The 55,291-nt window shown below is 63.8% G+C and carries 52 protein-coding genes (1 of these 52 cut by a window edge); 28 read left to right on the top strand and 24 right to left on the bottom strand.

The features are described from left to right. From ACQKI2_RS16720 to ACQKI2_RS16695, 6 genes are all read right to left on the bottom strand, one after another. A protein-coding gene (locus ACQKI2_RS16720) for an S-(hydroxymethyl)glutathione dehydrogenase/class III alcohol dehydrogenase (RefSeq protein WP_427380762.1) crosses the window boundary here: on the bottom strand, window positions 1-289 show its 5' end (the start). It extends 818 nt beyond the left edge of the window; 289 of the gene's 1,107 nt are visible here — the first part of the coding sequence; its start codon is at window positions 287-289; the stop codon falls past the left edge of the window. Window positions 290-359: 70 nt separating this feature from the next. Further along, on the bottom strand, window positions 360-1,472 hold the full coding sequence (recF, locus tag ACQKI2_RS16715) for a DNA replication/repair protein RecF (RefSeq protein ID WP_427380761.1): 1,113 nt from the start codon (window positions 1,470-1,472) through the stop codon (window positions 360-362). 47 nt (window positions 1,473-1,519) lie between these two features. Then, a complete protein-coding gene (dnaN, locus tag ACQKI2_RS16710) occupies window positions 1,520-2,641 on the bottom strand; it encodes a DNA polymerase III subunit beta (protein ID WP_427380760.1) in 1,122 nt (373 codons plus the stop codon). Between the two features lie 186 nt (window positions 2,642-2,827). Beyond that, the gene (dnaA, locus tag ACQKI2_RS16705; protein ID WP_427380759.1) at window positions 2,828-4,267 is read right to left on the bottom strand and encodes a chromosomal replication initiator protein DnaA; all 1,440 of its coding nucleotides are present in this window, start codon (window positions 4,265-4,267) and stop codon (window positions 2,828-2,830) included. A 569-nt stretch (window positions 4,268-4,836) separates the two neighbouring features. Further along, on the bottom strand, window positions 4,837-5,100 hold the full coding sequence (gene rpsT, locus ACQKI2_RS16700; RefSeq protein WP_035594036.1) for a 30S ribosomal protein S20: 264 nt from the start codon (window positions 5,098-5,100) through the stop codon (window positions 4,837-4,839). A gap of 116 nt (window positions 5,101-5,216) precedes the next feature. Continuing rightward, window positions 5,217-5,999, bottom strand: a complete 783-nt coding sequence (locus tag ACQKI2_RS16695) for an enoyl-CoA hydratase-related protein (protein ID WP_035594038.1) — start codon at window positions 5,997-5,999, stop codon at window positions 5,217-5,219. Window positions 6,000-6,248: 249 nt separating this feature from the next. Between ACQKI2_RS16695 and ACQKI2_RS16690 the strand changes: the two genes are divergently transcribed. Together ACQKI2_RS16690 and ACQKI2_RS16685 are read left to right on the top strand one after the other, a co-directional pair. After that, window positions 6,249-7,613 (top strand): ABC1 kinase family protein, encoded by a 1,365-nt coding sequence (locus tag ACQKI2_RS16690; RefSeq protein ID WP_427380758.1) that lies wholly within the window; start codon window positions 6,249-6,251, stop codon window positions 7,611-7,613. Continuing rightward, window positions 7,610-8,257, top strand: a complete 648-nt coding sequence (locus tag ACQKI2_RS16685) for a phosphatase PAP2 family protein (RefSeq protein WP_427380757.1) — start codon at window positions 7,610-7,612, stop codon at window positions 8,255-8,257. The genes ACQKI2_RS16690 and ACQKI2_RS16685 overlap by 4 nt, the downstream gene beginning before the upstream one ends. Before the next feature lie 9 nt (window positions 8,258-8,266). Here ACQKI2_RS16685 and ACQKI2_RS16680 read toward each other — a convergent pair whose 3' ends face one another. Next, window positions 8,267-9,541, bottom strand: coding sequence for a cytochrome P450 (locus ACQKI2_RS16680; RefSeq protein WP_427380756.1), 1,275 nt, complete (start codon window positions 9,539-9,541; stop codon window positions 8,267-8,269). Between the two features lie 98 nt (window positions 9,542-9,639). Between ACQKI2_RS16680 and ACQKI2_RS16675 the strand changes: the two genes are divergently transcribed. Together ACQKI2_RS16675 and ACQKI2_RS16670 are read left to right on the top strand one after the other, a co-directional pair. Continuing rightward, window positions 9,640-10,293, top strand: a complete 654-nt coding sequence (locus ACQKI2_RS16675) for a TetR/AcrR family transcriptional regulator (RefSeq protein ID WP_427380755.1) — start codon at window positions 9,640-9,642, stop codon at window positions 10,291-10,293. Beyond that, complete coding sequence (locus ACQKI2_RS16670; protein WP_427380754.1) at window positions 10,290-10,466, top strand: rubredoxin; 177 nt, start codon at window positions 10,290-10,292, stop codon at window positions 10,464-10,466. The genes ACQKI2_RS16675 and ACQKI2_RS16670 overlap by 4 nt, the downstream gene beginning before the upstream one ends. Here the strand turns inward: ACQKI2_RS16670 and ACQKI2_RS16665 are convergent. Then, window positions 10,463-11,227, bottom strand: a complete 765-nt coding sequence (locus tag ACQKI2_RS16665) for a hypothetical protein (RefSeq protein WP_427380753.1) — start codon at window positions 11,225-11,227, stop codon at window positions 10,463-10,465. The genes ACQKI2_RS16670 and ACQKI2_RS16665 overlap by 4 nt on opposite strands. Before the next feature lie 94 nt (window positions 11,228-11,321). Between ACQKI2_RS16665 and ACQKI2_RS16660 the strand changes: the two genes are divergently transcribed. After that, window positions 11,322-11,792 (top strand): PaaI family thioesterase, encoded by a 471-nt coding sequence (locus tag ACQKI2_RS16660; RefSeq protein ID WP_427380752.1) that lies wholly within the window; start codon window positions 11,322-11,324, stop codon window positions 11,790-11,792. Between the two features lie 25 nt (window positions 11,793-11,817). Here the strand turns inward: ACQKI2_RS16660 and ACQKI2_RS16655 are convergent, their stop codons facing one another. Beyond that, on the bottom strand, window positions 11,818-12,870 hold the full coding sequence (locus tag ACQKI2_RS16655; protein WP_427380751.1) for a TerC family protein: 1,053 nt from the start codon (window positions 12,868-12,870) through the stop codon (window positions 11,818-11,820). 163 nt (window positions 12,871-13,033) lie between these two features. Beyond that, on the bottom strand, window positions 13,034-14,335 hold the full coding sequence (chrA, locus tag ACQKI2_RS16650; protein WP_427380750.1) for a chromate efflux transporter: 1,302 nt from the start codon (window positions 14,333-14,335) through the stop codon (window positions 13,034-13,036). A 313-nt stretch (window positions 14,336-14,648) separates the two neighbouring features. Between chrA and hisS the strand changes: the two genes are divergently transcribed. From hisS to ACQKI2_RS16615, 7 genes are all read left to right on the top strand, one after another. Beyond that, window positions 14,649-16,130, top strand: coding sequence for a histidine--tRNA ligase (hisS, locus tag ACQKI2_RS16645; protein ID WP_427380749.1), 1,482 nt, complete (start codon window positions 14,649-14,651; stop codon window positions 16,128-16,130). Further along, a complete protein-coding gene (locus tag ACQKI2_RS16640) occupies window positions 16,127-17,248 on the top strand; it encodes an ATP phosphoribosyltransferase regulatory subunit (protein ID WP_427380747.1) in 1,122 nt (373 codons plus the stop codon). The genes hisS and ACQKI2_RS16640 overlap by 4 nt, the downstream gene beginning before the upstream one ends. Then, window positions 17,245-17,955 (top strand): ATP phosphoribosyltransferase, encoded by a 711-nt coding sequence (gene hisG, locus ACQKI2_RS16635; RefSeq protein ID WP_427380746.1) that lies wholly within the window; start codon window positions 17,245-17,247, stop codon window positions 17,953-17,955. Before ACQKI2_RS16640 ends, hisG begins: the two co-directional genes overlap by 4 nt. Window positions 17,956-18,354: 399 nt before the next feature. Then, window positions 18,355-19,542, top strand: coding sequence for an aspartate aminotransferase family protein (locus ACQKI2_RS16630; RefSeq protein ID WP_427380745.1), 1,188 nt, complete (start codon window positions 18,355-18,357; stop codon window positions 19,540-19,542). Between the two features lie 126 nt (window positions 19,543-19,668). Beyond that, complete coding sequence (locus tag ACQKI2_RS16625; RefSeq protein ID WP_427380744.1) at window positions 19,669-20,508, top strand: thioesterase family protein; 840 nt, start codon at window positions 19,669-19,671, stop codon at window positions 20,506-20,508. A 44-nt stretch (window positions 20,509-20,552) separates the two neighbouring features. After that, window positions 20,553-21,101, top strand: coding sequence for an AAA family ATPase (locus tag ACQKI2_RS16620; RefSeq protein WP_427380743.1), 549 nt, complete (start codon window positions 20,553-20,555; stop codon window positions 21,099-21,101). A gap of 248 nt (window positions 21,102-21,349) precedes the next feature. Further along, window positions 21,350-23,980, top strand: a complete 2,631-nt coding sequence (locus ACQKI2_RS16615) for an ATP-binding protein (RefSeq protein ID WP_427380742.1) — start codon at window positions 21,350-21,352, stop codon at window positions 23,978-23,980. Here ACQKI2_RS16615 and ACQKI2_RS16610 read toward each other — a convergent pair whose 3' ends face one another. Next, complete coding sequence (locus ACQKI2_RS16610; RefSeq protein ID WP_427380741.1) at window positions 23,981-25,183, bottom strand: lipase family protein; 1,203 nt, start codon at window positions 25,181-25,183, stop codon at window positions 23,981-23,983. It lies immediately after the preceding gene. 130 nt (window positions 25,184-25,313) lie between these two features. Between ACQKI2_RS16610 and ACQKI2_RS16605 the strand changes: the two genes are divergently transcribed. Next, the gene (locus ACQKI2_RS16605; RefSeq protein WP_427380740.1) at window positions 25,314-26,156 is read left to right on the top strand and encodes a carbon-nitrogen hydrolase family protein; all 843 of its coding nucleotides are present in this window, start codon (window positions 25,314-25,316) and stop codon (window positions 26,154-26,156) included. Window positions 26,157-26,556: 400 nt separating this feature from the next. Here the strand turns inward: ACQKI2_RS16605 and nspC are convergent, their stop codons facing one another. Together nspC and ACQKI2_RS16595 are read right to left on the bottom strand one after the other, a co-directional pair. Next, window positions 26,557-27,684, bottom strand: coding sequence for a carboxynorspermidine decarboxylase (gene nspC / locus ACQKI2_RS16600; protein WP_427380739.1), 1,128 nt, complete (start codon window positions 27,682-27,684; stop codon window positions 26,557-26,559). A gap of 197 nt (window positions 27,685-27,881) precedes the next feature. Next, window positions 27,882-29,096 carry a saccharopine dehydrogenase family protein gene (locus ACQKI2_RS16595; RefSeq protein ID WP_427380738.1) on the bottom strand — a complete coding sequence of 405 codons (1,215 nt, stop codon included), beginning with the start codon at window positions 29,094-29,096 and terminating at the stop codon, window positions 27,882-27,884. A 163-nt stretch (window positions 29,097-29,259) separates the two neighbouring features. Between ACQKI2_RS16595 and ACQKI2_RS16590 the strand changes: the two genes are divergently transcribed. Continuing rightward, window positions 29,260-29,580: an antibiotic biosynthesis monooxygenase family protein gene (locus ACQKI2_RS16590; protein ID WP_427380737.1), complete on the top strand. Its 321-nt coding sequence runs from the start codon at window positions 29,260-29,262 to the stop codon at window positions 29,578-29,580. 27 nt (window positions 29,581-29,607) lie between these two features. Here ACQKI2_RS16590 and ACQKI2_RS16585 read toward each other — a convergent pair whose 3' ends face one another. Next, window positions 29,608-29,904 (bottom strand): hypothetical protein, encoded by a 297-nt coding sequence (locus tag ACQKI2_RS16585; RefSeq protein ID WP_427380736.1) that lies wholly within the window; start codon window positions 29,902-29,904, stop codon window positions 29,608-29,610. A gap of 426 nt (window positions 29,905-30,330) precedes the next feature. Here ACQKI2_RS16585 and ACQKI2_RS16580 point away from each other — a divergent pair, with 426 nt between their 5' ends. The 3 genes from ACQKI2_RS16580 to ACQKI2_RS16570 all read left to right on the top strand — a co-directional run bounded on the left by ACQKI2_RS16580 (window position 30,331) and on the right by ACQKI2_RS16570 (window position 32,657). Then, a complete protein-coding gene (locus ACQKI2_RS16580) occupies window positions 30,331-30,585 on the top strand; it encodes a GlsB/YeaQ/YmgE family stress response membrane protein (protein ID WP_035594066.1) in 255 nt (84 codons plus the stop codon). A gap of 134 nt (window positions 30,586-30,719) precedes the next feature. Beyond that, a complete protein-coding gene (argF, locus tag ACQKI2_RS16575) occupies window positions 30,720-31,646 on the top strand; it encodes an ornithine carbamoyltransferase (RefSeq protein WP_427380735.1) in 927 nt (308 codons plus the stop codon). A gap of 90 nt (window positions 31,647-31,736) precedes the next feature. Continuing rightward, window positions 31,737-32,657 (top strand): Hsp33 family molecular chaperone HslO, encoded by a 921-nt coding sequence (locus ACQKI2_RS16570; RefSeq protein ID WP_427380734.1) that lies wholly within the window; start codon window positions 31,737-31,739, stop codon window positions 32,655-32,657. Window positions 32,658-32,702: 45 nt separating this feature from the next. Here the strand turns inward: ACQKI2_RS16570 and dgcA are convergent, their stop codons facing one another. Then, window positions 32,703-33,686 carry an N-acetyl-D-Glu racemase DgcA gene (dgcA, locus tag ACQKI2_RS16565; protein ID WP_427380733.1) on the bottom strand — a complete coding sequence of 328 codons (984 nt, stop codon included), beginning with the start codon at window positions 33,684-33,686 and terminating at the stop codon, window positions 32,703-32,705. A gap of 88 nt (window positions 33,687-33,774) precedes the next feature. Here dgcA and ACQKI2_RS16560 point away from each other — a divergent pair, with 88 nt between their 5' ends. From ACQKI2_RS16560 to ACQKI2_RS16545, 4 genes are read left to right on the top strand one after another with little or no spacing between them, the layout of a single operon-like run. Further along, complete coding sequence (locus ACQKI2_RS16560) at window positions 33,775-34,902, top strand: ABC transporter permease (protein ID WP_427380732.1); 1,128 nt, start codon at window positions 33,775-33,777, stop codon at window positions 34,900-34,902. Next, window positions 34,899-35,666, top strand: coding sequence for an ABC transporter ATP-binding protein (locus ACQKI2_RS16555; protein ID WP_427380731.1), 768 nt, complete (start codon window positions 34,899-34,901; stop codon window positions 35,664-35,666). Before ACQKI2_RS16560 ends, ACQKI2_RS16555 begins: the two co-directional genes overlap by 4 nt. 14 nt (window positions 35,667-35,680) lie before the next feature. Beyond that, a complete protein-coding gene (locus ACQKI2_RS16550) occupies window positions 35,681-36,634 on the top strand; it encodes an MlaD family protein (RefSeq protein WP_427380730.1) in 954 nt (317 codons plus the stop codon). Beyond that, the gene (locus ACQKI2_RS16545; protein ID WP_427380729.1) at window positions 36,634-37,212 is read left to right on the top strand and encodes an ABC-type transport auxiliary lipoprotein family protein; all 579 of its coding nucleotides are present in this window, start codon (window positions 36,634-36,636) and stop codon (window positions 37,210-37,212) included. Before ACQKI2_RS16550 ends, ACQKI2_RS16545 begins: the two co-directional genes overlap by 1 nt. Window positions 37,213-37,288: 76 nt before the next feature. On the opposite strand, the gene ACQKI2_RS16540 is transcribed toward ACQKI2_RS16545, so the two are convergent. Further along, window positions 37,289-38,488 (bottom strand): acyl-CoA dehydrogenase family protein, encoded by a 1,200-nt coding sequence (locus ACQKI2_RS16540; protein ID WP_427380728.1) that lies wholly within the window; start codon window positions 38,486-38,488, stop codon window positions 37,289-37,291. A 205-nt stretch (window positions 38,489-38,693) separates the two neighbouring features. On the opposite strand from ACQKI2_RS16540, the gene ACQKI2_RS16535 reads away from it, so the two are divergent. Beyond that, window positions 38,694-39,236 carry a type VI secretion system tube protein Hcp gene (locus ACQKI2_RS16535; protein WP_427380727.1) on the top strand — a complete coding sequence of 181 codons (543 nt, stop codon included), beginning with the start codon at window positions 38,694-38,696 and terminating at the stop codon, window positions 39,234-39,236. 61 nt (window positions 39,237-39,297) lie between these two features. Here ACQKI2_RS16535 and ACQKI2_RS16530 read toward each other — a convergent pair whose 3' ends face one another. Next, window positions 39,298-40,413, bottom strand: a complete 1,116-nt coding sequence (locus ACQKI2_RS16530) for an acyl-CoA dehydrogenase family protein (protein ID WP_427380726.1) — start codon at window positions 40,411-40,413, stop codon at window positions 39,298-39,300. A 205-nt stretch (window positions 40,414-40,618) separates the two neighbouring features. Here ACQKI2_RS16530 and ACQKI2_RS16525 point away from each other — a divergent pair, with 205 nt between their 5' ends. Beyond that, the gene (locus ACQKI2_RS16525) at window positions 40,619-41,209 is read left to right on the top strand and encodes a hypothetical protein (protein WP_427380724.1); all 591 of its coding nucleotides are present in this window, start codon (window positions 40,619-40,621) and stop codon (window positions 41,207-41,209) included. Here the strand turns inward: ACQKI2_RS16525 and ACQKI2_RS16520 are convergent, their stop codons facing one another. Continuing rightward, complete coding sequence (locus ACQKI2_RS16520; RefSeq protein ID WP_427380722.1) at window positions 41,210-41,575, bottom strand: VanZ family protein; 366 nt, start codon at window positions 41,573-41,575, stop codon at window positions 41,210-41,212. 104 nt (window positions 41,576-41,679) lie between these two features. On the opposite strand from ACQKI2_RS16520, the gene pepN reads away from it, so the two are divergent. Together pepN and ACQKI2_RS16510 are read left to right on the top strand one after the other, a co-directional pair. Further along, the gene (pepN, locus tag ACQKI2_RS16515; RefSeq protein WP_427380721.1) at window positions 41,680-44,301 is read left to right on the top strand and encodes an aminopeptidase N; all 2,622 of its coding nucleotides are present in this window, start codon (window positions 41,680-41,682) and stop codon (window positions 44,299-44,301) included. A 93-nt stretch (window positions 44,302-44,394) separates the two neighbouring features. Then, on the top strand, window positions 44,395-46,794 hold the full coding sequence (locus ACQKI2_RS16510) for an ATP-binding protein (RefSeq protein ID WP_427380720.1): 2,400 nt from the start codon (window positions 44,395-44,397) through the stop codon (window positions 46,792-46,794). A gap of 3 nt (window positions 46,795-46,797) precedes the next feature. Here ACQKI2_RS16510 and ACQKI2_RS16505 read toward each other — a convergent pair whose 3' ends face one another. The 5 genes from ACQKI2_RS16505 to ACQKI2_RS16485 all read right to left on the bottom strand — a co-directional run bounded on the left by ACQKI2_RS16505 (window position 46,798) and on the right by ACQKI2_RS16485 (window position 51,257). Continuing rightward, window positions 46,798-47,397 carry a histidine phosphatase family protein gene (locus tag ACQKI2_RS16505; protein WP_427380719.1) on the bottom strand — a complete coding sequence of 200 codons (600 nt, stop codon included), beginning with the start codon at window positions 47,395-47,397 and terminating at the stop codon, window positions 46,798-46,800. Between the two features lie 3 nt (window positions 47,398-47,400). After that, complete coding sequence (locus ACQKI2_RS16500; protein WP_427380718.1) at window positions 47,401-48,213, bottom strand: 3-deoxy-manno-octulosonate cytidylyltransferase family protein; 813 nt, start codon at window positions 48,211-48,213, stop codon at window positions 47,401-47,403. A gap of 16 nt (window positions 48,214-48,229) precedes the next feature. Further along, window positions 48,230-48,676, bottom strand: a complete 447-nt coding sequence (locus ACQKI2_RS16495) for a hypothetical protein (protein WP_427380717.1) — start codon at window positions 48,674-48,676, stop codon at window positions 48,230-48,232. 71 nt (window positions 48,677-48,747) lie between these two features. Further along, the gene (locus ACQKI2_RS16490) at window positions 48,748-50,895 is read right to left on the bottom strand and encodes a M56 family metallopeptidase (RefSeq protein WP_427380716.1); all 2,148 of its coding nucleotides are present in this window, start codon (window positions 50,893-50,895) and stop codon (window positions 48,748-48,750) included. Continuing rightward, window positions 50,892-51,257, bottom strand: a complete 366-nt coding sequence (locus ACQKI2_RS16485; RefSeq protein ID WP_035594099.1) for a BlaI/MecI/CopY family transcriptional regulator — start codon at window positions 51,255-51,257, stop codon at window positions 50,892-50,894. The genes ACQKI2_RS16490 and ACQKI2_RS16485 overlap by 4 nt, the downstream gene beginning before the upstream one ends. A gap of 362 nt (window positions 51,258-51,619) precedes the next feature. On the opposite strand from ACQKI2_RS16485, the gene ACQKI2_RS16480 reads away from it, so the two are divergent. Beyond that, window positions 51,620-52,597: an alpha/beta fold hydrolase gene (locus ACQKI2_RS16480; protein ID WP_427380715.1), complete on the top strand. Its 978-nt coding sequence runs from the start codon at window positions 51,620-51,622 to the stop codon at window positions 52,595-52,597. Window positions 52,598-52,927: 330 nt separating this feature from the next. Here the strand turns inward: ACQKI2_RS16480 and ACQKI2_RS16475 are convergent, their stop codons facing one another. Then, window positions 52,928-53,386 (bottom strand): MarR family winged helix-turn-helix transcriptional regulator, encoded by a 459-nt coding sequence (locus tag ACQKI2_RS16475; protein WP_427380714.1) that lies wholly within the window; start codon window positions 53,384-53,386, stop codon window positions 52,928-52,930. A 95-nt stretch (window positions 53,387-53,481) separates the two neighbouring features. Here ACQKI2_RS16475 and hppD point away from each other — a divergent pair, with 95 nt between their 5' ends. Further along, window positions 53,482-54,582: a 4-hydroxyphenylpyruvate dioxygenase gene (hppD, locus tag ACQKI2_RS16470; RefSeq protein WP_427380713.1), complete on the top strand. Its 1,101-nt coding sequence runs from the start codon at window positions 53,482-53,484 to the stop codon at window positions 54,580-54,582. A gap of 119 nt (window positions 54,583-54,701) precedes the next feature. Next, window positions 54,702-55,250, top strand: coding sequence for a VOC family protein (locus tag ACQKI2_RS16465; protein WP_427380712.1), 549 nt, complete (start codon window positions 54,702-54,704; stop codon window positions 55,248-55,250). Window positions 55,251-55,291 lie beyond the last annotated feature (41 nt).

Below are 55,291 nucleotides of genomic sequence, written 5' to 3'. Positions count from 1 at the left end.
TTTTGCACTGGCGGCATTCGGGCGTGTAAAGCGGGATGACGTGATCGCCCTGCTTCACGCTGGTGACGCCCGCGCCCACCTCGCGCACGATGCCAGCCCCCTCATGGCCGAGGACGGACGGGAAGATGCCTTCACTGTCCAGCCCGTCGAGCGTGTAGGCGTCGGTGTGGCAGATGCCCGTGGCCATGATCTCGACCAGCACTTCACCGGCCTTGGGGCCTTCCAGATCAAGCTCGACAATCTCGAGCGGTTTCTTGGCTTCAAAGGCGACGGCGGCGCGGGTTTTCATGGGGCAGGCTCCTTATTTCGAACCCTTACCTAATCTGCTGCGGGGCCGGGGTCCACTGCCGGCTGGGGGTCTATTCGGAGAGGGCGGCTGTGCCTTCGTCCACGCGGATGCGCTGGGCGCGGTCGCCGAAGGCTTCGAAGAGGAAGGCTTCGGTGCCCGTCAGCCAGGCCTGGCCGCCGAGGGCGGAGAGCTCGTCGAAGAGGGCGGCGCGGCGGTCGGGATCAAGGTGGGCGGCGGCTTCATCGAGCAGCAAGAGGGGCGAGGGGCCCGAGCCGCCCGCAGACAGGGCGGTGGCGGAGGCGAGGATGAGCCCGATCAGCAGGGCTTTCTGCTGGCCGGTAGAGGCTTCCCCCGCAGGGGCGGCCGTGGGCCGGTGGATGACGGCGAGGTCTGTGCGGTGGGGGCCTGCGAGCGTGCGCCCGGCGGCGATGTCGCGGCGGCGGCCGTTCCGGTAGGCATCCACCAGCAGGTCGAAGATGGTGCGGAAGTCTTCGCCCCTCAGGGCGGCGGCTTCGGCCTCGCCTTCCAGGGTGAGGTCTGCCTTCGGGAAATGACCTTCGGGGCGCGCGTCGATGGCCAGTTGGAGGGCTTCGAGCACGATGGCGCGGTTGATGGCCATCTCGGTGCCCGCTTCGGCGAGGCGGGCCTCGATGGCGTCGGCCCAGGCGGGGTCGACATGGCCGCGCTCGATCAGGGCATTGCGTTCGGCCAGGGCTTTTTCATAGCGCGCGGAGGCTTTGCCATGGGCGGGCAGATGGGCGAGCACCAGCCGGTCGAAGAAGCGGCGGCGGTCGGACGCGCCGCCCCGGAATACGCCGTCCATCGCCGGGGTGAGCCAGACGATGCGGATACGCTCGGCGAGGTCGCCGGGGGAGGCGGGCGCGCCATCAATCCGTACATTGCGCTTGGCGGCGCCGGAGCCTTCCAGATGGATGGAGATTTTCTGCTCATCATCCAGCGTGGCGGCGAGCGCCCAGCCGCCGGGCGCGTCGCGGCGGGTCATCTCGGAAAGCTGGGCGCTGCGCAGGCCGCGGCCGGGGCCGAACTGGCTGACGGCTTCGAGAAGGTTCGTCTTGCCCGCGCCATTGGAGCCATAGAGGCAGACATGGCGCCCATCGAGGCGCAGCGTCAGGCCCGCATAGTTGCGGAAGTCTGTCAGGCTGAGACGGGTGAGGGCGGTCATGAAACTCTCCCGCCGCCACGCCGGGCAGGGTGTCTCCGCTGGCGCGGTTACACCCGCAGCGGCATCACCACATAGCGCGCAGATCCATCCGACGGATCGAGCACGAGCGCGGGTGAGGCCGGGTCGTTGAACATGAATTCGACATCGGGCGATTCAATCTGGCTGGCGATGTCGAGCAGGTATTTGGCGTTGAAGCCGATTTCCATCGGATCGGCTTCATACTCGGCTTCGATCTCTTCATTGCCCGCGCCGGTTTCGGCATGGTTGACGGCGAGCGTCAGGCGGCCATTGGCAACCGACAGCTTCACAGAGCGCGACCGCTCTGCCGAGACGGTGGAGACGCGGTCCACGGCGGCCTCGAAGGATTTGTTGTCGACGGTCATCTTCTTGTCGTTGCCCTTCGGGATGACGCGGGCGTAATCGGGGAAGGAGCCGTCGATCAGTTTCGACGTCAGCACGGCGCGGCCGGCGCGCAGGATGATCTTGGTGTCGGAGACTTCGATCTCGACATCCTCGTCCAGCCCATCGACCAGGCGGCGGGCTTCGCCGACCGTCTTGCGGGGCACGATCACGCCGGTGAGCTTCTCGGCGCCTTTGGGGGCTTTCAGCTCAGCCAGCGCCAGGCGGTGGCCGTCGGTGGCCACGGTGCGCAGCACGGCGCTGCCATCATCGGCCTTGGCGGCATGCAGATAGATGCCGTTGAGATAATAGCGCGTCTCCTCGGTGGAGATGGCGAAACGGGTCTTGTCGATCAGGCGCGCAAACTCCTTGGCCGGGAGCTTGAAGCTGACGGCGCCTTCATCCGGCGTCATCGTCTGGAAATCGGAGGCGGGCAGGGTGGGTAGCTCGAACCGCGAGCGGCCGGCGGCAATCGTCAGGCGCTGGGATTCCGGGTTGAGCTCCAGCTCCACCTCGGCGCCGGAGGGCAGCTTGCGGACAACATCGAACAGCGTACCGGCCGGGGCGGTGATGGCGCCGGGCTTGGAGACTTTCGCATCGGCAGAGTCGACCGCTTCGATGTCGAGGTCTGTTGCGGTGAGCTTCAGCGCGCCCTGGGAGGCTTCGAGCAGGACGTTGGAGAGGATCGGAATCGTCGTCCGGCGCTCGACAATGTTCTGGACATGGCTGAGGGCGTCCAGAAGGTCTCCGCGTTCGATCGTCAGTTTCATCGTGTCATCCGTCCATCAGGGAGCCGGCCAGGGCTCCGTTTCCTAGTCTTGCGCCGGGTTTTCATTAAGCTCTGTTCTGCCGGGGCCGGCAAGAATCAGCCCGCTCCGGGCAGGAGCGGGCTGCAGAGCCTTAACGAACTTCCGGAAAAAGCCAAGCGCTGGCGCTGAGCGGACCCGGAAAAGGGGTCAGTTTTGACCGCTTTCCATCAGCTCGTGGATCACCGCCTGTACCTTGGCGATATCGGAGGCAAGCTCCTGATCTTTTCCGAGATCCCCATCCATGCGCCGGAACGCATAGAGAACCGTTGTGTGGTCGCGTTTGCCGAAGGCGCGGCCGATCTGGGGGAAGGATTTCCGGGTCATGGTCCGGCAGAGATACATCGCGATCTGACGCGGATAGACGAAACCGCGCATCTTGCTGGGGCCTTCAAGGTCCGACTTCGCAATCGGGAAGACTTTCAGTGTCGCGCGCTTGATCACCTCGATCGAGGGCTCGCGCTGCTCGCCCGCATGACGGCGGATAATCTTCTCGAGCATCTCCATCGTCGGGGCGCGCTCGCCAAAGCCCGCCTCGGTGTAGAGACTCCACACGGCGCCGGTCAGCTCGCGGCCGGGGCCACGGATGCCGTTATTGAGGCGCTGCATCATCTCTTCGGTCAGCACGAAAGCCGGGTGGTTCTCGGCGATGTGACCGGCGAGGCGCACGAGGATTTCGCGGCGCATGTCCGCGTCGGGCAGGGCGACCTCAACGGCGGTGGCGCCCTTGATTTCGCTGCGCATCCGCTGGCCGAAGCCGTTGGCTTCACCCGGCGCGGAGTCGCCCACCAGAACGACCTGGCCGCCATTGGAGGTGACTTCGCGGATGTTCTGATAGAGTTCAGCCTCGGTGCCCGGCTTGCCGGCGATCCGGTGCAGGTCGTCGATCAGCAGGATCGAGGCGGCCCGCAGGCGCTTCTTCAGGTCGCTCGTGTCACGGGCTTTGACGCCGTCGAGATAGGCCGACATGAATTCCTCAGCTGTCAGATACACGATCCGGCGTCCGGCATCCCGGCGGGCCGTCTCCTGGCGGAGCGCCTGCATCAGGTGGGTCTTGCCGGTGCCCGGAGGGCCATAGATCAGCGTGGTGGCGGTGCCGGCCGGAAGGCCTGCCGCGATACGCTTTGCCAGCGTCACGGCGATCTCGTTCGACGGGCCGGTGACCAGTGTATCGAAGGTCATGGCTGGGCCAGCTCCAGACGAGGTGGCGGGCGCCTCAGGCTCAGCCGGCGCGGCCGGTGCCTCGATTGCCCACGGGTCATCGACCAGATCGCGCAGATCCGCCGGAGCATTCCGCCAACAGATCAATTTGAACGTGCGCTCTGCCGGGTCAGCGGCGGCCCACAGTTTCTCGATCAAGCGCAGATACTGGCTGGTTACCCGATCAAAGGCCAGCGGATCCCGCGCAGCCACGATCATTTCGCCTTCATGGTCTGCGACGAGGCGCAGATCTTCAATCCAGCGGTCAAATTCAGCTTCCGCGATCTTGTCCCGCAGGACATCGCGAACGCCATTCCAGATCCTTTGACCCGTCGCTTCAAAAGCATCGTTGTTATCGACCGCCTCTGATCCAAAAGGCGAGACAGTCATTCCGTTTCGGTCCATCACCGAGCCCCGTTTCTAATTATCTTCGCTCATCCCAGCGAGTACACGACACTACCCGGCAGGCCCCCGCCTGAAACACAAAAAACTCTGTACCGGGACTAAATTCGCTGGTATGGAGAAATTATTCCCGGGGGATTTTTCTGGCAAGTACTAACTTTTTTTGACAGCCGCATTTCGCGTGTTGACATTGCGGTCTCCGAAAAAAAATCAGCAGAGATTCATGCAACTGACGTCTCAAAAAAAGTTTGAAGTGATTGCCCGCTTACTTTTGTTCGCTTCTGTTCTGTCAATACGGAAAGCATTCTCAGGCCTGTGGAATACATTTTTTTTGACCTTGCTTTTGCTGGGCTGCAACATCGCCGCGCGGCAACCTTGATCCCATGGAAAAATTGCCCCCTGATCCATCAAGATGGAGGGGTTATGGCACTGCCGGAGACATTTCCCGCGCCTGCCATGGGGAGGGGGCAGAAAAGGAAAACCCGCCGGGCGCTTACCTGGCGGGCCATCTTTTCAGCTACCGCTTAAAAGGCTGGTAGCAAGCCTGCGCGCTGCCCTCAGGCCATTGCCTTGACGCGGGCCGAAAGGCGCGAAACCTTGCGGGAAGCCGTGTTCTTGTGGGTCACGCCTTTGGTCACGGAGCGCATGATTTCCGGCTGGGCAGCTTTCAGGGCTTCCTGAGCGGCCGACTTGTCGCCGGATGCGATCGCTTCTTCGACCTTGCGAACATAGGTGCGCACGCGAGAGCGGCGGGCTTTATTGACCTCGGTGCGCGCTTCGATCTTGCGCACCATTTTCTTGGCTGAGCGGGTATTCGCCATAACAAACTCCTGGCGCCCGGCGGGAACTCCCTCGGGCAGAAGGCGCGGAGATACATAAACGGCCCTGTGGCGTCAACCGCCATCATGACGGAAAAGCAGCCTTTTCGCCGCCGCCGTCAGCGATCCCGGAAATGCGCGGACCGCTTCTCCACATAGGCTTTCATGCCTTCTTTCTGGTCATCGGTGGCAAAAAGGGACTGGAACAGGCGGCGTTCGAACTGGATTCCCTGCGATAGCGGGGTTTCGAAGGCCGCATTGATGGCTTCCTTGGTCATCATGGCAGCAGCCCGGGGCATGGCGGCGATGGTGGTGGCCAGGGTCCGGGCTTCTTCCATCAGCTCATCGGCGGGCACGATCCGGGCGACAAGGCCGCAGCGTTCGGCTTCGTCGGCCTCCATCATCCGTCCGGTCAGGCAGAGTTCCATGGCTTTCGACTTGCCGATGGCGCGGGTAAGGCGCTGGGTGGCCCCGGCGCCGGGCATCACGCCGAGGCGGATTTCCGGCTGGCCGAAGCGGGCATTGTCGGCGGCCAGGATGATGTCGCACATCATGGCGAGTTCGCAGCCCCCGCCGATGGCATAGCCCCCGACCGCCGCGATGATCGGCTTGCGGGCCCGGGCGGCGCGTTCCCAGTTCCGGGTGATGAAATCCTCATAATAGGACTGGGGGAAGGTCTTGCCCTGGATTTCCTTGACATCTGCGCCGCCGGAGAAGGCCCGTTTGGAGCCCGTGAGGATCACGCAGAGGATGGTGTCGTCCGCCTCGAACCGGTCCAGCGCCTGGGTAAGTTCCGACATCATCTCCTCGCTGAGGGCGTTCAGGCTCTCGGCGCGGTTCATCTGGATGACGGCATATCCGTCTTCGGTGTTCACTTCGGTGATGAGGGTCTTGTAGGCCATGATGGGTCCTTGAGGGGAGGGCGGCGGCAGGGCTGCCGGTGTCTGTCTTTGGGATGCAGGCGCTGCTGGGTCGCGTCGTTCTGGTTTCAGGTCAGGAGGGCTGATCAGGAAAACGTGCGTGGATGGTGCAGGGCGGGGCCTCAGCAATTGTGGCGATCTGGAGGCGGCGTATACGCCTACATGAACAGTTTGTCACCCCGGTCACCTGCCGCCTGTCCATCCCGGGGCAGGGCTTCTATATCTTGGGGCATGAGCCCGCCCCCTTCCGACACGCCTGATCCTGAACGCAACCGCCTTTCCGGCCGCATTGCGCGCACGGCGAAGGTGGGCGCCAACCTTTCCGGCGCGGGGCTGACCTTTGCTGCCCAGTCGCTGTTTGGCGGGGACAAGGGGGATGAGCGGGTGGCCAGGGCGATGGCGGCGGCGCTGGGCAAGTCCAAGGGGCCGCTGATGAAGGTGGCGCAGATGGTGTCCACCGTGCCGGACCTTTTGCCGCCGGAATATGCCGCCGAGTTTGCCAAGCTGCAGGCTGCGGCCCCGGCCATGGGCTGGCCCTTCGTGAAGCGGCGGATGCGGGCCGAGCTGGGGGCGGACTGGGAGGGCAAGTTTGCGGCGTTTGGCAAGGAAGCGAGCCATGCCGCCTCGCTGGGGCAGGTGCATGAAGCCACCCTGCATGATGGCCGCAAGGCTGCCTGCAAGCTGCAATATCCGGACATGGCGAGCGCGGTGGAAGCCGATATCGGACAACTGCGGACACTTCTGGGCCTCTTCAAACGCATGGACGGCTCGATTGATGCCGACGAGATGGTTGAGGAGATCACCGACCGGCTGCGCGAGGAACTCGATTACGCCCGTGAGGCCAAGCATATGGCGCTCTACCGGGACATGCTGGCCGACAAGGCGTTCATCACCTGCCCGGAGCCGGTAACGGAGCTGTCGACGGCCCGGCTCATCACCATGACCTGGCTGGAGGGCGACCGGCTCGACGCATTTCAGACCGCGCCGCAGGAAGTGCGCAACCGGATCGCCGAGATGCTGTTCTGGACCTGGTGGGCGCCGATGAACTCCTACGCGGTGATCCATGGCGACCCGCATCTTGGCAATTATCAGGTGACCGGCGGCGGGGAGGGGATCAACCTTCTCGATTTTGGCTGCGTGCGCATCTTCCCGCCGGCTTTTGTGGCGGGCGTGGTCGATCTCTACCGGGCGATGCTGCACGATGATTTCGATGCCGCTTATGCTGCCTATGAGGCCTGGGGGTTCCAGAACCTGTCGCGGGAGCTGGTGGAGGTGCTGAACGTTTGGGCGCGCTTCATCTATGGGCCAATCATCGATGACCGGGTGCGCACGGTGGCCGACGGGGTTTCGGCGGGCGAGTATGGCCGCAAGGAAGCGTTCCGGGTGCGCCAGCTGCTGAAGGAGAAGGGACCGGTGAAGATCCCGCGCGAGTTCGTGTTCATGGACCGCGCCGCCATCGGCCTTGGCGCCGCCTATCTGCGGCTGGGGGCGGAGCTCAATTTTCACCAACTGTTTGAAGAGAGCCTTGAGGGCTTCTCGGTGGAGACGGTGGCGGCACGGCAGGCGGAGGCGCTCGGCCGGGCGGGGCTGGCATGACGCGCGCAGATCGGTGGCCCCTCGTGCTGATTGTTCTTGGTGTGCTGGGGTTTGCAGTTCTTGCCGGGCTGGTTTCTGCCGGCGCCGCGCATGGCTTCGATCATGGAGTGCTGCGCTGGTTCCGGGTGCCCGGGGACTTGTCGCAACCGGTTTTCAGCGCCTGGCTGACGCATCCGATGGCGGACATCACGGCACTTGGCGGATACACGGCCCTGACCCTGCTGACCCTCGGAGCGGCGCTCTATTATGCCTTGCTGAGAAACTACGTCACGGCGATCATTTTATCATTGGCCATCGGGTCGAGCGGCCTGCTGACCCACCTGCTGAAACAGGGGATCGACAGGCTGCGCCCCGACCTTGTGGATCATCTGACCCATACGGCGCATTCCAGTTTTCCCAGCGGCCACGCCCTGCAGGCAACCGCTGCCTTTCTGATCATCGGCGCATTGCTGGCCAGCGGGCAGCCGGCCCGGCCCATCAGGACACTGATCTATGCCGGCGCGATCCTGCTGACCTTTCTTGTCGGGATCAGCAGGATTTATCTTGGCGTTCACTGGCCGACCGATGTGCTGGCAGGCTGGTGCCTGGGCACCGCCTGGGCAGCCTTGTGGTGGCTGGTACTGCGCCGGGTGGCCGCGCGCTGACCCTGCCGCTCAGTTCATCTTGAAACGGATCGGCACGGTTTTCGGGCCGCTGACGAAGTTGGCCTGCGTGCGGGAGGGTTTTCCGGCGAGTTCGACGGAGTGGAGGCGGGGGAGGAGTTCTTCCCACAGGAGGCGCATTTCCATCCGGGCAAGATGCTGGCCCAGGCACACATGGGCGCCATAGCCGAAGGCGACATGCTTGTTGGGCGAGCGGTCGACCTTGAAGCTGTAGGGATCTTCGAACACGGTTTCGTCCCGGTTCCCGGAAGGATAGGCCAGAAACAGCCAGTCATTCCTGGCGATCTTCTGCCCGGCGATTTCCGTGTCGTCGGTAGCGGTGCGCATGAAGTGTTTCACCGGCGTTTCCCAGCGGATGGATTCCTCCACCATGGACGGGATCAGCGAGAGATCGTCTTTCACCTTCCGGAACTGGCCGGGGTTTTCGGCGAGCGCCCACATGGCCCCGGCGGTGGTGTTGGAGGTGGTGTCGTGGCCTGCGGTGGCGGCGATGATGTAATAGCTCATCGCTTCGAGATGGCCGAGCGGCTGGCCGTAGACGGCGCCATTGGCGATCACGCTGGCGAGATCCTCGCGCGGGTTCTGGCGGTGGTCTTCGGTCATGGCGTTGAAATAGGTCATGAAGTCGAAGATCGTTTCATTGATCATCTTCAGCGTGTCTTCGGTGTTGCCGACTTCCTTGCCGGCCCGGTTCACGTCCGGGTCCTGGGTGCCGAAGAGTTCCTGCGTCAGCTTCAGCATGCGCGGCTCGTCAATCGGCGGCACGCCCAGCACTTCCATGATGACATGCAGCGGATAGAGGAAGGCGACATCGCGGGCGAAATCGCATTCGGTGCCTTTTTCCGCCATCTGGTCGATGAAGCCGCGCGCAATCTCGCGCACCCGGTCTTCCAGCTTGCGCAGGTTCTGCGGCATGAACCAGGCCTGCGTCAGGCGGCGGTACTGCATGTGGTCCGGGTTATCCATCTGCACCAGCGAGCGCAGGATGTTCGGTTTGCCGCCCATCATCTCGCGCACCCGTTTGTCGCTTTCGATGGTGGTCAGCGTGGCCGAGCGGTCTTCATTGTGGAACAGATCGTTCTGTCTTTCGATGTTGAGAATGTCGGCATGACGGGTCACGACCCAGAAGGGGTCAAAGCCTTCCACCTCAGCCACATCCAGCGGCGCGTTGGCGCGCAGCCAGCGGAAGGCATCATCCACGCGCTTGCCATCGGCATAGGCTTTGGGGTCAACAACATCACGGGCAATGTGTTCAGGTATGGCCATGTTTCAATCCTCCCACTTCCGGGTTTTGCGATCTCCGGGGTGCGGACTGCTTTACATCAAACTTGCTATACAGCCAACAAATATGTTAGGGGGTGCGTATGTCTGACACAGGTACGAGATCATCTGCGGCGGCGGGCCGCCTGACTCAGGCTGAAAGGCGTGACCGGTCGGAGCGCGAGCTTCTCAGCGCGGCCATTCGGGTTGTGGGCGAGCAGGGCGTGTCTGCCGCGACCTTTGACGCGATCGGCAAGGAGGCGGGCTTCTCGCGCGGCCTGGTCACTCAGCGGTTCGGGTCCAAGGAAGGGCTGATCCGGGCTGTGATCGCCCGCCTGCATGAGGGGCAGGGCGAATACCTCGATGCGGCGAGGGTTTCGGATATGGACGGGCTGAGCGCGCTGTGCGCTTTCGTCGATCTCCATTGCCTGGCCATGCGGGAATCCGAAGAGGCCGACACCTATTTCATGCTGCTGGCCGCCGCTGTGGCTGACCGGCTGGAAACGCGCGAAGCGTTTCGCGACTCCCACGAGATCGAGCGCGCGCTGATCCGCGGCTTCATCGAGCGCGGCGTGGCCAATGGCCATATCCGCGCAGACATAGACGCAGATGCCGAAGCGCTGCTGGTGGGCTGCTCGCTTCTGGGAATGCGCATCCAGGCGCTGGTCGATCCCGCTTTCGACCCGGATCCGGTGCATGGCGCGCTGATTACATCGATCAAGGCCCGGCTACGCAGGCCGGACGGGGAGGACACATGAGCGACGGGTTCAAGACATGGCAATGCCGCACCTGCGGCTACATCTATGACGAGAAGGAGGGCGACCCGAATGAGGGCCTCGCCCCCGGAACGCGGTGGAGCGACATTCCGGATGACTGGATCTGCCCGCTCTGCGGCACGCCGAAGTCCGATTTCGACATGGCCGAGATCTAGGGCTCGACCCGGCGGCAGGCGCCGCTGGCCGTCTCGCAATCCATCCGGTCGAGGCTGACAAGATCGCCGAACGGGTTGATTGAGGCGGGATCATCTGCCTTCAGCGTCACGGCATAGGCCGGGCCGATATTCTGCGCGCTGCGGAAGAAGGAGAGCGCTGTGCCGGCGCAAAGCCGGCGCGTCTCGCCCGGCTGCAGGGCGGCTGATTTCAGCGCCGGGGCGGTGGCGATCCACTGGCCTTTGGCATCATGCAGCGTGAGATAATAGCGCAGCTTGCGGTTGGCAGTGTTGGTCACCTCGCTGCAGGCGTCCAGATGCGGCGTGCCGCCATTGGCGGTTACGCGCTGGGTGATCTTGCCGAGCTGTCCTTCGGTGCGGCCGCCCGGATAGAGCAGGGCGCCGAAGCGGGAATTGACCGCCTTGTAATAGGTGGCCGCTGCCACCCGGCAGGCGGCATTGCTCGCGCCTGCTTTGCTCAGAGGGTATTCTGCGTCGCAGGCGGTCTGCATGTCGGAGAGGAAATCGGCGTCGCAGCGGCCCTGATCCAGCGCGCCGGAGCGGTAGCAGGCATCATGAAACTTGCAGGCTTCCAGGAACGGGCCATCGGGCACGATCTTGTCCAGCAGCTTGCGCCCGCCGCAGGCGTCCAGCGGTTCCTGCGCGGCCAGCACCGAGGCGCTGACGAGAAGGTCGTCCCTTGCCCGGGGCTCGGCCATCGCGGGCTGGGCCGCCAGACCCAGGAAAACAAGAAAAGCTGCCACCACGCGCGTCATGGAAAAAATCGTTTGCGGAACGTTGCGGCAATTTGAAGGCAGGTCTTGCAGGGAAGGCGTGGCCGGGTTTAGGAGCCTGCCCATGACCGACGATTTCAATCGCTATCAGACCACAGAACTCCCGCCCGGCTACACGCAGCTGGCCTGGCATCGCGGCTTTGGCCGCCAGATTGGCCCGCTGTTCGAGAAGCGCGAAGACGGCACGCTGATGCGCGCCTTCCGGGTGGAGGAATACCACACCAACGGCATGATGAACGCCCATGGCGGGATGCTGATGACCTTCGCCGACATGGCCTGGGGCGCCGCCGTGGAAAAGGATGACGACACCTGGTGGGTGACCGTCCGCCTGATGTGCGACTTCGTCTCCGGCGCGCCGCTGGGCAGCTTTGTCGAGGGCAAGGGCGTGATCGCCGGCCGGCAGGATGATGTGTTCACGGTTGAAGGCCGCATCTGGACGGGCGACAAGCTGCTGATGCGGGGCACCGGCATCTTCAAGGTGATCCCCCGCCGGGAAGAGGGAAAACCCTTCGTCAGGACCACAGCGGGCGCCTGACGAAGGATCAATCCCGCTCCCCGGATCAGGGCTTGTGGGCCTTTTCGTCCGCGCCGGTCTTCCACAGCGAGAAGAGGATCGCCCCGCCGAGCAGCGCGATCGTCAGCATCAGCGACCAGTGCGGCTCCAGATAGGGCACGAGGTGGAGTTCCTTGTAGAGCAGGAAGTTCCAGAAGATCTTGATGCCAATCAGTACCAGCACGGCGGCGAGGCCGTATTTGAGGTATTTGAACCGCTCCACGGCTGCCGACAGCATGAAATACATCGAGCGCAGGCCGAGAATGGCGAAGATGTTGGATGTGTAGACGATGAACGGGTCGCGGGTGACGGCAAAGATGGCCGGCACTGAGTCCACCGCAAAGATGATATCGACCGTCTCGACCATGAACAGCGCCAGCAGCAGCGGTGTGGCATAGCGGGTCATCTTGCCGGTGCCGGGGTCGATCTTCCTGATGAAGAAGTTGTGGTTGGTGATCTCGTCGGTCACCCGCAGGCGTTTCTTCAGGAAACGGAAGATCGGGTTCTTCTCCAGATCGAGCTCTTCCTCTTCGGGCCCTTCGCCGGGGATCAGCATCTTGCCGCCGGTGTAGAGCAGGAAGGCGGCGAAGATGAACAGCACCCAGGTGAACTCATTGACCACCGCCGCGCCCAGGGAGATGAAAATCCCGCGGAAAACAATGGCGCCCAGGATGCCCCAGAACAGCACCCGGTGCTGATACTCCCGGGGCACGGCGAAAAAGGTGAATACCATGCCGATGACAAAGATGTTGTCGAAGGCAAGCGCGGTCTCAAGCAGATAGCCGGTGGCGAACTGAACTGCCGCCTGCTGGTTGAGGTTTTCCGGGCTGTTGTAGAATTGCGGGTCGGGCTGGTAGCCGAAATAGATGTAGAATCCGAAGGCCACGGCGAGCGAAGCAAAGCAGGACCACATGATGGCGCTTTTCTTCGGGGAGATGACCTCGTCTTTCTTGTTCAGCAGGCCAAGATCGACCCAGAGCAGAAAACAGATGAGGGAGAGAAAAGCGGCCCACAGCCATAAAGGCTGCGCCGCATATTCCACGGTCAGGAAATCTGGCATGATTGGGGGTGCCGTCAAAGCAGTGCGCCGCGTCCGCGCGAGTTGCTTCTAGGTTCCGACATCGCATTTGCCGCCGCAAACACCAGAGGGGCCCGGACCCGGTTGACGCGGCGCAGGGTAGATCAAGCGCGCGCGCCGTCAAGCCACGCGGCGCTGTAGCCTGTCAGACCCAGAAGCTGAGAAGACCTGCCAGCGCGCAGCCCAGGACGACCAGAACAATGTTCACCTTGTAGCGGATCAGGGCAATCGCAGCGCCTGCCGCAATAGCCATGGCCAGCAGATCCGGCTGCGTAAAGTCTGGCAGGGAAAGCGGGCTACCCCAGGGCAGAGGCGTGTTGATCGCGCCCCGGAACAGCACCGCCATCCCGAACACGGCTGCCACTTTGGCAATGATCCCGAACACGGCGGCCGTAATCGCCTGCAATATGCCGGCGGCCGCCCGGCTGCGCCGCAACCCCTCCGAAAAGGGAGCGCCGGCAAAGATCCACACGAAGGAGGGCGCAAAGGTGCACCAGCTGGCCATGAGCGCCGCGGCTGCGGCCAGCCACAGTCCGCCGCCTTCCGTCTGCCAGCCGGCCATGAAGCCGACGAACTGGTTGACCAGCACCAGAGGCCCCGGGGTTGTTTCGGCAAGGCCGAGGCCATCGATCATCTGCGGCGCCGTGAGCCAGCCTTCGGCTTCCACCGCCTGCTGCTGCAGATAGGCCAGAACGGTGTAAGCCCCGCCAAAAGTCAGCACCGCCAGCTTGGAGAAGAATATGCCAACCTTGGTGAGCACATGATCCGGGCCGAGCATCACCATGGCGGTGATCAGCGGAGCAAACCAGAGCGCCCCCCAACTTGCCGCCGCCTTCAATGCCCTTCCGGCGCTGGTCTTTTCCGCAGGGATGGGGAGCGCTGCGGCGGCAGGTCTTGGCTGCGAGAGGCTGCGCACGAGGCCAATCCCTGCCGCCAGGCCGATAACCAGCGGGAAGGGCATCTGGAACAGGAATAGGCCGAGGAAAGCAGCCGCAGCCAGGGCAATATCCTGGGGGCCTTTGAGCGCCCGGCGGCCTACCTTGACCAACGCTTCCAGAATAAAGCCGATCACCGCCGCCTTCACCCCATAGAAAAGGGCTGCCACCACGGGCAGCGTGCCCCAGGCGGCATAAAGCCAGGTCAGTGCGAACACGATCAGGGCGCCGGGCAGCACGAACAGAAGTCCGGCAATCACCCCGCCGGTCACGCCGCGCAGGCGCCATCCGGCATAGGTGGCCAGCTGCTGCGCCTCTGGGCCGGGCAGCAACATGCAGTAGTTAAGCGCGTGCAGGTATTCAGCCTCACCGATCCACCGCTTCTCCTCCACGAAAACCCGGTGCATCAGGGCGATCTGCCCCGCCGGGCCGCCAAAGCCGAGACAGCCGACGCGAAAGCTCGCCGAGGCGAGCTCCTTCAGGCTGGGCGAGGGGGCAGCGGCTTCCGTCACGAGTGTGTGGTTTCGCAGAAGCTGCCGCAAAGACAAGCCACGAAATCTGGCGATATTGTTGACTTTTCTTACCTGGCTGCGTATCGGCCCCGGCAATGAACACAGGCATGCACCACCCCCATCATCACGCATGACGCGCCGCTGAGGCGCGAACCGGTCCGGCTGCGCCTCTGAAACGTGTTCCTCCCCCCGAGAACCAGACCAGATGCGGCAGGCCGGAACGGGCGCGCCTCAGGGGCCTTTGTGCCGCCTTCCCAATCGGGCTGCCTGCGTTTAATGCGGGGCCAGCCGGCAAACAGGATCTGAAGACCCCATGAGCACCAAGGACACCCAACCTCTCTCTGGCAAGGATCTCGCCCGCAAGCCGCGCGGCTTTCCCGACAAGCGCGAGGCCCTGATTCATGCCCAGGCAAAGCTCGTGGAGACGGTGACCGGGGTTTACCGCCAATGGGGCTTTGAAGCGCTTGATACCGGCGCTTTCGAATATGCTGATGCGCTCGGCAAGTTCCTGCCTGATTCTGACCGTCCCAATGCCGGCGTTTTCTCCCTGCAGGATGATGACGAGCAGTGGATGGCGCTGCGCTACGATCTGACCGCGCCGCTCGCCCGTTTCGTGGCAGAGCAGGGGCAGGGGCTTGGCCGCCCGTTCCGCCGGTATGCTGCCGGGCCGGTCTGGCGCAATGAGAAGCCGGGGCCGGGACGGTTCCGCGAATTCTGGCAGTGCGATGCCGATACCGTCGGCGCGCCCGGCCTGCATGCCGATGCCGAGATGATCGCCATGGGCGCCGAAGCGCTCCGCGCGCTGGGCATGAAGCCCGGCGAGTTCGTCATCCGCGTCAATACGCGGCGGCTGCTGAACGGTGTGCTGGACGGGGTGGGCGCGACCTCTGCTGACACCCGCCTCGCCATCTTGCGCGCGCTCGACAAGCTCGACCGTCTTGGCGCTTCGGGCGTCGCAGACCTCCTTGGCGCAGGCCGCAAGGACGAAAGCGGGGATTTCACCAAAGGGGCCGGGCTCGGGGCAGAGGAAGTGAGGCGCGTGCTCGCCTTTGCCGAGGCGGGGGCTGAGACCCGCGCCATGACGCTCGCCAACCTCGCCAAGGCGGCTGGTGGCACGGAAGAGGGCAAGGCGGGCCTGGGGGAGTTGGAAGCCATCGCGCTGGCGCTCGAAGCGCTCGGCGCGCCGGAAGACGATGTAAAGATCGATCCATCCGTGGTCAGAGGGCTGGAATATTATACGGGCCCGGTGTTCGAGGCAGAGCTGCTGCGTGAAGTGAGCGGCGAAGACGGCAAGAAATACCGCATCGGCTCCATCGGGGGCGGCGGGCGGTATGATGATCTCGTCGCGCGCTTTACGGGCGAGACCGTGCCCGCCACCGGCTTTTCCATCGGCATCTCGCGGCTGGCGGCGGCCCTCGCCATCCTCGGCGAAACTGGAAAGCTTGATGGTCCGGTGGTCGTGCTCAATCTGGACAAGGATAATCCGGGCATTGCTCTCGGCCTTGCTGCAGAGCTGCGCCGGGGCGGCATCCGGGCGGAAGCCTATATGGGCGCCTCCGGCATGCGCCCGCAGATGAAATATGCTGACCGGCGGTCTTCACCCGCTGTCGTGATCGTCGGCACTGACGAGATCGAGAAGGGCACGGTTACCATCAAGGATCTGGAAATCGGCGCGCAGAAGGCCAAGGCGATTTCCTCCAATGAGGAATATCGCGAAGCGCGCCCCGGCCAGATCGAAGTGCCGCGCGCCGAAATGGTCGAGGCTGTCCGCCGTATCGTCGAGGCTCAGGCATGAAACACGACGCCCTGGTGGCGGTTGCCCGCGCCGTCGTGGAGACGGCTGGCGGCACGCCGATTGATCCTGATTATGTTCTGCCAGCGGACATTCCGCTGGAGCTTTCCGGCGAAGCCGTGCGCGCGCGGCTCTGCGTGTTTCAGGATTATCGCGGCGCCGAAATGGCGATGCGGCCGGACCTGACACTGCCTGTGGCGCAGCGTGAAGCGGACCGGCGCGGAGCGGGCGAGGGCGGGGCGAAGACCTATACCTATGCCGCGCGCGCCTTCCGCATACCCGTTGCGCCGGACGACCAGCTGGAATTTACCCAGGTGGGCCTCGAACGCTTCGGTCATGAGGCGAGCGCTGAAGCCGATGCAGAACTCTTCGCGCTGATCCACCGCGCGGTGGAAGCCTGCGGCGTGGCGCCTTCCGGCGTGATCATGGGCGATCTGGCGATCTTTCCGGCCTTCATTGATGCGCTCGGCCTGCCCGGCGTGACGGCAGACCTGCTGAAGCGCGCCTTCCGGCAGGAGGGCGGCGTGCGCGCAGTGCTGGACGCGGCCTCCCGCCCGCTGGAGCCTGAGGTGGCGGCGGTTCTGAGCGCGGAAGATCCCGTCACGGCGCTTGGCAATCTGCTCTCTGAGCGGAATATTCCGATGGCCGGGGGGCGAAGCCTCGCCGAGATTGTCGAGGGCCTGAAGGCCCGCTGCGCGGCCATTGAAGCAGGCGGTCTCAGCCAGGCTGCGCGCGATGTGCTGCTTGCCCTGCGCGAGGTCGATTGCCCGCTTGGCGAGGCGGCAGGTACGCTTTCCGCGCTCGCCGGGACCCATGGGCTTGGCGCTGCGCCCGGCGCCATTGCGGCGCTCAAGGCACGGGCTGACGCGATCCTCGCGCGGGTGCCGGCTGCCGCCCAGACCGCGCGCTTCCGCACTGGCTTTGGCCGCCGGTTCACCTATTATGATGGCTTTGTGTTTGAAATCCTCGCGCCCGGCCTGGAACTCACCCAACCGGTCGCCGCAGGCGGACGGTATGACGGCCTGCTGACGGGGCTTTCCGGCGGCAAGGTATCGGCAACCGGGATCGGCGGCGTGGTGCGGCCAGACCGTATGGTGCGTGTGCGGAGGGCCGGAGCATGAGCCGGATCACAATCGCTGTCCCTTCCAAGGGGCGCCTCAAGGAACAGACCGAAGATTGGCTGGCCAGCATTGGCCACACCGTCCGCCAGATTGGCGGCGAGCGGGGGTATACGGCAGAGATAGAAGGCATTGATGCCGAAGTGCGCCTTCTCTCGGCCAGCGAGATAGCGCAGGGCCTGATCGAAGGCAGCCTGCATCTGGGCGTAACCGGGGAAGACCTGCTGCATGATCTGTCACCGGATGGCCCGGTGGATTTCGAAGTGCTCAAGCGCCTTGGCTTTGGCGGGGCCGATGTTGTGGTCGCCGTGCCCCAGGCCTGGTTCGATGTTGACACGATGGCCGACCTGGAAGCCGCCGGCGCGGCCTTCCGCAAGGCGCATCACCGCCGCCTGCGGGTCGCCACCAAATATCTGCGCATCACCCGGCGATACTTCGCCCAGAAGTCGGTCGGCGAATACCGCCTCGTCGAAAGCGCGGGCGCGACGGAGGCCGCCCCGGCCACCGGGACCGCCGACGTCATCGTCGACATCACAACCACTGGCGCCACATTGCGGGCCAATGGTCTCAAGGTGCTCGATGATGGGGTGATCCTGAAAAGTCAGGCCTCGCTCACGCGCTCAATCCGGGCCCCGTGGAGCGAGGAGGCGAACACTATCGTACAATCCCTTATGCGTCAGCCGGGCACAGGGACAAAACGCCCTCTTTAAATTTTTTTTGGACACATTCTTGACACATCCCCGAAAACGTTGCCGTATGGGTAGGCAAGTTTCTGGGAGGAAACGCTGCAAACGGTGGAGGGGCGTAGCGACCGGGGACGGAGCTACGCCTCTTTTTCATTTCCGGGGCAGTTTTCACGATTTCAGGAGAAGACCGGGACCAGCAACCGCGATGGTTCAGGGGGAGTCGAGGGGCGTCGTCACCGCGCCGCCGGTCCCGGCTTCATGAATAACAATATGCACTTATCGATAAACGTCAAGCGATATTATCGTTTTTCGATTAAATCGCTGTAATCCTTCCCGCTGTGTTGACTTGCCCATCGCCGCGCCCCATGCGTGGCGCCTTAACCAGCCCCCCCTCGGATCATCGCCGCGTCAAAGGAGACCAAGATGGAAGATCCCCGCCAGCACATCCTTTCCGTTTACCGCCCGCCGGAGGAAGTGTTCGTGCAGGGCGAAGGCGCCTATATGTTCACCGAGGACGGGCGACGTTATCTCGATTTCATCGCGGGCATCGCGGTCAACGCGCTGGGCCATGCCCATCCGGCCATGATCGAGGCCCTGCGCGATCAGGCCGGCAAGCTCTGGCACACCTCCAACATGTTCCGGATCAAGGGGCAGGAGGAACTGGCCGACAAGATCTGCCGCGATACCTTTGCTGACCGGGTGTTCTTCACCAATTCGGGCACCGAGGCGATCGAGTGCGCCATCAAGTCGGCGCGCAAGTATCACTGGGCTGCCGGGAACCCGGACCGGATCGACATCATCACCTTCACCGGCGCCTTCCATGGCCGCTCCATTGGGGCGATCAATGCGGGCGGCAACCCGAAATACCTGGAAGGCTTCGGCCCGAAACTGCCGGGCTTTGTGCATCTGGAATGGGGCGACACTGACGCGCTGAAGGCGGCCGCCTCGGCGCCGACGGCGGCGGCCATCCTGATCGAGCCGGTGCAGGGGGAGGGCGGCGTGCGCGCCGTGCCCGAAGAAGAGCTGCTGGCTATGCGTAAGCTGTGTGATGAGCAGGGCATCCTGCTGATCTTCGACGAAGTGCAGTGCGGCATGGGCCGCACCGGCAAGCTCTGGGCCTATCAGTGGGTCAATGGCGTGGAGCCTGACATTCTGGCGGCGGCCAAGGGCATCGGCGGGGGCTTCCCGTTCGGCGCCTGCCTGATGACCGAGGCGGTGGCCGAACCGATGCAGCCTGGCAGCCATGGTTCGACCTATGGCGGCAACCCGCTGGCCATGGCGGTCGGCAATGCCGTGTGGGACATCATCTCGAATGAGGAATTCCTGGCCAATGTCCGCCGCGTTTCCGGCTCGCTGGCTCAGGGCCTGAAAAGCCTTGCCGACAGCCATCCCGACAAGGTTGAAGCGGTCACCGGCAAGGGCCTGCTGACCGGCCTGCGCCTCAAGGCGGACCCGAAAAACCTGCAGACCCTCTGCCGGGAAGAAGGCCTGCTGGCCGGCGTGGCCGGGAATAATGTCCTGCGCCTCGCCCCGCCGCTGATCATCGACGACGCCCAGGTCCGCGACGCCGTCAGCATGATCGACGCTGCCCTGACCGAATGGGCGCTGTAGGCGCCCGCTTCCTGCAATAACGGGTCATGAAGTTTGAAGGGGCGGCTACCTTGGGGTGGCTGTCCCTTTCTCTTTCCGGTTGCTACTGTCTGCATCAAACAGAAGCAACCGGGGGAACAAGGCACCATGAGCCGAGTAGACGATTTCGAGCAGGCCACCCGGCTTGAAAGAGGGTGCGAGACTGTCTGGACCGCGCCGCTTCGGGAGGATTGGTCTCTGTGGGGGCCAGCGGGCGGATATATTTCTGCCCTTGCCCTGCGCGCGGCCGGCGAGGCGAGCGCCTTTCCCCGGCCTGTCAGCATGACGTGCCACTTCCTGCGCCCCGGCAAGTTCGCGGAGGCAGAGCTGCATGTGGAAAGCCTGCGGGCAGGACGGCGCAGCGAGCTTTTGCGGGTTGATCTCAGGCAGGAGGGCAAGAGCCTGCTCACGTGCTCGGTCTGGACGATGCCTGACAGCATGCCCGGTCTTGTCCATGACACCACCCGTCTGGAGGGGTTGCCGGCCCCCGACACCCTTCTGGCGCATGACGTGCTTGATCCGGAACAGAACACGCCGCCCTTCTTCCGGCGGTTTGACCAGCGCCCCATCCGGGGCATGCCCCGCTCTGGCGACGGCCCCCGCGATCCGGAGCTGACTGGCTTCTATCGTTTCACACCCATGGCAAAGGTCGAGAACGCCTTCATTGATGCCGCGCGTGTCCTGCTTCTGCTCGACACGTTCGGCTGGCTTGCCCAGTATCCGGCGCATCCGGAGGACGATCCATCGCCCTGGGTCGCGCCGAACATTGACTATCACTACCGTTTCCATCGCCTGACCTGCCATGCCGACTGGCTTCACATGCGTGTCCGCGCCCCGATTGCCGGGGCAGGCCTTATGGCAACAGATGGAGAAATCCGGGACGCAGACGGGTATCTTCTGGCTACCGGTACGTCGCAACTGATGTGCCTGCCGCGTGCAGGTCAGTAACCCCTGCAGGCGGCGCCTGCGGGGGCGTTTCAGGAACCCCTCCCATGCGCCAGGACCACAGACACTGCTTCATCCTCACCGGTGGCCCCGGCGCGGGCAAGACGACGCTGATGGAGCATCTGGCCGGGCAGGGGATCGCTGTCATGCCCGAGGCGGGGCGGGGGATCATCCGTTCCCAGATGGCCATTGGCGGCCGCGCGCTGCCCTGGGAAGACCGCGCGCTGTTTGCTGAGCTGATGCTGGGCTGGGAGCTGCGTTCCTTGAGCGCGGCGGCCATGCTGCCCGGCCCCATCCTGTTTGACCGGGGCGTGCCGGATGTTGCGGGCTATCTGACGCTGGAAGGACTGGAGGTGCCCGCGCATATCCGGCAAGCCGCCGAAACCCACCGGTACAATTCGCTCGTCTTTCTTGCGCCGCCCTGGGAGGAGATCTTTCACAGTGATACCGAGCGCCGGCAGGACTTTGATACCGCCCGGCGCACCTGTGAGACGATGCGACGTGTGTATACGGAGCTGGGATACAACCTGGTCGAGCTTCCGCGCGCCTCTGTTCCTGAGCGGGGAGATTTCGTGCGCGCCAAAATCGGCGCCTAATCCTTGTTTTTACTTAAAGAAAAGGGACAGGCTGAGAGAGCATAGCCTGTCCCTTGCAAATGCGCACGTGCGGTCCCCCCACACTTGCTGCTGTCCGGTTAGCAAATCTGAGCGCTGCTCGCGTCCGTGCAGATACCTAAATTTCGGCGGGCCCTACTCCAATTTCAGCTTTCATGTGCGCGGGCCCCGGTTAAGCTCATCTTCTGGCTGGCTTTGGGGAGAGCGGGCTGGAAGGGGAGCGGTCTGTAGTGCTGGTAGAGCGGGAACGGGATTTCGAACGGCTGGACGCCCTGATTGCGGCGGCGAGCCGGGGGCAGGGGAGTGTGGCGCTGGTCTGTGGGGAGGCCGGTATCGGCAAAACCTCGTTGATCCACGGCCTGTTTGACCGCCTGCCCCGTGGCTGGCGCGCGGCCGCAGGCGGATGTGACGCGCTTTACACGCCCCGCCCTCTCGGCCCGGTGAGTGATATGGCGGAGATGCTGGGGCCAAAGGTCCGTGCCTTGCTGGAAAATGGCGACCGCCAGCACCTCTTCGCCGCGATCCTGGACACGATCAGCCGATCCAACAGCCCGATCCTGATGGTCTGGGAAGATATGCACTGGGCTGATCATGCCACGCTGGACCTGCTGCGCTATCTCGGCCGCCGGGTTGCCTTCCTGCCGCTGGTCCTGGTGCTGACCTACCGGGATGATGAAACCGGCGCGCAACATCCTCTGACGCAGGTGCTGGAGGAGTTGCCTCCCGCCGTGCGCGAGGCTGTTCCCTTGAGCCGCCTCTCGCCAAAAGCCGTCAGCGCCATGGCGCGCAAAGCGGGCCTGCCGGGAGACTGGCTCTATCAGAAGACGTCCGGAAACCCCTTCCTGGTGACGGAGATGCTGGCGGCCGGGCAGGGCGCTGCCGACAATCTGCCCGGCTCCATCCGCGAAGCCGTTACCGTCCGCCAGGGACAGCTCTCCGGCGGCGCGCGCGAGTTGCTGGAACTGATCAGCGTCATTCCCGCCGCCGTTCCGCCGGCGCTGCTGCTGCGGCTTGGCGGCGAGGAGGCCGTGACACTCGCCGCAGACCTGACCGCCAGCGGCATTCTTCAGGCCTCCACCGCCGGTGATATCCGGTTCCGGCACGAGATCGCGCGCACTGCCACGCTGGAGCGTATTCCCGCCAAGGTCCGGCGCAGCCATCATGTCCGTATACTGGAAGCCCTACGCGCCCAGGGGGCCGAGGCACCGCTGGACCAGATGGTACACCATGCGGCCGGCGCGCTGGATGGGGCGGCTGTGCTCGCGATTGCGCCCGAAGCGGCAGAGCGGGCCGCCGCCAGCGGCGCCCACCGCGAAGCGGCTGCCCATCTGGGTACGGCGCTTCGCTTTGTCGAAGAGGCAGACCCCGAAACAGCCGCGCTGTTGCATGAACGCTGGGCCTATGAAAGCGCGCTTGCCACGCCGATTGATGAGGATGTGCTCGACGCCCGCCGCCATGCGATCACGCTCTGGCGCGTGCTCGGCCGGCAGGACAAGGTCGGCGAGAACCTTCGCTGGCTCTCGCGGATGCACTGGTATCGCGGCGAGGCGCTGGAGGCCGCGCGCCTGGCAGATCAGGCGATCCACGTTCTGGAAAGCATTCCGCCTTCCGCCGAGCAGGCGATGGCCTATTCCCTGCGGTCTCAGCTGCACATGCTGAACGATCAGATGGAAGACGCGGTCTATTGGGGCGAGCGCGCCCTGGCGCTGGAAGCAGATTTCCCCCGGCCCGATCTGCGCGCCCACGCTCTCAACAATATCGGCACAGCGCTGGCCTTCCGGGGACGGAGGGAGGGTGAGGCGCTGCTGCAGGAGAGCCTCGACATATCGCTCGCCAACAACCTGCATGAACACGCGGCCCGGGCCTACACAAACCTTGCCGAATATGCCGTCGAGTTCCGCAAGTTCGAACTGGCCGAAAGGGTGATCGCCGACGGCATCACATTTGACATCGATCACGATCTCGACGCCTGGACGCTTTACCTCTCGGGCCGCCTGGCGCTTTTGCGGATGGAGCAGGGGCGGCTGAAAGACGCCGTCACGATGGCCGCTTCCGTCACTGATCGTGAGCGGCTGACCCTTGTTGTTCGCCTGCCGGCGCTGTTGGTTCAGGCGCGGGCTGCCATGCGCCTGGCTGCGCCCGAGGCGCCCCGCCTGATGGAACAGGCCTATGCCGATGCGATGGCGACCGATGAGTTGCAACATATCGTGCCCGCGCGCCTGACCCTGATCGAACATGCCTGGCTTTCCGGCAATCCCGGCCTTGCGGGGGAGCATCTCGACGCGCTGTTCACGCTCGCCGATGGAGACCGCCATCCCTGGAATATCGGGGAGCGGGCCGTCTGGGCGCGGCGCCTTGGCCGGCAGGTGCCCGGCCTCAGCCCCGAAACACTGCCCGAACCTTTCCAGCTTGAGCTGGCCGGGAAGATTGAACAGGCATCAGAAGCCTGGCGGGCGCTGGGTATGCCCTATGCTGCAGCGATCGTCCGTCTGCAGAGTGATGATGTGGACCTGCTTGGCCAGGCGGTGCATGATCTTCAGGCCATGGGCGCGGAGGCAGGCGCGGCCTTCGCCCGGCGGCGCGCAGCCGAGCTTGGCGTCACCCGCGGTCTGCCGCGGCCCCGCCGGGGCACCTACAGCGCGGCCCGCGATCATCCCCTCGGCCTTACCCGCCGCGAGCAGGATGTGCTGCGCCTGATCGTCAGGGGGTGTTCCAACCGCGAGATTTCCGAAGAACTTGGCCGCTCCCCGCGCAAGGTGGAGCATCATGTCTCATCGGTCCTCTCCAAGCTGAACGCCCAGAACCGGATGGCCGTCATGCTGCGGGTGCAGAATGATCCCTGGCTGCTCGGAAGCGGATGATCATCTGGGGCAGACCTTCGGCGCGGGCGTTCCGTCAAACCGGGCCCGGGTCCATTTGACCAGGATCGGTCCGGTTGGCGCATCCGGCGCCACGATGGACGCATGGTCCAGCGTGTCGAACAGCTGATAGTCGATGGTTTCCCCCGCTGCGCAGCGCTCACGCGCATAGCCTGCCTGCATCTTGGCGCTCACCACATCATCGCGTCGGCCTTGCAGGATCAGCACCGGCGCGCCGAGTGTCCGGCTGGGTACGTTCTCGGCCAGTTTGCGGCGGAAACTTGTGCCCGTCTCGCCGCCCCGGAAGATGGTGCCTTCGGTGAATTTCTCCGCCAGCAGTAGTGGTACAAGGACACGCGCATCGGCAAAACAGCGTTTTGCAATCTCCTTGGCTTGCCAGCGCGCCTCTGGGCGCACGATGCCGCTGAAATAGAGGTCAGGATACGTGTCGGCATAGGCGCGCGCCGCAAAGGACGAGAATATCCGGCCCACCGGGGTTGCCTCCGTTTCTGCCACGATGGCCGGAAGGTCCGTAGCCGGAGCAAGCGCTGCAATCCCCTTCACCTGAAGCTCTGGCGCATAGCTGCGGGCCAGGATGCCGCTCCAGAGCGCGGCATGTCCGCCCTGAGAGTGGCCCCAGATCACGGTTTCCAGCGACAGGGTCAGCTCTGAGAGGTCATGCGCTGCCCGCGCCGCATCCAGAACGGAGCGTGCTTCCCCCTCGCCAATAAGATAGGGGTGGGGGCCTTGCGTCGTCAGCCCGGCATAGTCGCTAGCCACATAGATCCAGCCTTCCTCCAGCAGCGCGCTGAGGGCAGGCACATCGGCAAAGGGGTTTGCCTGCATCGAGGCGCCACAGCCGGGCGCTGCGCCCAGCGTGCCATGCGCCCAGAGGATCACCCGCCGGGGCGATGCGATGTCTTCCTGCGGCTTCCACATCACGAGGGCGCTGGCCGTTGCCGGCGCGCCTCCGCTGAGGGTCGTGGTGTAAAGAATGCGGCGCGCAACCGCGCCTTTGGGCACCCCGCGCTTGTAAGGCTCAGATTTCAGCAGATGCCCCGGCCCGGTGGCAGCCGCCACGTCCGCCTTGAAGAACTTGCCCGGCGCGGGCGGGTAGGACCAGAGCCACACACCGAGCACAAACAACAGGACAAGGAGGATCAGCCCCCCGACCACCATGCGCGCGAGTTTCACCCAGCCGGGCATCGCCTGTCCCCTAAAGGCTCCACCCTGTGCAGCCTGCCTGCAAACTACCAGAAGCCGCTGCGCCTCGCCAGCGCCGCTTTGGCGCCAGGGGCGCTGGCGGCAAGGCTTCTGGCGCGCTAGTCTGCTGGCCATGAAACTCACCGCCGCCTGTATCCAGATGCGCTCGGGCACCGAGCCTGCCGCAAACCTCGCCGCTGCCACTGCCCTCATCCGGCAGGCCGCCGGGCAGGGCGCGCGCTTCATTGCCACGCCGGAGATGACAAACCTTCTGGATATTCGCCCCGGCATGGCCCGGCCGAAAGTGCGCACGGAGACGGAGGACGAAAGCCTGCCGGCCTTTCGCGTCCTCGCCGCAGAGCTGGGCATCACGCTGCTCATCGGCTCATTGGCGATTGCGCTGGAAGATGGCGCGGACGACCGTTTCGCCAACCGCTCGTTCCTCATCGGCCCGGAGGGCGGCGTCATCGCCCGCTATGACAAGATCCATATGTTCGATGTCGAGGTTGGTGACGGCCAGAATTACCGCGAGAGCCGCGCCTATCGCCCTGGCGAAACCGCCGCGCTCGCACAAACACCCGCCGGAAAGATCGGCCTCACCATCTGCTATGATGTCCGCTTTCCGCATCTCCATCGTGCGCTGGCCAAGGCGGGCGCCGAGATCCTCGCCATCCCCGCCGCCTTCACGAAGGTTACCGGTGAAGCTCACTGGCATGTCCTGGTGCGCGCCCGCGCTATCGAGACGGGGTGCTTCGTCATTGGGCCGGCTCAGGCGGGCAAGCATGAAGACGGCCGCGAAACCTTCGGCCATTCGCTGATCGTCTCGCCCTGGGGCGAGGTGCTTGCCGAGGGCAGCGCCACGGAGCCGGGGATCGTGATGGCGGAGATTGACCTCGCAGAGGTTACCAGGGCGCGCGGGCGGATCCCGGCGCTCAGCAATGAGCAAACCTTCAGCCTGAAGACGTTTGGTTTTTGATGCCTGCTCCCCCGGCAGGATCAGTTTTTGCGGCAGAATATCTGCCAGAGTACGGTTATGAGCAGTGCCAGCATAATGCAGATGCCGAATATTACGATCCAGACCATCCCAAACAGAGCACTCTGGCCATAAGGCTCCGTAAGGCCGAGAAATTCACCCCGGACCCAGAGCGTGAAGGCTGCGAGCAGCGCGTAGGCAGCGGCTGTTCCTCCGGCCGACCACAGCGCGCGCATCAGCCATGAAGTTTGAGACCGCGCGGCAAGATTTGCTATGATCGGCAGGGAGACTGCAAAGGCAAGGAACGCAAAATCCCCGATACCCCGTCCTAGAAGGTAGGCCGCAAGTTGGGCTGCCGATAAGGCGGTCGTCCAGACAATGAGCCAGATGGCTGGCCGCAGTCTCACCGCCCCAGCCGCCGGCGGAACTCGCCATAACCAAAGTCGGAAATCGGTTCCACGCGCCCGTCTTCCCAGCGGATGGCGAGGTTGGCGAGCGGGGTGCCGTTGAAGGTGTTCGTCTTGACGAAGCTGTAATGCATCTGGTCGGTGAAGATGATCTGGTCGCCTGGTTCCAGTGCCTTTTCGAAGGAATAATCGCCGATCACATCGCCGGTCATGCAGGTCTTGCCGCCGAAACGGTATGTGTGCGGATATTGTCCCGGCTGGCCCGCGCCGATCACGTCCGGGCGGTAGGGCACTTCCAGAACGTCCGGCATGTGGGTCGAGGCGGAGGCATCTAGGATCGCCAGGTCCATCTCGTTCCAGTGCAAGGCGAGCACGGTCGAGTGCAATTCGCCGGTGTTCACCACGAGGCCCGCGCCCGGCTCAAGGATCACCTCGATGCCAAACCGCGCCTTGAATTTCAGGATGGCGGCAATCAGCGCGTCGACATCATAGCCCGGCTTGTTGAGGAAATGCCCGCCGCCGAAATTCACCGCCGAAACCTGTTCCAGGTAAGGCGCAAACTTTTCAGACACCGCCTCGATCAGGCCAACCGAGCCTTCATGAAGGCTCTCGCAGAGGGCATGGACGTGGAAAATATCGACGCCGCTCCAGTTCACCTGCGCCAGCTTTGACGGGACTTCGCCAAAGCGGCTCGTGGGGGCGGTGGGGTTGTAGAGGTCGCCGCCCAGCGTGGCATTGGAATAGCCGGGGTTCACCCGCAGGCCGATATGCGCGCCGGCGTCGCGCGCAATGTCGCCAAACCTGCCAAGCTGCTCAGCCGAATTGAAATAGATGTGCTGGGCCACCTTTGTCAGACGGCGGACTTCATCTTCCGTATAGGCGGGCGAATAGACATGGACTTCCTTGCCGAACTCCTCTGCCCCCATGATCGCTTCATGCTCGCCGCTGGCCGTCGTGCCATCGAGATAATCCTTCATCAGAGGGAAGGCGGCAGGCATGGCGAAGGATTTCGTCGCGAGCAGGATCTTGCACCCAGCCTCCTCGCGCACGCGCTTTGCCGTTTCGAGATTCTTCCGGAGACGGGCGGTATCGAGGACGAAGCAGGGGGTTTGGATGTCGGTCATGTCAGAAGGCCCTCACCTCCCACGCCCTTCGGGCGCGGGTCCCTCCTCTCCCGCAAGCGGGAGAGGGGTAATGTTGCGTTTGAGATGGCGTGGTGAAACCCCTCTCCCTCCGGGAGAGGCTGCGAGGGAGAGCGTTTGCAATGCAAACGGCCCGAGCAGGCCCATCGCGCAGCGATGGGAGGTGAGGGGCTTCGCGGTCAGGTCACAACCTCGAACAGTGGGTCCTGGTCGCCCGGCTTGATGTCGATGATCGTCGTCGGCAGGCCGCGTTTGGCCACGTCTTCGAGGAAAGGCGCAGAGGGGAACTCCTCGACGTTGAACACGCCGGGGCCTTTCCAGATGCCGCGGAAGAACATCGCCGCGCCGGAAACCGGGGGCACGCCGGTGGTGTAGCTCACCGCCTGCGCGCCGACTTCCTTATTGGTCTCGGCATGGTCGCAGACGTTGTAGAGCATCTTGGCGATCTTCTCGCCATCCTTCTTGCCACGGATGATCACGCCGATGCTCGTCTTGCCCGAATAGCCTTCGGCAAGGGAGGATGGCGGCGGCAGCAGGTCGCGCAGGAACTCCATCGGAATGATGTCCATGCCCTTGTGCTTGATCGGCTCCAGGCTGATCAGGCCAATCGATTTGAACACTTCGAGGTGTTTGATGTAAGCATCGCCAAAGGTCATCCAGAAGCGGATCTGCTTCAGGCCCTTGATGTTTTTCACGAGGCTTTCTTCTTCCTCATGATAGATGAGGTAAGAGGCGCGCGGGCCGACTTCCGGATAGTCCACCATCGTCTTGATGCTGAGGGCCGGGATTTCGATCCACTCACCATTCTTCCAGTATTTGCCGTCCTGCGTCACTTCACGGAGGTTGATCTCCGGGTTGAAGTTGGTGGCAAAGGTCTTGCCATGGTCGCCGGCATTGCAGTCCACGATGTCGATATACTCGATCTCATCGAACAGGTGCTCCTGCGCATAGGCGCACCAGATGTTGGAGACGCCGGGATCAAACCCGCAGCCGAGAATGGCGGTGAGGCCTGCTGCCTTGAACTTGTCCTGATAGGCCCACTGCCAGGAATATTCGAACTTTGCCACTTCACGGGGTTCGTAATTGGCCGTGTCGAGATAGTTCGTGCCCGCCTCAAGGCAGGCATCCATGATCGGCAGATCCTGATAGGGCAGGGCCATGTTGATCACGAGGTCCGGCTTCACCTTCCGGATCAGCGCCACCGTGGCGGCCACGTCATCGGCGTCCACCTGCGCAATCTCGATCGGCGTCACGCAATCCTTCGCGACCTTCTCGCAGCTCTCGATGCGGCGCGAGGCCAGGGTGATGTGCTTGAACGTATCGCGGTCCATCGCGCATTTCTTGGCGACGACCGAACCGGCCGCGCCGGCGCCGATGATGAGAACTCTGTCCATATCTGGGCTAACTCCCGGAAAGGGTTGAAACTGTGCGCCTCCCTTAGGGCACTTTGCCGCCGGACGCTAGCTGGCGGGGCGCGGGAAGAGGGCTAGATAGGCCCGCCTATGACGTGCCACAATGACAGCCCTGTGAAGGGGCCAGAGTGAGGGGGACACCGCCATGATCGCCACAACACCCGAGGCGCCCTATTGGGCCGTCATCTTCACCGCCATCTTCTCCGGCCGGGAGGAGGGGGAATATGCCGAAACCGCTGAAGCGATGGTGGCCCTGGCCCGCACAATGCCCGGCTTTCTGGGCTACGAGTCCGCGCAAGGCGAGGGCGGGCTGGAAATCACCGTCTCCTATTGGGAGAGCGAAGACGCTATCCGCGCCTGGAAACGTCAGGCCGACCATATCGCCGCCCAGAAACGCGGCCGCGAAGCCTTCTATTCGGCCTACACGATCCGCGTCGCCAAGGTGGAGCGGGCCTATGGCTTCTGAGGGTGGGGGTAGGGGGCGAAAGAGCCTCTAGAGGCGCGAAAGCGCGTTCAGAAACTCGTCAATCGTCATCCAGACATCGGCCGTCCGCTCGGGCGGTGCGGAGAGGAGAAGGCGCCGGGATTGGGCGCCAAACCGGCCCCGGAGGAAGGTCTCGAAGGTGGCCGTCAGCCCCCTGGGTGTGCGCAGCGTCTCCTGCGTAACCGGAAGGGACAGCAATTCCTGCAGGAATTCCTCAACCAGGCTGTCCCCCTCACTCAGCGACCCGCTGAACAGCCGGGCGCAGGCGCGCAGGCTCGGCACACAATGCTCGGCGCAATCAGCCACAGTGGGAAACGCTCGGCAATTTTGCCGAAGGAAATTCCACTTAAGATTTATAATCGATGTGTTGCGGAAATAGGGATTAGTCATTGCAATCAGCCTTGCAATCGCACCATGCGGAATTTGAGAATGCGTAGCAAAGACAATGTAAAACGAGCTTCTTTCATGTTTGAATTTCCTCTGGTTTCGGGCCGTGTGCTGACCAGGCTAAAGAGACAAATATAGGGAACGTTCCCGCAATTTTGCAGTTTTCGATTGAAATATCTGTAAGTGTGATCAGAAGGGCACACTCGTCAGAGGCGAATTTTTGCTTCCCGACGGGGCCGGATCAGGCCTATCCTTTCCGTAAGGGCAGCCCAAAGACTGCCTGGCAGGCAGGCGGGCCAACCGGCCGCCGCAAACCGGGCCTGCATAACGGGAAGGAGACCCAGAATGACGCTAGAAAGTATTCTGATATTTCTGCTGATCGGCGCAGTCGCCGGCTGGCTCGCCGGGCTAATCGTCAAAGGCTTCGGTTTTGGGCTTATCGGCAATATCGTTGTCGGCATCCTCGGCGCGTTCATTGCCGGCTATGTCTTTCCCGCCATCGGGGTCAGCCTGGGCGCCGGCATTCTGGGGGCCATCCTCCATGCCACGATAGGCGCGGTGATCCTGCTCCTGGTCGTCCGCGTGATTAAGCGGGCCTGACCGTGCGCCAGCTTGCCTTCTGCCCGCCCGCGCTGCCGGGCGGGTAGGTGCCGCCGCTGATTTCACCAACAAACACTGGCGATCCTTCGAAAAACACGCTATGCGGCGCCCTTTCTTTTGCGGGGGCAGCGCCCATGACGATCCGCCATTTCCTTGATCTCTGGCCCATTGAGCGCGCCGAACTCCGCGCGATCCTCGATGAGGCCCACCGCATGAAGAAAGCCCGCGTGGGCTGGCCGAAAGGCAAGGTCGACGCCGGCGCGCCGCTGGAGGGCCACACGCTGGCGATGATCTTCGAGAAATCGTCCACACGCACCCGCTTCTCCTTTGATATGGCCATGCGCCAGTTGGGTGGCTCCTCGATCACGGCCACCTCGTCTGACATGCAACTCGGCCGCGGCGAAACGATCGACGACACCGCCAAGGTGCTCTCCCGCTATGTCGATGCGGTGATGATCCGCGCCAATGATCATACCGATGTCGAGGTCTTCGCCGAGGCGGCCTCCGTCCCGGTCATCAATGGCCTCACAGACCGCTCCCATCCGTGCCAGATCATGGCAGACCTGCTGACCCTGGAAGAACACGGGCTCACCCTGCAGGGCGCGCGCATCGCCTGGGTGGGGGACGGCAACAATGTCTGCGCCAGTTTCATACATGCGGCGCCGAAATTCGGCTTTTCCCTCGCCATCGGCACGCCGAAACGTTTTGCTCCGGATGAAGACGATCTGGAGATCGCGGCCGAGCTTCAGGGCCGGATCGACCTTTTCGAGACCGCCGAGGAAGCCGTCGCCGGCGCCGATGTGGTGATTGCTGACACTTTCGTCTCGATGGGGGATACCGACGCCGAACGCCGCCTGCAGATCCTTGAGCCCTATGCGGTCACCGAGGAGTTGATGGCGCTCGCTGGCGGCGGGGCGAAATTCCTCCACTGCCTGCCGGCGCACCGGGGCGAGGAAGTCGACGCCGAAGTCATCGACGGCCCGGCCAGCCTCGTCTTCGACGAAGCCGAAAACCGCCTCCACGCCCAGAAAGCCATCCTGCGCTGGTGCCTCGGGAAATAGGCCAGGGCAGGGCGCCCCCTTGCGATAAGGGCCCCTCGCTGCCACATGGGGCGCCTTGAACGCCCCATTGCCCCGAACGGGATATGCTCCATGACCCTGCCTGCCTTCCAGACCGGTGATTTCACTGCCAGTTTCCAGATTGAGGACCGCCCCATCCGCGGGCGCGCCGTGCGCATGGGCGCGGGCAGCCTCACCCCGATCCTGGCCCGGCATGATTACCCGGAAAACCTCGCCCGCATCTTGGGCGAGGCGGTCGCGCTGGCGGCCCTTGTCGGCTCGTCGCTGAAGTTTGACGGGCGCATCCTGGTTCAGGCCGAAGGCGATGGCCCGGTGCGGATGCTTGTGGGAGAATATACCACCAATGGCGGCGTGCGCGGCTATGCCCGCTATGATGAAGAGGCTTGGGCAAATCTTGACCGCCTCAACAAGGGCAAGCCGCCGCATATGCCCCAGCTTTTCGGGCGCGCCGGCCGGCTTGGCCTGATCCTGCTGCAGGACAATCCCAACCTGCAGCCCTATCAGGGCATCGTTCCGCTCAACAAAGGCACGCTTGCCCAGTGTGCGGAGGATTATTACAGCATGTCCGAGCAGGTGCCCTCGCGTATCCGGCTGTCGGTTGAGCCTACCGAAGGCGGCGACTGGATCTGCGGCGGCATGATGATCCAGCGCATCGCCGGCGACGAGACCCGGGGCGACACGCAGGAAGCCTGGCGTGAAGCAGAGGCCCTGTTCTCCACGCTGACACCTGCCGAACTGTCAGACCCCGGCCTTCCGATGACGGATCTTCTCTTCCGGCTGTTCCATGAACAGGGCGTGCGCCTGGAAGACAGCCGCGCAGTCGATGATCGTTGCACCTGTAATGAGGAGCGCCTTCTGCACACGCTGCGCGGCATGCCCGAAGAGTCGCTGCGTGATCTGGTTGAGCCCGATGGCACCCTCGCCATCGACTGCCAGTTCTGCAACCGCCACTATGTGCTGCCCATCGAAAGCGTCACCGGCCCGGCCAACTGACGGGGAGGGGCGGTTCGCCGGATCCGGCCTGCCGCCGCGTTCCGCTCAACCCCAGAGCGCCGCCCCCGGCGGCGCCACAACACCGTCCGTATACGTCAGACCCCCTTCAATATCGCCCGCCAACCAGAGCGGCCCGTCCAGATCTGCCGCATCTGCCAGCTGCGCCAGCAGCACCGCCGGCGCCATCGATAGGGAACCCGCCACCATACAGCCCACCATCACGCCCATGCCCGCCCCGCGCGCGGCGCGCGCCATGGCCATCGCCTCGGTCAGCCCGCCCGCCTTGTCGAGCTTGATATTCACCGCGTCATAGCAGCGGGCGAGGATCTGGATGTCGGCACGGGTATGGGCGCTCTCATCGGCGCAGAGGGCCACCGCGCCTGGCCGCTTCAGCAGTGCTTCGTCCTGGCCGGCGGGCAGGGGCTGCTCGAGCAGCACCACGCCGAGGCCCGCCGCTGCCTTCACCAGCGCCGGCAGGTCGGCAGGGGAGAGGCCTTCATTGGCGTCGGCGATCAGGCGCGCCTCGGGCCGTGCCTCATGCACCGCCTGCAGCCGGGCAATGTCGCCCGCCCCGCCAAGTTTCAGCTTCAGCAACCGGCCCGGCGCCGCGCGTGCGGCGTTCGCCATGGCGGCGGGCGCGTCCAGGGTAATTGTCATCGCGGTCTCCACCGGTCTGGGGCGTGGCAGCCCTGCGAGCTGCCAGACTGGCTTGCCCGTCTTCTTCGCTTCCAGATCCCACAGCGCGCAGTCCACCGCGCAGCGCGCTGCGCCCGGCTTCATCAGGCTCTGCAGCGCCTCAAGGCTGATCCCGGCCTCGATCTCTGCTCGCGCCGCTTCGATCTCCCCCAGGACAGAGTCTACCGTCTCCCCATACCGGCCATAGGGAACGCTTTCCCCCCGTCCGGAGTTATCCCCATCCGTGAGGCGCACGCGCACGGTTTCGGCGCTCGTCTTGGCGCCGCGGGAAATCGCGAAAGCCGCGTTCAGAGGGGTGGAAATATGAGCAGCTTCAAGCCGGAAATGACCCATGGGTTAATCCTCACAGACGAATTGTCTTGGTTTGGCACACGCCGTCCTTAAGCATGTTTTGCTATGGAGGTCAGTCAGGACCAGAAGAATGCTGAACTCTACCGCCCCCAGCTTCACGCTTGAAGAGAGCGATGAAGGCCGCGTCCTCCGCCTCAGCGGAGACTGGACGGTGGCGACGATCAACCAGCTGGATGCCCTGTTGCACGCGGTGTCCGGAGATGTCCCGGAATGTCTCGATGTATCCGCGCTGGGGCGCCTCGACACCTCCGGCGCGTATCTGATTGACCGCACCCTGCGCGAAAAGGGCGCTGCCTGGCCGCCCCGTATCCTGGGCGAGCATCCTTCCGTGGAGAGCCTGCTCGAACAGGTTCACGCGCATGCCGAGCCGGCCCCGCCGCCTGAGAGGCGCGATACCGGCCTTCTCGCCCTGCTGGAGCGGACGGGCAAGGGCAGCGTTGATTTCGTAAAGGAAACGCAGGCCAGCCTGGCTTTCCTTGGCGAAACCCTCGTCACGGTCGCCCGCCTCGCCACCCAGCCCTGGAAGCTGCGCTGGACATCCATCGTTTCGGTGATGGAAGAGGCCGGCCTCAATGCGATGCCGATCATCGCCTTCCTCTCCTTCTTCGTCGGCCTCGTCATCGCCTTTATCGGCGCGACGCTGCTCAGCGATTTCGGGCTGGAGGTTTTCACTGTCCAGCTGATTGGCTTTGCCGTTCTGCGCGAATTCGGCGTGGTGCTAACGGGCATCGTGCTGGCGGGCCGCACGAACTCATCTTTCACCGCCCAGATCGGCTCGATGAAGATGCGTCAGGAAATCGACGCGATGCAGACGCTGGGTCTCAAGCCGATGGATGTCATCGTCGCGCCGCGGGTCATCGCCATGTTGGTGATGACGCCGGTGCTGACTTTCGTGGCCACCGTCTCCGGCATCGCCGGCGGCATGGCCGTCTGCTGGAGCACGCTGGATATCGCACCAGCGGTGTTCCTGGAGCAGATGCGGGCCGCCGTGACGCTCGACCAGTTCTGGGTCGGCATGTCGAAATCCCCGGTGTTTGGTCTCGTCGTGGCGCTGATCGCCTGCCGCCAGGGCTTGCAGGTGGGCGGTTCGGTCCAGTCGCTCGGTAAGGCGACCACCACATCGGTGGTTCAGGCCATCTTCGCCATCATCGTCATCGATGCGCTGTTTGCCATCTTCTACATGGAGATGGGCATATGAGCGCCGAACCCGTCATCAAGATCCGCGACATGAAAGTCGCCTATGGCCGCAATGTCGTGCTGGATGGTTTTGATCTCGACATTCCGCGCGGTGAAGTCATCGGCATCATCGGTCCGTCCGGGGGCGGTAAATCGGTCACGCTCCGGGCAATCGTAGGGCTGAAACAGCCTGAATCCGGCACCGTCGAAGTTTTCGGCGAGCAACTCGGGATGTTGAGCCGGGAGGAGCGTACCACGCTGGAGCGCCGCTGGGGCATCATGTTCCAGGATGGGGCCCTGTTCTCGAACCTCACCGTGCGGGAAAACGTCATGGTGCCGATGCGCGAGCATACCGATCTCAATCCGGCCCTGCGCGTGCAGCTTGCCGATATGAAAATCCAGATGGCGGGCCTTTCCCCCAGCACCGGGGACAAATACCCCGCAGACCTTTCCGGCGGCATGCGCAAGCGTGCTGCGCTTGCCCGCGCCCTGGCGCTTGATCCGGAACTTCTGTTCCTGGACGAGCCGACCGCCGGCCTTGACCCCATCACGGCGGCAGCCTTTGACAAGCTGATCCGCGATCTGCAGCAGGCGCTTGGCCTCACCGTCTTCCTCGTCACCCACGATCTCGACACGCTGCACGCCGTCTGTGACCGGATCGCGGTGATCGGCGAGAAGCGCGTGCTGGCCGTCGGCACGATGGACGAGCTGCGGCGCGTCGATCACCCCTGGATACAGCAATACTTTGGCGGGCCGCGCGGACGTGCGGCCTCGGCAGGCTATTAGGAGCGTTTGGACCCATGGAAACCCGGGCAAACTATGCATTGATTGGCGGTCTGGTGATCCTCGCCGCCGCGCTGGTCGCGGGCTTTGTTCTCTGGCTCGGCCAGTCGGAATTCAGCCGCGACTACAAAGCCTATGACATCGTGTTCGATGGGCCGGTCTCGCTGGAGGAGGGGGCCGCCGTGCGCTATATCGGCATCAAGGTGGGTGAGGTTGCAACCGTCCGGGTAGACCGGGGCGACTCCTCCAAAGTGCGCGCCCGGGTGCGGGTTTCGCGCGAAACGCCGGTACGCGAAGATTCCAGCGCGTCGATCCAGCTGGCCGGCATCACCGGCACGACCTTCATTCAGATCACCGCCGGCACGGGCCGCCCGCTTGAAGCGCGCGCGGGCGAACCTGTGCCCGTCATCCGGTCAGAGCGTACGCTGGTCGACCAGATCGTCGCCGGCGGCGCGCAGGCGCTTGGCCGCGCCAACCTCACCTTCGACAACATCAACAAGATGCTGACTGACGAGAACATCGCCTCGGTCAATGCCACGCTGAAGAATATCGAAATCGCCACCGGAAAGCTCGCCGCCGAAGATGGCCTGATCGACAAGGCCACCGCCGCTGTGGATGATGTCTCCCGCGCGGCTGTCGCCTTCGAGAAGGCGTCGGTCGAGTTCCAGGAGTTTGGCGAATCGGCCGATACCAGCCTGGCGGCCGCTGCCGAAGATCTCAGAATCCTCGTCGCTGATCTGCGTACCGTCGCCAAATCGGCCAGCGGCACACTTGACCGCAGCGCAGAGGCCGTCGCCGCCGCCACCGCCGTCATCGAAGGCCCCGCCGCCGAGACCTTCCAGAATGCCGGTGTTGCCAGCAAGGAGCTGCGCATCATGCTCAACCGGTTTGACCGCTTCCTGAGGGAGCTGGAAAGCAATCCCCAGTCGCTGCTGGTCGGTGAAGCTGTGCCCTATGAGGAGAAACGCTGATGTTCCGCCCCCTGATCCTGGCCACTGCCGCGCTGTCGCTCGGCGCTTGCGCAAGCGTCATCCCGCAGCGTGATCCGGCAGATGCCCTCTACCGGCTGGGCCCGCTTGATCCGGCCTATGAGCTGGCCGGCTCCGTCACCGTGCGCGAGCCGGAAGCCTCCCGCCTGCTGGCTGGCCGCGCCATCGCCGCCGAAGATGATACTGGCGCCATGCGCTATGTGCGTTCTGTTCAGTGGACGGACCGCGCCACCAGCCTGATGCAGGAAGCCCTGCTTGACCTGTTGAGCGGGGAGGGCGCCAATGTGGCCCTTCCGGCGCAGGCGGGCGCCTTCACCGATTTCGAATTCTCGTGGCGCATTTCCGATTTCACCCTGAAGGGAGATACGGCCCGCTGCCGCCTTGAAGGCACGATCCTTCGCGGCAAGGAACGCAGCGTCTTCCGCCAGACCTCGATTGCCACCTCCGCCAATGCGCGGGGCCGCACCGATGCGGCGCGCGCCGAAGCACTGGTGGAAGCTGGCCGCGCCTGCACGCGGGAAGCGGCGGCCTTCATTGCCGACGCCACCCGCCAGCCCTGAGAAACCTTCCCCGGAAAAGAAAACGCCGGCCCCGTCTGACGCGGCCGGCGTTTCTGTTTTCTGAAGCGGTGGCCGATCAGCCGGACTTCATCTCGTCGAAGGCCAGATCCTTGTCGACGCGCACATCCTGGGGCAGGCCCAGCACGCGCTCGGCGATGATGTTCTTCAGGATCTCGTCGGTGCCCCCGGCAATCCGCAGGCCCGGCGCCCACATGAAGCTCTGCTGGAAGATCGCATCAGCCGGCATCCGGTCAGCTTCGGTGATGATGCCGTAATGGTCCTGCATCTCGATGGCCGAGTTGCAGATGTCCTGCAGGTGGTTGGCGGTGATGATCTTGCCGATCGAGTTTTCCGGGCCGGGCGTCTGGCCACGGGACAGGGCCGTCTGCGTGCGGAACTTCGTCAGCTTGTAGCCTTGCGCGGCCACGTACCAGTCGGCCAGCTTCTCGCGGAAGGCCTGATCGTCCATCGTACCGGCGGTCTTGGCGTAGGCCATGATCTCACCCCAGTCGGGGCCCGGCGAGCCGCCGACGGCGAGGCGCTCGTTCATCAGCGTCACGAGGGCCACTTTCCAGCCCGCGCCGACTTCGCCGAGACGGTCGGAGTCCGGGATGCGCACATCGGTGAAATACACCTCGTTGAATTCGCGGCCACCGGAGGCCTGGTGGATCGGGCGGACTTCCACGCCGGGCTGTTTCATGTTCACGATGAACATGGTCAGGCCCTTGTGCTTGGGCACTTTGGGGTCGGTGCGGACCAGCAGAATGCCGTAGTCGGAATAGTGGGCGCCCGAGGTCCAGACCTTCTGGCCATTGATCACCCAATGATCGCCATCCTTCACCGCGCGGGTCTTCAGGCCCGCCACGTCAGAACCGGCAGAGGGTTCGGAGAAGAGCTGGCACCAGATTTCCTCACCAAAGAGGGCTTTCTGGACATATTTCTTCTTGTGCTCGTCAGAGCCGAACGCGATCACGGTGGGGATGCACATGCCCAGGCCAATGGCGAACGGGCCGGTCGGCGCGTCATACTTGGCCTCTTCCTGGCCCCAGATAACGGCTTCCATTGAGGTGCCGCCGCGCCCGCCCCATTCCTTGGGCCAGGTGATCTGGGCGAACTTGTTCTCCGCCTTGGTCTTCTGCCAGGCTTTTGCGCGGGCGAGTGCGGACTCGCCGGATGCGCGTGGCTTGGCACCGTTCTTCAGCTCCAGATGCTTGGAGAGGAAGTCGTTGGCCTCCTTGCGGAAGGCGGCTTCTTCGGGGGTATCATTGAAGTCCATGGGGCACTCCGTTCGTTATCGTCTGTGTTTGTTGTTCGGATTATCGGGTGGGGGAGGGCGGGAAGGCTCTGTCCCCGGATTTTTTTGCCGTGTTCGGATGCTGCCAGCGTGTTGCCATATTCCATCCGGAATTGCGTCGTCCTATGACATTCACGCGCCGGGGCGATTCCGCCGGGGGCGCCAAAAGAAAAAGGGACGGATACTCATGTCGCAAGTCGTTACGAAATCTCGCAGGTTCATCGGTGCCGCAGCGGCTTCTCTGCTGATCGCTGGGCTTGCCCATGCCGGTATCGAGATCGATGTCGGCGGTACCAAGATTCCTGCCACCAACCTGACCTTCAGCGTCTCGCAGCAGCCTGTCTATGACCCGGAAACCTACATGCCGGTCGAGCCCAAGCGGTCCGAACTCTACACCGGCTCGCTCTATGTCACGCGCAGCTTCGACACCTCGTCCGTCAAGGTTCTGAGCCATGTCATCAACGCGACGAGCGTTCCGTCCCTGCAGATCACGATGACCACCGATGGCGCGCCGGGCCGCCAGGTCTGGAAGCTGACGAATGCCACGCTCAACAACTACTCGACCTATTCGGGCGAGGGGAATGCCGTGATCGAGAACTTCGACATCTCCTACGACACGGCCACGCTGCAGGTCTTCACCGGCCCGGGCAACACGCCGGCAGATACCCTCACCTGGAAGTCGGCCGGAACGAACAATTATCCGGGCGTTCCTGCCGCTGCGGCAGAATAATCCGGGCGCCGGGCGGCGGGACATCTCCTGCCGCCCGGTCCTTCCGTAAGAGGCAGATGCCTCAGGCCGCATTCTTGGCCTCAAGGGCACGCACCAGCTTTTCCTTCCAGACCTTCGGCGCGCCGGCCTGAACGTTCAGCAGCTTGGCGCGGCGATAGAAGAGGTGGCAATCGACTTCCCAGGTGAAGCCCATACCGCCATGCGTCTGGATGTTTTCCTTCGAGGCAAACCAGTAGGCTTCCGACGCAGCGACGCGGGCGGCAGCGGCGGCTTCCGGCAGTTCGGCGGCGCCGGTGGAAAGCGCCCAGGCGCCGTAATAGCAATTGGACCGGGCCACTTCGTTCTTCACATACATGTCGGCCAGCTTGTGCTTGATCGCCTGGTTGCCGCCGATCGGACGGCCAAAGGCGTAGCGGTTCTTGGCATAGTCATTGGCCATATCGAGGCAGACCGAAGCGCCGCCCAGCTGTTCAAAGGCCAGCAGAACGGCCACGCGGTTGAGCAGCTCATCATTCAGCGTTTCGCCTTCGCCCTTGCCGCCGAGGCGCTCGGCTGGGGTGCCGGAGAAGGTGATCTCGGCATGGCTGCGCGTCGGGTCGAGCGTCTGCACGCTCTTGCGGGTAACGCCGGCGCCGGAGAGGTCTACCAGCACCAGCGAGGCGCCCGAACCTTCCTTGGCCAGAACAATGGCATGGGTGGCGATGTCGCCATCGGTCACCGGGATCTTGGTGCCCGAAAGGGTCTTGCCATCGAACGTGGTCTTCAGGCTGGCGGCGTCGGGATGGCCGGGGCCTTCGCTGGCGGCATAGGCGCCGATCACTTCGCCGGCAGCAATCTTCGGCAGCAGGGCGGCTTTCTGGCCGTCGCTGCCGGCCAGCTTTACCGCTTCGGTCAGGTAATAGGCGGTGGAGGCAAACGGTACCGGCGCAATCGCGCGGCCCATTTCTTCTGCCAGCACGCACATTTCCAGCATGCCGAGGCCCAGGCCGCCATGCTCTTCCGGAATGGCCGCGCCCAGCCAGCCCATCTCGCCGATCTTGCCCCACAGCTCCTTGTGGTAGGCTTTCTTGTCATCGTTCAGAACCGTGCGCACGACAGCCGTGGTGCATTCCTGCGAAAGGAATTTCCGGGCCTCATTGGCAAGGAACTTTTGGTCTTCGGAAAAATCGAAATTCATGGCGCGTCAGGCTCCCAATCGCCCTTGCGGGCGTGTCTCGTTTATCGCTGATGAGAAACCATAGCGCGCTTTACGCGCACGGAAAGCCGTGACCCAAGGGAAACAAAATCGCCCGTGACTTCGGGGAAATTTGATCGATTGTGCTTACCTCGGCGACATACTCCTCTGGCATGTATGCGGGTTGATCGAGGTGGGGTCGTCCGTCATGGCCAAGGCGCTGTTTCACAAGTCTCAGCGGGTTTACGTCAAGCCGGTGGGCACCTGGGTGCCGATCGAGCGGGTGGTGCCCCATTGGGTGAAGGGTGTGGATGAGCCCCTGCGGATTACCTATGATTGCGGCCTCGGCCGGCTGTTTCAGGCGCATGAGCTTGTGTCTGAAGAGGCCATGCACCGCCTGGAGCGCAGCGAAGAAGAAGACGACGAGGATGACACGCTGATCGAGCAGTGGCGGGTCGTCCGGCGCCTGATGAAATGGCGCTCCGGGGAAGGGCAGGTGGAGCTTGGCGTGACACCGGGCACCTATCCGGCGGTTGCTACCGATGACGGGCCCAACAGCGGCTGGCGGGTGCCGGCCACGGAATATGACCGCGACCCGGCCCGTGTCGAACATCAGGCCCGGATGATCGCCCATACGCCCGATCTTTTCCGCGTGGCCCGCAAGATTGCCGAGTTCGCCGCCGCCAATCCGAAGAATGTGCCCGAGGAGCTGCGCCCGGTGGCGGCGCGCTGCGCCAAGATCCTGCGGGCTGTTTATCGCCTGGAAGAAGAAACCGCCGCCGCGACCGCGGCCGAGTGATCAGGGCCGCACGCCCGCCGCGAAACGGATCAGCGCCGCGCCCGCCATCGCGCCCAGAAAGTTTGCCAGCGCGTCGAGCACCGAGCCTTCGCGGCCGGCATCCCCCATCGCCTGGGCAAATTCCAGCCCGATCCCGTAAACCGTGGCCACGATCACCGCGCTCAGCCAGCGCTTGGGATGCAGGGCGAGCGTCAGAGGGGCGGCAAGCCCGGCATAGGCCAGGAAATGGTTCACCTTGTCGGTAAAGACAGGCGCCGGGCCCTCATCCACCGGCATCAGCGACAGATAGGCAACAACGATGGCAACCATCAGGGCGGCAAACGCGGCCAGCCTGCGGATCAGCCGCAAAGAGGGAGGATAACGCATGGCCTCCCTTTGCCAGAGGCCCGCCGCATGGGCAACGGGCCTCGACGGCGCAGCCCCGCTCCGGTATCCCTGCAGGCCTGTCACCCCTCCCGGAGACCCGATTGATGCGAACTGAAACCCCTGTCGCCGTCCGCCTTGCCGATTATACGCCCTATCCCTTCTCGATTGATGAGGTCCGCCTTGAGTTCCGGCTGGACCCCGCCACCACGCAGGTGCGCGCCACAATGAAGGTGACCCCGGCAGGCAGCGGCCCGATGCGGCTCGACGGGGAAGCTCTGACGCTGAAATCCATCCGGCTCGCCCCCGAAGGATCTTCCCTCTCGATCCTGCCGCCTTCGGACTATGCGCTGGATGATCACGGGCTGACGCTGATGGCGCCGCCCTCCGGCCCGTTCACCCTTGAAACTGTGGTGGAGATTTCGCCGGAGAAGAACACGGCCCTCTCAGGGCTCTACATCTCTGGCGGCCGTTTCTGCACCCAGTGCGAAGCCATCGGCTTCCGCCGCATCACCTATTATCCCGACCGTCCGGATGTAATGAGCAGTTTCCGTGTGCGGATTGAAGCGGAGAAGGCGAAATATCCTCACCTCCTTTCCAACGGCACGCCGGGGGAGGCGGGCGATCTGGAGGGCGGCTGGCATTTTGCCGAATGGGACGATCCCCATAAGAAACCTGCCTATCTCTTCGCCCTCTGCGCCGGCGAGTATGATGTGCTGCGCGACAGCTTCACCACCGCCAGCGGCAAGCCTGTCGATCTCGGCATCTATGTCGACAAGGGCGAGGCTGCCCGCGCTGCCTGGGCGATGGACAGCCTCAAACGCTCCATGCGCTGGGATGAGGAAGCCTATGGCCGCGAATATGATCTTGGCGTCTTCAACATCGTAGCCGTGCGCGACTTCAATTTCGGCGCCATGGAGAACAAGGGCCTCAACATCTTCAACTCCGCCTATGTGCTGGCCGATGAAGCCACGGCCACCGATCTGGACTTTGAAGCCATCGAATCCATTGTGGCGCATGAATATTTCCACAACTGGACCGGCAACCGCATCACCTGCCGTGACTGGTTCCAGCTCTGCCTGAAGGAAGGGCTGACCGTCTTCCGGGATCAGAACTTCTCCGCCGACATGCGCTCGCGCCCGGTCCAGCGCATCAAGGATGTGATCAAGCTGCGCGCCCGGCAGTTTGCCGAAGATGCCGGCCCGCTGGCCCATTCGGTGCGCCCGGACAATTACGCCGCCATCGACAATCTCTACACGGCAACCGTGTATGAAAAAGGCTCCGAGCTGATCGGGATGCTCCGCAGGCAGATCGGCACGCAGGATTTCCGCAAAGGCATGGATCTCTATTTTGAGCGCCATGATGGCCAGGCGGTCACGATTGAAGACTTTTACGCCTGCTTTGAAGCGGCCACGGGGCAGGACTTCTCCCAGTTCCGCCGCTGGTATGCTCAGGCCGGCACGCCGGAAATCACGGTGGAGGAAAGCTGGGACGAGGCGAGTTCGACCCTGACGGTGAAGCTCTCCCAATACACACGCCCCACCCATGGCCAGCCGGTGAAGAAGCCGGTGCCGGTGCCGCTGCTTTCCGCGCTGCTGGACGGGAAGGGCGGGCATGTCGCCGCTACTGACCGCGCGGCAGAGCCGTTCCTCTATGTGCTGGATACCGAGCACGCCGAAATGGTGTTCCGCCTGCCGGCTGGCAGCGCGCGCCCGCTTGTGTCCCTCAACCGCGATTTCTCCGCCCCGGTGCGCCTCAAGCGCGCGCTGAGCCGGGATGAGCGGTTGGCGCTCGTCCGGGCCGAGACAGACCCGTTCAATACCTGGGATGGTCTGCAGACGCTGATCAAGGAGGAAATCCTCACCCTGGCAGACGGCTCGCAGACCGCGCCCGATACGGCCCTTGTTGGCGCTATCGGCCAGGCCGTTCGCGGCGCAATGGGCGACCCGGCCTTCGCCGCGCTGCTGACACGCCTGCCGGATGTGGGCGAGCTGTTCCTGGAGCGCGAGCCTGCCGATCCGGTCGCCCTCTCGGCCGCCCGCCGCAAGCTGCAGGCCGCGATTGCCGCCGAACTCGCCTCCGAGATTTCCGAAACCCTCGCGAAAGCCTCGCCAGCTCCCTACAATCCGGGCGCAGAGCAGGCGTCCATCCGCGCGCTGCGTTCGGCCTTTATCATGCTACTGGGCGGGCGCGGTGACGCGGCTGATGCCCTGCTTGGCCTCTACCGCAACGCCCCAAACATGACCGAGCAGCTCTCGGCGCTGCGTGCGCTGACGGTTTCGGCAGGGGCGGGCAAGGCAGAGGCGCTGGCCGATTTTGAAGCCAGATGGAAGCAGAACGCCCTTGTCATGGACAAATGGTTCTCGGTTCAGGCTGGCCTGGGCACGGCAGAGGATGTCCGCCGCCTGATAGCCCATCCGGATTTTGACCTGCGCAATCCCAACCGGGTGCGCTCGGTGGTCGCCGCCTTTGCGATGCAGAACCTCGCCGCTTTCCACGCCCCCGACGGCTCCGGCTACCGCGCGGTGGAAGAGACGATCCTGGCGGCCGACAAGGCCAATCCCGCCCTCGGCGCGCGCCTGATGACGGCGTTCGAGCAGTGGCGCCTGCTGGAACCCAAGGCAGGCGCAGAGGCGGAAGGATGCCTCAAGCGCCTTGTTGCAGCAGGGCTTTCTCCCAATGCAATGGATATTGCCAGCCGCGCCCTCGATGGGGACGCGAAAGGTTAATTCCACAGCTAACTTTGTTAACGAGCGGTCAATGTTTCGGGCGGAAAAGGTAGGCTGACTGTTTCCCGGAAGTAGCAGGCGTCAGGCTCCACCTTGGCAAGATCGCAGGCCCGTTCTCAGCTGACACCAGCTGCTGCCGCAGATACGGCTGCAGCAAAGGCTGAGGCACGCCGGCTGCGCGTTCTGGTTCCGCTGATCCTCGGACTCCTGGCGCTTGCGCTTGGCCTCAAGGCCTGGGACGAGCGCCAGACCGCCGAAGCCAGCCGCCTCAGCCAGATCGAGAGCGAAGCCCGCCACCTGGCCGCGCGGATTGAAGCGGCGGGCAATGTTGCCCTAACCGCCATTTCGATTGCCGAGGGGGGCAGTGTTCCGCGGGCTGAAACCGCCAGTCTCACGCCCGGCATCGATGCCATCGTCTCCCTGCGCGATGCGTCGCAATCGCCCGAAACCTCCCGCCTTGGCGCGGGCGTGGCGGCGGCCAACCGGATGATGGAAGAAGGCGCCCTGATCGGCCTCTCGGCGCAGGGAGATATCGTCTTCCTGACGGCGCTGGACGAGCGCAATCCCGTCATGGCGCTGACGCAGGCCTCCCAATTGATTGGCCAGCCGGGAGAAGGGGCCCGGATTACCCTGCTGGGCGAAGGCAATACGTTCGGGTCTGGCGATACGTCCCTGGCGGCCGCAGCGGCTGCAGTCACATCCCGTCCCCGGATCATCTCTGCGGGCGGCACACGCGCGGCAACCGCCTGCGCCCTGGCGGGCAGCGGCGCGCTGTCAGTCTGCGTCGCAGTCAGGCAACCCCTGCTGACGCGGGCTGATCTTCTCAGCTTCGCGATTTTTGCCCTCCTGGTGGCCGCGCCCACCTTCACGCTGTTCGGTCTGTCACGGCGGCTTTCCCTGCGCCAGCGGGAGATCGCGATCCAGGAAACCCGGAATGAGGAGTCCGACCGTATCCTCGGCCTTGTGATGCGCGGGGCGCGGGCGGGCTATTGGGAATGGTATCAGGGCCCCGGCGCCCTGTTCCTCAGCGAGGGGGCGGCAGATCTGGTCGGCATCGCCAGTTCAGGCCGCGTGCCGCTTGAGGAGCTGCTCGACCGCGTGCCGGTGGAAAGCCGCAGCTATGTGAAGGAGGGCTTCTCCAAAGCCCGCAGCATCGGCTGGGTTCACCTGACCTTCATTGCCCAGACCAGCCCGCTGCGCTGGATCGAGATGCGCGGCAGTGTCTCCACCGATCCTGTCACCGGCACGACCGTTTTCGGCGGCATCATGATGGACGCGACCGAGCGCAAGCAGGCTGAAGACCGGGTGAAGACGGCCGAGCGCCGCCTGCGCAACGCCATCGAAGGCTTCAACGGCCCCTTCGCTCTCTGGGATACGCGCAAGCGCCTGCTCTACTGGAACCGCGCCTTCGCGCTGGATTTCGGCCTGCAGGACACGCTGCGGCCGGGCATGAGCCATGACACGGTGGTGATCGCGCGGGCAGGAGCGGTGGCCAGTGAGCGCCGGTCCGAGGAAGATATGCGCACGACGATGCTCGCCCTGCGCAATGGTCGCTGGCTGAAGATGGTAGAGCGCGCCACGCCGGATGGCGGATTGATCACGGTCGGCATCGATGTGACCGAAAATGTCCGCAACGAGGACGAGTTGAAGAAGCAGAAGGAAAAGCTGCGCCGCGCCGCGCTGGACCTTGAGCGTTCCGAAGGCCACTCCAATGAACTCACCCGGAAATATTCCGAAGAGAAGGAAAAGGCCGAGCGCGCCGCGCTCGCCAAATCCGCGTTCCTGGCCAATATGAGCCATGAGCTGCGCACGCCGCTGAATGCCGTGATCGGCTTTTCGGAAATCATGACGAATGAACTCGCCGGGCCGTTGGGTGATCCGTCGTACAAGGAATATGCCAAGGACATTCTGATGTCCGGCCAGCACCTGCTCGACATGATCAACGACATCCTCGACATGGCCAAGATCGAAGCGGGCAAGATGACCATCAGCCCACAGCCGATTGATCCCATCGACCCGGTGGACGCCGCTATGCGCATGATCCGCCGCAAGGCCGAGGAAAAGGCGATCCAGCTTGTGCTCGAAGCCGAAGACAATCTGCCCGACATCGACGCCGATCACCGCGCCATCCGGCAGATGATGCTGAACCTGCTCTCCAACGCCATAAAATTCACCGACAATGCCGGCACCATCACGGTGCGCGTGCAGCAGCGGGGCACCGACATCTATTTCGGCGTCACCGATACCGGGATCGGCATTCCGCCCGAAGACCTGCCACGCCTTGCCCAGCCTTTCGAGCAGGTGGCCGAATCCAAAGACCGAAACCATCAGGGCACGGGCCTCGGCCTCGCCCTCACCAAATCCTTTGCCGAGATGCATGGCGGGCGGATGCTGCTCTCGTCCATCTATGGCGAGGGCACGACGGTCGCCTTCGTGCTGCCGATTGGCGGGCCGTCTGCGCTCCGCTTTGATATCCAGCGGGATGTGGCCTGAGGATCAGGGGCGCTGGTTCCAGCTGAGCAGTCCGCTGCGGGCCGGTGTTACCATCAGTTCGCCCCAGGCCCCCGTCTTCAGCTTCCGGTCAAGCCCGGCGGGCATTTCGTCCACCACATCGGGCAGGAAGCGGGCGATGCCGTTGGAGGTAACCACCAGCGCGTTGGCGTCTTCCGGCAACTTTGCTGCCCGCGCGAGTAGGGCCCGCCAGCCCGCGCGGAGGACGCCGGGGTCAACCTTCCAGCCCGGCGGAGGTGTGCCGTCCCGGTCCCAGGCGTCCAGCGCCGGGCCAAGGCGCGCGGCGACCTTTTCTTCCGGCTGGTTTTCATCCGGGCCATAGTCGATTTCGGTCAGGAAAGGCGCGATCAGCAGGGCCGGGCGGTCGCTCCGCTGGCTGAGGATCGCGCGGGCTGTCTGCCGGGTACGCACCAGCGTGGAGCAAAGGGCGGCGGTGAAGCGCGTTCCGGCAAAGTGAACGGCAAGATGGCGGGCCTGCTCGCGGCCAGAGACGGAGAGCGGGAGATCGGTGCGCGCGCCGACACGGGTGACGGTATCGCCCTTGTCGAAGGTGTTGCCATGGCGGACGATAAACAGGTGCGCCATGGCTCAGGCTGCGTCCGGCTCGCCCAGCTCGGCCACGAGCCGCTCGGCAACGGCAATATCCTCAGCCGTATCAATGCCGGGAATGGCGATCCGGCCGGGCTTTACCTCGACGGCCTGAACAGTAAACCCGTTCTCGATCAGGCGCAGCTGTTCCAGCCCCTCCAGGCGCTCATAATAACTTTCGGGGATCGCGCAATATCGGCGCAGCGTGTCGAGACGGAAGCCGTAAAGGCCGACATGCTGGCAGACCGGCGAGAGATCGTTCAGCTTACGGAGCTCAGGCTCCTTGCGGATGGCAGGCAGGATATTCTTGGAAAACCAGATCGCCTGGCCCTTGGGATTTCTCACCAGCGTCGTGCCGGAGAAGGGCGTTTCCGCCTTGTGGGCGCGCAGCTGGTCGAGCGCGGCCCAGCTCAGCTGGATATAGGGCGTGGCCGCGTCGGCGCCGGATTTTTCAAGCGCTTTGACCACCGCCACAACATGGGCCACGGGCGTGAAGGGCGCGTCGCCCTGCAGGTTCACCACGAAGTCCGGGCTCATGCCGAGGCCATCAACCGCGGCCAGGGCCCTGTCAGACCCTGAGGGCAGGGCGGGGTCGGTCATCACGACACTGATGTTATTGTCGCGGCAATATTCGAGGATGCGTGTGTCATCCGTGGCGACCACGCATTCGGTGCCTCTGCCGAGTTGGGCCGCCGCGCGCCGGGCAAGGTCTGCCACGCGGCTTACCATCGTCTTGCCGGCGATCTTGGCCAGCGGTTTGCCCGGCAGCCGGGTGGAGCCATAGCGGGCGGGAACAACGATCAGGGTCTGCATGTCCGTCCTCCGCAGATCAGGGGCGCGAGGAAGATTGGAGCTGCCCGTCCGCCTGCATCGCCTGGACGATCGCCAGGATCGGGCCGATCCATTGCAGAGAGGCTTCCGGCACGCCTTCATTGCGCAGGAACTGGGTGAAGGCCGGCACGAAATTCTCATGCCGCCCGCATTGCGCAATGGCTGAATTCAGTTCCGGCACCACGACGGTTTCAAAGCTGCGGGCAAAGCGCTGGATGTCTTCGGCCTTGGCGGCGAGGATCACGCTCTGCACCGGATCAACCCGGCCATCTTCGCGCGTCAGCCGGCGCAGATCATTGACGAGGCCGCGATTCTCCATGGCGAATTTGCCGAGGATGCGGTCAGTGCGGTATTGCACCCATTCGGTGGTGCAGGGCTCAGGCTGGGTCGCGCAGGCGCCGAGTGAGGCAAGCGCCATAGCAGCCAGGGCAAAGCGGATCATCATGCAGGCGGGCCTCCGGGCAGTGAGCTTTTGCTCGACCCTAGCCGCAACTGCCGGGCGCGGGAAGCGCTGGTTCAGGCCGTGCCGCAGCTCTCCTCATTCAGGCGCAGGGCCGGGGAGAAGGGGAAGAGGCTCGTATGCTTCTCCTCCCCCAGCAGCTCCGACGGGGCGGCCGGGGCTTGCGGCGCTGCCGGCGGGATCGGCGCAGCGGGCGTTTTGTCCGTGCTGGTCTTGGTGGAGAAGGTAAAGATGCGCTTGTCGCCGGCAGAAAATTGCTGGCGGAACGTGGCCTTCTCTTCCTCGCTGAGGCCGGTATTCGAATTGATGTAGCCCATCGTAGCCTGGCTGCGCAGGACATCCTTATTCCCGGCGGAGCAGGCGATTTTCACGCTGAGGCCGTCACCGGTCTTGCGCTCGATGATCCGGGTTTCACCATCGGCCAGGTTGAGGGTGACGCACTCCTCGACCAGCTCGGGGATCACCGCAGTGCGCGCTTCGATCCGGGCTTCGAAATCCTTGCCATAATGGCGCTCGACTTCGGCTTCGATGCGGGCCGCTTCAGCCTCGATGCGCGCGGCATTGGCTTCTATATGGCGCTCAAGTGCCTCGGCGCGAACCTCGTTGGCCTTGTCCATACGTGCTTCAAGCCGGGCAGAGCGGGCTTCGATCTGAGCTTCCATCTCAGCGGCGCGCGCTTCGATTGCCGCAGCTTTGGCCTCTATCCGGGCTTCAAACTCTTCGGCCCAGGCATCGATTTCCTGTTCGGACATGCCGGCGAAGTTCATCGAGATGCCTTCAAAGGCCGCTTCGGTGCCGAGGCTTGCGCCCATCATTGCAAGCTCGGCGCTGAGGCGGGTGATTTCCAGGAAGTCCGGGTCCTTGCTCATGTCGGCGACGGTGCCGAGCACTTCCGGGCCGGTGAACTCGGCCACATCTCTTGCGATGCTGGCCGACAGGTCCTTGACTTCCGGCGGCACCGGCGGGGTGGGCTGGATGCCCTGCACCGGGTCGGTCAGCAGGATCACCTGGCGGTTGTCGATCTTCTTGCCGTCGAGCCAGAGCGTGCCATTCTGGATTTTGAGATCCTTGCGGTGGTTTTCACCGGCCGCCGCCACAGAGGCCGTGCCGGCAAGGGCGGTGGCGCCGAGGAGAACGGCGGTGCCAAATCCGATCCAGCGGCGGCGCGAGTCAGGGGCGGGATAGGACATCAGCTTCAGCCTTTCCTTGAGGGCGTGGGTGAGGGGCAGGCTGGTGGTCAGCGCAATGCGGGCGGGCATCTGCATCCGCACGGCTTTCACCAGCGTCGAGCCATAGGCATGGGGGCTGGCATGGCCGCGGCGCAGCACATCGGCGTCACAAGCCGCTTCCTGATCGGTGCGGAATGCCTGGCGGGCGATATAGGCGAGGGGGTTGAACCACATCAGGGCAAGGAAGATTTCGGATGCCTGCAGGGCCCAGAGGTCGCCGCGTTTCACATGCGTCAGCTCATGGGCAATGGCGGCGCGGGCTTCGGTGCGGGAATAGTCTTCGGCAAACCAGGCGGGCAGAACGACGGCCGGGCGGAAGAGGCCGGTGACGAAGGGACCGCTGGAGATCAGGCTGGTGACGATCCGAGGCAGCCGCTTGAGGCCAGCTTCGCGGGCCACTTCAATCGAGAGCGCTTCCAGATGACCGGTCACCGGCTGGCCTTCCCGCTCTACCACAGCCATGAACTGCATGTGGGTGTAGAGGCTGCGGGCGAGCACATAGACAACCCCGGCGAGCCAGACGGCAAGGACGGTCATGCCGGCATAAGCCAGAAGGTCCGGCATTTCGAGGAGGCCCGGCAGCGGGGCGGGCGCGGCCAGGTTGGCCGGTGCCTCGGTGATGACCGGCTGGGCAGCCGGGAGACTTTCGGCCGGGATAGCCGGGGCGGCGCTGCTGGCCACTGTCGAGGCGGTGGTGACCGTTTCGTGCGCGGTGCTGGTGATGGCCGGGACGGCACCCACATCGCTGGCCGCAGGAAGCCGGAACCAGCTGAAAAGGGAGGTCTGCACGTCATGCGGCAAGGGCGGCAGCGCCAGCCGGGCCACCGGGAGCAGCCAGAGGGCGTAGGCGGTGCCGGCGCCGAAATGCCGGGCCACCGGCTTGCGGATGATAAGCACCAGGATGATCAGCAGCGTAACGGCCAGAGCCGCTTCAAGCGCATGAGCCAGATAGGTGTCCGGAAGCTGGATAATCATTTCTTCAGCTCCCCCAGAAGCTTTTCGAGTTCGGCGATATCGTCATGGGTAAGGCCGCGCGTGTCGGCGAGGTGGGCCACCAGCGGTGCGGCGCGGCCGGAGAACACACGGTCCACGAACTGGCCGGCGGCCTTGGCCTTGTATTCGGCCTCGTCGATGGCGGGGAAATAGAGATAGCGGCGGCCATCCTCACGGGTGGTGAGGGCGCCTTTCTCGACCAGGCGGGCGAGGAAGGTTTTGACTGTGCGGACATTCCAGTCTTTCCCATCGCCCAGCTTCTCATGGACATCGGACGCGGCGAGACCGGGTTCCTCCCAGAGGACCCCCATGACTTCTAGTTCAGCGGCTGAGATCTGCATCATGATGGGAAACCCTATCGACTACACACGTGGTCAATACGACTGACTACAAGCGTGGTCAATAGGGGGAATATGAAATCGGCGTAAGCTGCTTCCTGTATGGGCGGCGCGGCTTCCCGTCCCTTCATTTCCGCGAAACGCTCTTGTAGAGTTTTGCAAGCTGGTGCGTTTCTGCTGGCGAGTTGTGTGGAGTAGAGTAACGTGAAGAAACCCGGCCATTTGGTTGCGTCCTCCGCAAATATGCGGAAAGTCAGCAGGGGAGTGGCCGCAGGACACGGTCCATCGGTAAAGAGAGCAGAAAACCGGGAGGCGCGGGTGCTGGGATTTGTTGAAGCGGCGATGGCGCGCGGCGGAGATCGCTGCTGATGCGCCGGTTCCGCGAAGAGATGAAATCCGGCGGCGAGATGACCGGGATCGAGTTTGGCGATCCGATCAAGCCGTTTGCTGCCATCTGGATCCACGCGACCGGCTTTAATGCGATGACCTATCAGTCCCTGCTGGCGCCCTTGGGCCTGCGCGCCCGCATCGGCGCGCTGGATATGCGCGGCCATGGCCGCACGACGATCCCCACCAAAAGCGGCCTGAAAAGCTGGAACCGCTACCGGGACGATGTGATCGAGTTCCTCGAGAAGGAAGCGCCCCAAGGCGTGGTTCTGGGCGGGCATTCGATGGGCGGATGCGTGGCCCTGCTGGTGGCGGGCAAGCGGCCGGACCTGGTGAAGGGCCTCGTGCTGGCAGATCCGGTGATCCTTTCACGGAAGACCTATTTCTGGAACCATGTGTTTCCGCCCTTCAACTGGCTGTTTGCACGCAACAAGATGGCCTCCCGTGCCCGCAAACGCCGGGGCGAATTCGGATCGTTCCGCGAGGCGCTGACGTCTTACACCGGGCGGGGGGCGTTCCAGTCCTGGCGTGAACCTTTCCTGGCGGACTATCTGCTCGACGGGATCGACCGCGTGGACACCGGCCCGCAGGACGCCGAAACCCAGCGCTGGGCGCTGACCTGCACGCCGAAATGGGAAGCCAAGACCTTCGGCGCGCAACGCCACAAGCCGTGGGCTGCGCTGAAGAAGGTGCGCAAGAGCAAGATCCCCATCGTCATCATGCGGCCGACCCGGGAGTCGGTGATCTCTGACAAGGTGCGTGCCCAGATCATCCAGCAGAATCCGTCGCTGATGATGCGGGCGGTACGCGGCACATCCCACTTCCTGCCGATGGAAGCGCCCTATGAAATCCGTGACCAACTGTCGGCCTTCATCGCCCGGCTGGTGGAACGGTTCACGCTGGAGGAAGACGCGCCGGTAGCGCGCGGCCTGCGCCAGAAACGGCGCCGGGCAGGGTAGGCGGGCTTTTTTTGCAGCACAGAGGGCCGGAACGCGGGGGCGCGGCCGGTTTTGGGGAAAGTGCGGAGAGAAGGTCCCGGACAATCGCTTTGCGATTTCCGGGAGGACACAGGTTTTATCTAGGAGGTGTCGGCGTTTGCCGCTCCCCCTCCGCCCCTGCTGGGCACTTCCCCAGGGGGAGAGGGATTGGGACTTCACCTCAAGCGCAACGTAAAACCCCTCTCCCTCAGGGAGAGGAGGGGCCCATTGCGCAGTAATGGGAGATGAGGGCTGCGGCGTTGGAGTTTTTGGAGGAAGCTCCCCGAAAAAAACCCAACGGCGCTCCAACCGTCACCAGAGGTCGCGGTCGGGGGAGGCGGTTTGGGCGAGTTTGATCATCAGGCGGGTGAGCTCGGCCTGTTCGGCTTCGGAGAGGGCGGCGACGAGGCGGGCTTCTTCGGCTCTGGCGAGGGGGACGATGAGTTTGTAGACCTCGGCGCCGGCGGGGGTGAGGTAGAGGTTGGCGCGGCGGGCGTCATCTTCGGAGGGGCGGCGCTCAAGATAGCCCATCTCGATCAGGCCGGCGACGGCGCGGCTGACGGCGACCTTATCCATCTGGGTGCGCTGGCCGATTTCGGTGGCGGAGATGCCAGGCGTGTCGGCGGTGACCGCCATGACGCGCCATTGCCAGATCGAGAGGCCGAATTCGCGGTCGTAAAGCTCCGCGATCCGCTGGGAGATGGCGTTGGAGAGCACCGACAGCCGGAAGGGCAGGAAGGTGGAGAGGCGGAGTGGGGGAACTTCGGACATCGGAAACCCTGTTTGATCCATCACTTGCGGCGCGCGGCGATATTAGTTACATATGAAACTATATATCCCACACGCGCAATATGGAGCCTTTTGCCATGGCTGATCTATTCGACAATCCCGCAGGTCTCGACGGATTCGAGTTCATCGAGTTTTCCGCCCCCGAGAAAGGCATTCTGGAGCCGGTTTTCGAGACGATGGGCTTTACGAAGATCGCCCGCCACCGGTCCAAGGATGTGGAGCTGTGGCGCCAGGGCGGCATCAACCTGATCACCAATTATGAGCCCAAATCCGCCGCCTGGTATTTCGCGCGCGAGCATGGCCCGTCTGCCTGCGGGATGGGCTTTCGCGTGAAGGATGCCCGCAAGGCCTATGATCATCTGCTGGCGCAGGGAGCAGAGCCTGTGCAGGTGGAGACCGGGCCGATGGAGCTGCATATTCCCGGCATTCGCGGGATTGGCAATTCGATCATCTATCTGATCGACCGGTATGACACCGGGGCGAAGGAACTCTCGATCTATGACATCGACTTTGAATATCTGCCGGGCGTGGACCGCCACCCTGTGGGCGCGGGCTTCAAGCTGATCGACCACCTGACGCACAATGTTTATGGCGGGCGCATGAAGTATTGGGCGGACTTCTATGAGAAGCTCTTCAACTTCCAGGAAATCCGCTATTTCGACATCAAGGGCGAATATACCGGCCTTACCTCCAAGGCGCTGACGGCCCCGGACGGGAAGATCCGTATACCGCTCAATGAGGAGGGCAAGGGCGGCGGCGGCCAGATCGAGGAATTCCTGCGGGAGTTCAATGGCGAAGGCATCCAGCATATCGCGCTGATCTGTGATGATCTCTATGCCTGCTATGATAAGCTGAAGACCATGGGCGTGCCCTTCATGACGGCGCCGCCGGCGGCTTATTATGAAATGCTCGATGGCCGCCTGCCGGGGCATGGCGAGGACGTGAAAGGGCTGCAATCGCGCGGGCTTCTTCTGGACGGAACGACCGAGGGCGGCAGCCCGCGTCTTCTCTTGCAGATCTTCGCGCAGGCGCAGGTTGGTCCGGTCTTCTTCGAGTTCATCCAGCGCAAGGGCGATTATAAGGACGGCTTCGGCGAGGGCAACTTCAAGGCGCTGTTCGAGAGCATGGAGCGGGATCAGATCCAGCGCGGTGTTCTGAAGACGGAAGAAAAAGTATAAGTCTGCCGAAAGGCTCACCCTGAGCGAAGTCGAAGGATGGGCCGACTGGCGGGACATATCGTGAGCCCGCGCTCGCCCTTCGACTTCGCTCAGGGTGAGCGCTCAAAAGGACCGGAGAGATGACCACACCAAAGCTCAAAGGCGTTCACCATGTCGCCTATCGTTGCAAGGATGCGAAGGAGACGGTGGAGTTTTATCGCAAGACGCTGGGCATGGATTTCCAGTTGGCGATTGCCGAGGACCATGTGCCCTCCACCGGAGCGTATGATCCGTACATGCACATTTTCCTCGATGCGGGGAATGGCAATGTGCTGGCTTTTTTCGAGCTGCCCGAGCAGCCGGAGATGGGGCGCGACCCGAATACGCCGGTCTGGGTGCAGCATATTGCGCTGCGGCTGGGCAGCCTTGAGGAGTTGCATGCGGCCAAGGCGCATCTGGAGTCGCTGGGCATCGATGTTCTGGGGCCGACGCATCATGGCATCTTCAAGTCGATCTATTTCTTTGATCCGAACGGGCACCGGCTGGAACTGGCCGCCGACATCGGCACGCCGGAACAGATGGCGCAGCTTAAGTCTGTCGCCGAGCCGATGATCGAGGAATGGAGCGCGACGAAGAAGGCGCCCCGGCATGCGGCCTGGCTGCATGAGAAGATTGCGGAAGAGAGCTGAGTTTCCTCCCCTCTCCCTTGGGAGAGGGGCCGGGGGTGAGG

The organism is Hyphomonas sp. NPDC076881, assembly GCF_050269995.1.
In the GTDB taxonomy this organism is placed as follows: domain Bacteria; phylum Pseudomonadota; class Alphaproteobacteria; order Caulobacterales; family Hyphomonadaceae; genus Hyphomonas.
The sequence above is the reverse complement of the archived record's forward strand: the minus strand, read 5'-3'. Positions and strand labels throughout refer to the sequence as shown.

What these genes read in the sequence shown, in the direction of transcription:
- recF (WP_427380761.1), bottom strand. Translation starts at nt 1,472, where the DNA reads ATGACCGCCCTCACCCGTCTCAGCCTGACAGACTTCCGCAACTATGCG.
- dnaN (WP_427380760.1), bottom strand. Translation starts at nt 2,641, where the DNA reads ATGAAACTGACGATCGAACGCGGAGACCTTCTGGACGCCCTCAGCCAT.
- dnaA (WP_427380759.1), bottom strand. Translation starts at nt 4,267, where the DNA reads ATGACTGTCTCGCCTTTTGGATCAGAGGCGGTCGATAACAACGATGCT.
- rpsT (WP_035594036.1), bottom strand. Translation starts at nt 5,100, where the DNA reads ATGGCGAATACCCGCTCAGCCAAGAAAATGGTGCGCAAGATCGAAGCG.
- ACQKI2_RS16695 (WP_035594038.1), bottom strand. Translation starts at nt 5,999, where the DNA reads ATGGCCTACAAGACCCTCATCACCGAAGTGAACACCGAAGACGGATAT.
- ACQKI2_RS16690 (WP_427380758.1), top strand. Translation starts at nt 6,249, where the DNA reads ATGAGCCCGCCCCCTTCCGACACGCCTGATCCTGAACGCAACCGCCTT.
- ACQKI2_RS16685 (WP_427380757.1), top strand. Translation starts at nt 7,610, where the DNA reads ATGACGCGCGCAGATCGGTGGCCCCTCGTGCTGATTGTTCTTGGTGTG.
- ACQKI2_RS16680 (WP_427380756.1), bottom strand. Translation starts at nt 9,541, where the DNA reads ATGGCCATACCTGAACACATTGCCCGTGATGTTGTTGACCCCAAAGCC.
- ACQKI2_RS16675 (WP_427380755.1), top strand. Translation starts at nt 9,640, where the DNA reads ATGTCTGACACAGGTACGAGATCATCTGCGGCGGCGGGCCGCCTGACT.
- ACQKI2_RS16670 (WP_427380754.1), top strand. Translation starts at nt 10,290, where the DNA reads ATGAGCGACGGGTTCAAGACATGGCAATGCCGCACCTGCGGCTACATC.
- ACQKI2_RS16660 (WP_427380752.1), top strand. Translation starts at nt 11,322, where the DNA reads ATGACCGACGATTTCAATCGCTATCAGACCACAGAACTCCCGCCCGGC.
- ACQKI2_RS16655 (WP_427380751.1), bottom strand. Translation starts at nt 12,870, where the DNA reads ATGCCAGATTTCCTGACCGTGGAATATGCGGCGCAGCCTTTATGGCTG.
- hisS (WP_427380749.1), top strand. Translation starts at nt 14,649, where the DNA reads ATGAGCACCAAGGACACCCAACCTCTCTCTGGCAAGGATCTCGCCCGC.
- ACQKI2_RS16640 (WP_427380747.1), top strand. Translation starts at nt 16,127, where the DNA reads ATGAAACACGACGCCCTGGTGGCGGTTGCCCGCGCCGTCGTGGAGACG.
- hisG (WP_427380746.1), top strand. Translation starts at nt 17,245, where the DNA reads ATGAGCCGGATCACAATCGCTGTCCCTTCCAAGGGGCGCCTCAAGGAA.
- ACQKI2_RS16630 (WP_427380745.1), top strand. Translation starts at nt 18,355, where the DNA reads ATGGAAGATCCCCGCCAGCACATCCTTTCCGTTTACCGCCCGCCGGAG.
- ACQKI2_RS16625 (WP_427380744.1), top strand. Translation starts at nt 19,669, where the DNA reads ATGAGCCGAGTAGACGATTTCGAGCAGGCCACCCGGCTTGAAAGAGGG.
- ACQKI2_RS16620 (WP_427380743.1), top strand. Translation starts at nt 20,553, where the DNA reads ATGCGCCAGGACCACAGACACTGCTTCATCCTCACCGGTGGCCCCGGC.
- ACQKI2_RS16610 (WP_427380741.1), bottom strand. Translation starts at nt 25,183, where the DNA reads ATGCCCGGCTGGGTGAAACTCGCGCGCATGGTGGTCGGGGGGCTGATC.
- ACQKI2_RS16605 (WP_427380740.1), top strand. Translation starts at nt 25,314, where the DNA reads ATGAAACTCACCGCCGCCTGTATCCAGATGCGCTCGGGCACCGAGCCT.
- nspC (WP_427380739.1), bottom strand. Translation starts at nt 27,684, where the DNA reads ATGACCGACATCCAAACCCCCTGCTTCGTCCTCGATACCGCCCGTCTC.
- ACQKI2_RS16595 (WP_427380738.1), bottom strand. Translation starts at nt 29,096, where the DNA reads ATGGACAGAGTTCTCATCATCGGCGCCGGCGCGGCCGGTTCGGTCGTC.
- ACQKI2_RS16590 (WP_427380737.1), top strand. Translation starts at nt 29,260, where the DNA reads ATGATCGCCACAACACCCGAGGCGCCCTATTGGGCCGTCATCTTCACC.
- ACQKI2_RS16580 (WP_035594066.1), top strand. Translation starts at nt 30,331, where the DNA reads ATGACGCTAGAAAGTATTCTGATATTTCTGCTGATCGGCGCAGTCGCC.
- argF (WP_427380735.1), top strand. Translation starts at nt 30,720, where the DNA reads ATGACGATCCGCCATTTCCTTGATCTCTGGCCCATTGAGCGCGCCGAA.
- ACQKI2_RS16570 (WP_427380734.1), top strand. Translation starts at nt 31,737, where the DNA reads ATGACCCTGCCTGCCTTCCAGACCGGTGATTTCACTGCCAGTTTCCAG.
- dgcA (WP_427380733.1), bottom strand. Translation starts at nt 33,686, where the DNA reads ATGGGTCATTTCCGGCTTGAAGCTGCTCATATTTCCACCCCTCTGAAC.
- ACQKI2_RS16560 (WP_427380732.1), top strand. Translation starts at nt 33,775, where the DNA reads ATGCTGAACTCTACCGCCCCCAGCTTCACGCTTGAAGAGAGCGATGAA.
- ACQKI2_RS16555 (WP_427380731.1), top strand. Translation starts at nt 34,899, where the DNA reads ATGAGCGCCGAACCCGTCATCAAGATCCGCGACATGAAAGTCGCCTAT.
- ACQKI2_RS16550 (WP_427380730.1), top strand. Translation starts at nt 35,681, where the DNA reads ATGGAAACCCGGGCAAACTATGCATTGATTGGCGGTCTGGTGATCCTC.
- ACQKI2_RS16545 (WP_427380729.1), top strand. Translation starts at nt 36,634, where the DNA reads ATGTTCCGCCCCCTGATCCTGGCCACTGCCGCGCTGTCGCTCGGCGCT.
- ACQKI2_RS16540 (WP_427380728.1), bottom strand. Translation starts at nt 38,488, where the DNA reads ATGGACTTCAATGATACCCCCGAAGAAGCCGCCTTCCGCAAGGAGGCC.
- ACQKI2_RS16535 (WP_427380727.1), top strand. Translation starts at nt 38,694, where the DNA reads ATGTCGCAAGTCGTTACGAAATCTCGCAGGTTCATCGGTGCCGCAGCG.
- ACQKI2_RS16530 (WP_427380726.1), bottom strand. Translation starts at nt 40,413, where the DNA reads ATGAATTTCGATTTTTCCGAAGACCAAAAGTTCCTTGCCAATGAGGCC.
- ACQKI2_RS16525 (WP_427380724.1), top strand. Translation starts at nt 40,619, where the DNA reads ATGGCCAAGGCGCTGTTTCACAAGTCTCAGCGGGTTTACGTCAAGCCG.
- ACQKI2_RS16520 (WP_427380722.1), bottom strand. Translation starts at nt 41,575, where the DNA reads ATGCGTTATCCTCCCTCTTTGCGGCTGATCCGCAGGCTGGCCGCGTTT.
- pepN (WP_427380721.1), top strand. Translation starts at nt 41,680, where the DNA reads ATGCGAACTGAAACCCCTGTCGCCGTCCGCCTTGCCGATTATACGCCC.
- ACQKI2_RS16505 (WP_427380719.1), bottom strand. Translation starts at nt 47,397, where the DNA reads ATGGCGCACCTGTTTATCGTCCGCCATGGCAACACCTTCGACAAGGGC.
- ACQKI2_RS16500 (WP_427380718.1), bottom strand. Translation starts at nt 48,213, where the DNA reads ATGCAGACCCTGATCGTTGTTCCCGCCCGCTATGGCTCCACCCGGCTG.
- ACQKI2_RS16495 (WP_427380717.1), bottom strand. Translation starts at nt 48,676, where the DNA reads ATGATGATCCGCTTTGCCCTGGCTGCTATGGCGCTTGCCTCACTCGGC.
- ACQKI2_RS16490 (WP_427380716.1), bottom strand. Translation starts at nt 50,895, where the DNA reads ATGATTATCCAGCTTCCGGACACCTATCTGGCTCATGCGCTTGAAGCG.
- ACQKI2_RS16485 (WP_035594099.1), bottom strand. Translation starts at nt 51,257, where the DNA reads ATGATGCAGATCTCAGCCGCTGAACTAGAAGTCATGGGGGTCCTCTGG.
- ACQKI2_RS16480 (WP_427380715.1), top strand. Translation starts at nt 51,620, where the DNA reads ATGCGCCGGTTCCGCGAAGAGATGAAATCCGGCGGCGAGATGACCGGG.
- ACQKI2_RS16475 (WP_427380714.1), bottom strand. Translation starts at nt 53,386, where the DNA reads ATGTCCGAAGTTCCCCCACTCCGCCTCTCCACCTTCCTGCCCTTCCGG.
- hppD (WP_427380713.1), top strand. Translation starts at nt 53,482, where the DNA reads ATGGCTGATCTATTCGACAATCCCGCAGGTCTCGACGGATTCGAGTTC.
- ACQKI2_RS16465 (WP_427380712.1), top strand. Translation starts at nt 54,702, where the DNA reads ATGACCACACCAAAGCTCAAAGGCGTTCACCATGTCGCCTATCGTTGC.